This window comes from Afipia sp. OHSU_II-C1, from assembly GCF_000497575.1.
Lineage (GTDB): Bacteria > Pseudomonadota > Alphaproteobacteria > Rhizobiales > Xanthobacteraceae > Afipia.
Genome location: NZ_APJI01000020.1, coordinates 57672 through 113629 on the forward strand (window position 1 = coordinate 57672; position 55958 = coordinate 113629).

Sequence of the window (55958 nt, forward strand, 5' to 3'; positions counted from 1 at the left end):
CCCGGCACTGCGAGCAGCCGCGGGCGGATGGTCCATTCCGCCACGGTCTTGAGATCCATCAGCGAACGCGTGTTGGAGGTAAGACCTGCCACCAGCACGATCCCCGTTGACGACGTCAGCGGCGTCATGGCCGGCGCCTTGACCCCTTTCGGAAGCTGTTGGGCGGCGACGGCGAGGCGTTCCGCCACGACCTGTCGGTCCAGATAGATGTTGCTGCCCGGATCGAAGAAGACCTTGACGATGGAGATGCCTTGGATCGATGTCGAGATCAGTTTCTGAATTCCCGGCACGCCGTTGATTTGGGTCTCGATCGGCGTGGTGACCAGCATCTCGACCTGTTCCGGCGTCAGGCCCTGTGCTTCCGTCTGGATACTGACCTGGGGCGGGGCAAACTCAGGAAAAACATCGTATTTAGCGCCAAGCAGACTGAAGATGCCGTAGCCGAGCAACATGCAGCCGAGCGCGATGACCACGCCGCGGAAGCGGATGGAGAATGCGATGATGGCCGCTTGCAGGCCGGAGGGGCGAGAGTCAGTGTACGAGGCCACTTTTAATCTCCCCCGACCTGAATCTGAGCGCTGAATTCCTGTGACAGCAGCGCCTGCGCTCCCGTCACCACCAGTGACTCATTTGTGGGGAAGCCTTGTGCGGCGCTATCCGCATCGGACGCAGGCGCGTCCGGCTCTAGGCGTAGCATGGTTGGGAGTACAGGTACGACATAGCCGCCGTTCGGCGACGGCAACCCCGTCGGGATCTCGCGCCGAGTGAACGTATCGGCTTTGGTCTGCAGATAGACCCAGGCGCTTCCCTGGAACCACACCACTGCCGTGCCGGGAATAGCCACCCCCGGTGTCGGCTGCCCGACGGGGAGCAGCGCGATTACGTTCATGCCTGGCAGTGCTTCGCTCGCCGCATCGGCGGTGTAGAAGAAGCTCACTCCTTGAATTTTCGGATCGGTACGCGTTGCCAAAGAGACAAACTCGATCCTGACGCGTTGTCCGGTGGTGGTTTCGATGAATGCCGTCTGCGGCGGCTGCGCGAGCGATACGCCCACGGGAAGCGTGACCTGAACCAACACTTTCCTTCGTTGAATCAGATCGCGGGCTAGTGCGGTGCCGTCCGCGAGCGAGCGGCCGAGCAACGGACCCCACGCTTGATATGCACTTGCCGATGCATTTTGTGTCTGCAACTGCGCCGCCTGAGCGCTTGCCTCATCGGACCGGTAAGTTGCTTCGGCGGTCTGGAACTGGGCCGTCGAGATAGCTTCGCCCTTGCCATGCAGCACTCGCGCTCGCTCAAATGCCGCCTGCGACGCATTGAGTTTTGCCTGAGCGACGGCGAGCTGGCCTTTGGCAGTGGCGATCTTGTTGCTGAGATTCGTGAAAGACTGTAGGTCGAGAACACTGCCGTAGCCCTGCACCTGCCGCTGGTAAGGCACAGTGTTCGGTCGCCTCACCGCGATATCGGCCTGCTTTTGCAAATCCGAGCTCAGCGTGATTGTCGGCAGCCCAGTGTCCGTGTGTGTAACATGGACGGCGGCTTTAACCGGCTGCTCGCGCTGGGCTTCCGCCGTCGCTTCGCTGCGGCCTTCAATGAAGCCCCAGATGAGGAGCACACCAAGAGCTCCGATCAACACCAGCACAATCAATCCCCGAAGGAACCGGCGCACATGTCTAGCCAGGCCCTTATCATCAGTCATGACCATGTTCGCTCCCGACGTTTTTGTTGCCCTCCGCAAATCGCGCCAGCAAGGCGAGGAGGCCGATGAGCGCCATGGCGGTGAGGGCTGCGCCGGCGAGGAAAGTCGCGACCGGCCCATAGATGTCCCAGAGAGCTCCTGCGACGACACTGGCGATGAGCATGGCGATGCCGCTTGCGAGGTTGAACACACCAAACGCTGTTCCGCGCAACTCGGCCGGCGCCGTGTCGGCGACAAGTGTCGCGAGCAGTCCCTGGGTCAAGCCCATATGGAGACCCCAAAAAACCACGCCCACCAAAAGGACTGGCACCGATGTCGTGAAGGCAAGGATCAAATCGGCGAAAACAAGCGTACTAACCCCGACGATCAGCACGCCCTGGCGTCCAAACCGGTCGGATAGCACACCGGCTGGATAAGCGGAGAGCGCGTAAACGATATTCATGACCACCATAACGGCGGGCACGATCGCGATTGCGAGGCCCACGTTCTGTGCCCTTAAAACCAAAAACGCTTCGCTGAACCGAGCCAGGGTCAGCACTACGGCAACTCCTACTACGGCCCAGAACGGCCTCGATAGTCGCCAAGCGTCACTGAAACGTGGCTTAGGTTTTTCCAGGGTGGCGGCAGCCCGCTCCGGCTCTTCGACGCCAAACACCATCAGGGCGAGAGCGAAAAACGCGCGGACGACCGCAATCCAAAACACCATCGCGTAATTGTCGCGGGTGAGTAGCATGAGCCCGAGCGCGGCGAGTGGCCGAGAAATGCGCCAATGGTGTCGAGCGATTGTCTTAGTCCGAAGCTTGCCCCGCGTAGCCGGGCTGGCGCGAGATCAGCTACAAGCGCATCGCGCGGCGCTCCGCGTACTCCCTTGCCTACCCGGTCAAGAAAACGGGCGGCTACAACCCACTCAATCGTAGTCGCGAGCGGAAAGATCGGCTTTGTCACGGCGGAGAGACCGTAGCCGATAGCCGCCAGCAGTTTGCGGCGACCCAGCCAGTCGGAAAGAGCGCCGCTGAAGACCTTAGTGATCATTGCCGTTGCTTCGGCGAGGCCCTCGATCAGCCCGACGGTGAGCGTTGAAGCGCGAAGAACGGTGACAAGATACACGGGCAGCAGCGCATGGATCATCTCGGAGGAGATATCCATGAACATCGATACGAACCCGAGCGTCCAGATTCCGCGTGGCAGGGCTCGAAGGCCTATAGAGGGAGGCAGAACATGATTAGCCATGCTGCCGTCTTCCCGGATGCTTCGGGGCGTGCTCCCGGCCGTTGGCGTCCAGCGGATCTGCATCACATTCTATTGGAGCATTTACGCCTTCGTGAGCGTAGACTTCCTCAGCGAAGGCGGTCAACGCTGTGCCGCAGGTCTCAAATTGCTCCGTTGCCTTCTGTATTCGGGCGTCCGGAAAGAAGTCGCGCGTTTTGATTTTCGCGAACCAGGCTGAAAGCTTGTTGAGGTCATCTTCAATCTCTTCGAGTTCGGCGAAGGTGAACTTCCGAAGCCGGGTCTCCTCTTTAATCTCATCAAGAAAGCCGCGCGAGCGTTCTGCGAATTCATCATATTCCCGAGCTCGATCGGCTTGGAAACGGGTGATAAGCGTTTCCTGTTCAGTTGGGCTCATCGCCTGGACTAGAAATACGGTCGCACTCCCGTTCTGCTTTCGAACGCTATCGGCCAGTTGCGCGAAGAGTTCAGCATGGCCTTCCGCTTGCGGTAGCACCCATGCTCCATTTAGGGCGCTAGCAGCACCCGCTGCGCGCAAGCGCCGCCAAAGTGCCACGCGCGCGCTAGAGGGCGCAGCAGGAAGCTGCGCCAGGAACAGCAGCCAATTCGGTTCGTGAGTAATATCAACCTCCATGCAACACCTGTTGCAATACAGATGACCCAGGCCAAATGCAACAGGTGTTACTCCAGAGCGAGGCTGACTGTTTGCCCGTGCGCATCAGAGGCGCTCGCGCGCCTAGGGTTGCGGAATTCAGCTATGATGCATCTGTCCGGAGAGGCACGGTTCGATCCGCAGACGTTACCCCGACCGGCTTGTAAGGTTGAAACGCCTGGCTGACCCGCTCTCCGCGAGGGACCGGAACGTGCTCACGCTTACGCCGCTTTCCAGATTCGCGCTTCCTTCACCTCACGTTCTTGGAGGGTCTTTAGTCAGCGAGGTACGCCAGCCATCTGCCGTTAACGAACTTCCTTCATGACCAGCGAAATGTAGCGTGGCGAAAAGTAGAGGACTCGGCCATAGCGCAGGACGCAGCGAAAACCGTTTCAAAAACCGTTTCAGAATTGACTTTTGAAACGGTGCAATATTGGTAAGCTATTGAATTGACTGGCGCGCCCGAAGAGATTCGAACTCCTGACCCCCAGATTCGTAGTCTGGTGCTCTATCCAGCTGAGCTACGGGCGCGCATTTCGCGGACTTGAGAGAGGCCGGTGGCCGGGCCGCGAAAGAGCGCCATAGCTACCGGCTCCGGAACGGCTTTGCAAGATCGATAAGACATGGATTTCGGGCCAAAATGGCAGTTTTTCAGGCCCGCGCCCGCGCATCCCGCAAGCTGCGCAGCTCCACGGCCCGATCCGGAATCGTGATTCGGAACGTCGCGCCGATGGTCCCATCCACCAGATTGAGCTCGCCGCCATGGGCCCGGATCAGTTCGGCTGCAATCGCCAACCCCAGCCCGGTGCCGCCATCCCGTGAGGAGCCCTGAAACGCCTCGAAGAGATGTTCGCGGGCCTTTTCGGGAATGCCGGGGCCGGTATCCGAGATTTCAAGGATCGTCACCGCGCCCTCGCGGCGGCCGGTGAAGCGGATTTGCTTGGCAATGGCGTCACCGGACTTGTCGCTCTCCAGCGCCTGCGCGGCATTGCGGGCCAGATTGAGCAGCACCCGGAACAATTGATCGGGATCGGCATCGACGGTCAGGCCACGCTCGATGGCGTTGATCCACTCGATCGAGGTATCGGAGGCCAGCCCGGTCGATTCGCGCACCTCGTTGACCACCGGCTCGATCAGAACGCGGCGGCGGTCAGGCGGCGCCTCCTGCGCCTTGCCGTAGGACAATGTCGACTGGCAGAACGCGATGGCGCGCTCCAGCGAGCGCATCAGCTTCGGCGCAAATCGCTGCACGCGCGGATCGGGCACGCTGGCCAATTGATCGGACAGAAGCTGCGACGACGCCAGCAGGTTGCGCAAATCGTGGTTGATCTTCGAGACCGCGAGCCCGAGCGCGGCGAGATGGTTCTTCTGATGCAGCATCGACACCAGATCGCGCTGCATGTCCGACAGTTCGCGTTCCGCAAGGCCGATCTCGTCGGAGCGTTTCGACGGTTCGATAATGCGCGCAGTGCTTTCCGGATTTTCGTGGAACGCGACGAGATTGGCGGTGACGCGACGCATCGGCCGCACGAACAGATGATGCAGGGCGTAGTAAATCAGGCCTGCAGTGATGCTCGTCATCACCAGCGACAGCAGCAGCACGTTGCGCGAGAAACGGAACATCGCCGCGCGCAGCGGCTTTTCGTCCACCACGACTTCGATGAACTGCCCGCTGCCGGGCGCCGGCCCGATCACGCGCATCACCTCGTCGCCGCTGTCGATCATGACCTGAAACGCGTCGACAATGGCCGACCATGCACTCGTGTCGCGCATGTCGATGTCGTGGTCGATCTTCGCGGGCATATCGGCCGCCGCCAGCAGCCGCCGCTGCGATCCGCTTTTGATGGCTACCGCGCGCGCGCCGATGCTGGCGAGAATCTGCCGCGCCAGCGCATCGGGAACCATGCCGCTCGGGGCGGCGTCCAGCACCAGCGCGGCGGTGCTTGCCGCAGCCAGCCGGTCGTTCAGCCGGTTCACCCGGAAGTTGGCGATGGATGGCACATAGATCAGGATTTCGACGATCAGGATCAGGGGAATCGTCAGCAGCAACAGCTTTCCCGACAGCCCGAACCGCAGCCCGGGCCGGAGCTTTTCCATTGTCCGATCAGGTTCCTGGCCGGATACCGCCATTGAGTGATCGCCTGCCCATTTTCATGATTTGCCGCCACAGGATGCGCCTGTCGGCGACCCGGGTCAAACCCCCGGAACTGTTATGGTTTAAGCCTCTGGCCGCGCTCCACAACCTGAGCGCGGTATAAAACCCCAAGATTGACGAAAACAGGCTGCTCCCGTATAAGCCGCGCCAACTGTCCTCGATGGCCCGGCTCGACCGGGCCGGTTCATTTTGGACCGAAATTGGTCCACTTCAGGGCCGGCATCGCAGGATTTCATCTCATTTATCGGCGAATTGCCTCCGACGAGCCGTCGGACGCGCATTTCGGTAGCGGAGAACGACCGTGAAGCGGACTTATCAACCCAGCAAACTGGTGCGCAAGCGCCGTCACGGCTTCCGTGCCCGTCTCGCGACCGCCGGCGGCCGCAAGGTTCTCGCTGCCCGCCGTGCCCGCGGCCGCAAGCGTCTGAGCGCCTGACCGACCTTTATCCCGGGACCTTTTCCCATGCGCCGGTTGGAATCATGGACCGGTTGAAGCAGCGCGCGGATTTCATCGCCGCGGCCAGCGGACCACGCATGGCCAGTCCTGCCTTTGTGGTGCAAACGCGCCGGCGCGACGACGACGGCCCGGTCCGCGTCGGATTTACCGTTACAAAGAAAGTCGGCACCGCGACGGAACGCAACCGCGTCCGCCGCAGGCTTCGCGAACTGGTGAAGCGGCTGGATGTCATATCCATGCGACCCCACCATGATTATGTGATAGTGGGCCGTCGTGCCGCGCTGGACCGCGGCTTTGAAACCATGTTCAACGATCTGCGCTCGGCGCTCAGCCGCCTCGAGCGCCAGACGCCCCGACCGCCAGCGACCTGAAGCCACACACAGTCCTTCCCGAACACGCCCGAGCGCATGACGAGACCTGAACGATGATCGAAAATCGCAATACCATCCTCGCCGTCATCCTGTCGGGCCTTGTGCTGATCGCATGGCAATACCTCTACAACATTCCGCAGATGGAAAAGCAGCGCGCCGCGCAGCAGGCCGAGCTGGCGCAGAAGCAGGCCGCCAATCCGGCGACGCCCGCGACCACCACGCCGAGCGCGAACCAGCCGACGCCCGCCGCTCCCGGCCAGCAGGCCGGTGCACCGGCAACGCCAGCCTCCGCTGCGCCGATCCAGAGCCGCCCCTCCGCGATTGCAGCCGGCCCACGCGTGAAGATCGACACGCCCAACATCAGCGGCAGCATCGCGCTGACCGGTGCCCGCATCGACGACGTCGCGCTGGTGAAATACCGCGAGACCGTCGATCCGAAATCGCCCGCCATTGAACTGTTCTCGCCGTCGGGCACCAAGGAACCGTTCTACGCCGAATTCGGCTTCGTGCCGGCCGCAGGCGCAACGACGAAGATGCCGACCCGCGACACCGTCTGGACGCAGGAAGGCACCGGCGCGCTGACCCCGAAGACTCCGGTCACGCTGACCTGGAACAACGGCCAGGGCCTGACGTTCAAGCGCACCATTTCGATCGACGACAAGTATCTGTTCACGATCAAGGACGACGTCTCCAACGTCGGCGATGCTCCGGTCACGCTGTATCCGTTCGGCCTCATTTCGCGTCACGGCACGCCGCACGTCTCCGGCTACTACATCCTGCACGAAGGCCTGATCGGCGTTCTCGGCGATCAGGGCCTGCAGGAGTACGGCTACAAGAAAATGGACGATGCCAAGGCGGTCGAGTTCAAGGTGACCAACGCCTGGATGGGCATCACCGACAAGTACTGGGCTGCGACGCTACTGCCGAGCCCGAAGGCCAACGTGCAGGCGCGCTTCTCGTCCAACCTCGTCGGCACGCTGCGCACCTACCAGACCGACTATCTGCTCGATCCGATGACGATTGCGATCGGCGGCACCGCCAGCACGGCGACCAGCCTGTTCGCCGGCGCCAAGGAAAGCGCCACCGTCGACGCCTACGACAAGCAGCTCGGCCTCAACAAGTTCGACCGCCTGATCGACTGGGGCTGGTTCTACTTCATCACCAAGCCGATGTTCTGGGCGATCGACTGGTTCTTCCACATCTTCGGCAACTTCGGCGTCGCCATCCTGGCGGTGACGGTGCTGGTCAAGCTGATCTTCTTCCCGCTCGCCAACAAGTCCTATGCGTCGATGGCGAAGATGAAGGCCGTCCAGCCGCAGCTGGCCGCGCTGAAGGACAAGTATCCTGACGACAAGATGAAGCAGCAGCAGGAGATGATGGAGATCTACAAGAAGGAGAAGATCAACCCGATCGCGGGCTGTCTTCCGATTCTGATCCAGATCCCGGTGTTCTTCTCGCTCTACAAGGTTCTGTTCGTCACCATCGAAATGCGGCACGCGCCGTTCTTCGGCTGGATCAAGGACCTTTCCGCGCCCGATCCGACCAACCTGTTCAACCTGTTCGGCCTGTTCGCGTTCGATCCGACGCAGCTTCCGGTTCTCGGCTACTACCTGCATCTCGGCATCTGGCCGATCATCATGGGCATCACGATGTGGTTCCAGATGAAGCTGAACCCGACGCCGCCCGATCCGACGCAGAAGATGATCTTCGACTGGATGCCGCTGATCTTCACCTTCATGCTCGCGGGCTTCCCGGCAGGTCTTGTGATCTACTGGGCCTGGAACAACCTGCTGTCCGTGCTGCAGCAGAGCTACATCATGAAGAAGAACGGCGCGAAGATCGAATTGTTCGACAACGTGAAGTCGACCTTCGCGGGCAGCAAGAAAACGACGTAGCGACGGCTCGTTCTACGAGCGCCGCGCATATCTCTCACCGTCATGCCCGGGCTTGTCCCGGGCATCCACGTCTTGTCAGGCGGTAAAGTAAGGCGTGGATGGCCGGGACAAGCCCGGCCATGACGAAATAGGATGGTCCAGCTCATTGGACAAAACTGGAAGACCTTCGCATGACCGATCAAACCGATGCGGAGCTGATTGAAGCCGGGCGGAAGATCTTCGCCGGCGACTGGCAGTTTTTCTGGGCTTCCCCGTCGATCGAAGCGCTGCCGCCGATGAAAGGCGTCGAGGTCGCGTTCGCCGGCCGCTCCAATGTCGGCAAATCCAGCCTCATCAATGCACTCACGGGCCGCAACGGGCTGGCGCGCACCTCGCACACACCCGGCCGCACCCAGGAACTGATCTTCTTCGAAGGCCCGACGCCAGCGGACGGCAAGGACGCCGGCCTGCGGCTGGTGGACATGCCGGGTTACGGCTACGCCTCCGCGCCCAAGGCCAAGGTCGCGTCATGGACCACGCTGATCCACAAATTCCTGCAGGGCCGCGCCAACCTCGCCCGCGTCTATGTGCTGATCGACTCCCGTCACGGCTTCAAGGACGTCGACAACGACGTGCTCAAGACGCTCGACAAGTCCGCCGTCAGCTATCAGGTGGTGCTGACCAAGGTCGACCAGGTCAAGAAGACCGCGCTTGAGGACACCCTCGCCGCAACCAAGGCAGCGCTGGCGAAACACCCCGCGGCGTTTCCCGACGTGCTGGTGACATCGTCGCGCACCGGCGACGGCATGCCCGAGCTGCGCGCCGCCATGATCCGTCTTCTCAGGGAAAGAATCTGATGACCCAGAATGGCGCGCTGCGCCTTGCAGCCATCCTCGCCGGGCTGATGGGCGCGGCCGGTGTCGCGCTGGCGGCGGCGTCTGCCCACCAGCCCGACGCATCGCGGCTGGCCTCCGCCTCATCGATGCTGCTGTTCCACGCCAGCGCCGTCATCGGCGCTGCGCTGCTGACCGGGCACGGCATCGCCAGACGCGGTCTCGGCCTGGCTGCGACCTTCGGCTTCATCGTTGGCGCGGCGCTGTTCGCAGGCGACTTGACCATGCGCCAGTATGCCGGTCATGGATTGTTCACAATGGCCGCGCCGACCGGCGGCACACTCCTTATTCTGAGCTGGCTGGTGCTGGCCATCGCTGCGGCCTGGCCGTGGCACGCAGGCTGATCCGCGCCGCGGACGCTTTGCACCCTCGCGCCAATCGGCTAAACCCTCGTCGAATCATTGCCCGCCTGAACGAGAATTTCCCCATGATCGATCTGCCGACCAATATCAGCGCACAGGATCAGGCCCGCATCCTGTCGGAAGCGCTGCCGCACATGCAGCAGTACGACGAGGAAACCATCGTCATCAAATACGGCGGCCATGCCATGGGCGAGGAAAACCTGGCCCGGCAGTTCGCCCGCGACATCGTCCTGCTTGAACAGACCGCGATCAATCCCGTGGTCGTCCATGGCGGCGGCCCGCAGATCGCATCCATGCTGGCGCGGCTCGGCATCAAGTCGGAATTCGCAGCAGGCCTGCGCGTGACCGACGCGCCGACGATGGAAATCGTCGAGATGGTGCTGGCCGGCTCGATCAACAAATCGATCGTCAGCCATATCAACGAAGCCGGCGGCAAGGCGGTTGGCCTGTGCGGCAAGGACGGCAACATGGTGACCGCCGTCAAGGCGACCCGCACCATGGTCGATCCCGGCTCCAACATCGAGAAGGTGGTCGATCTCGGCTTCGTCGGCGAACCCGACAAGGTCGATCTCACGCTGCTCAACCAGCTGATCGGTTACGAACTCATTCCGGTGCTGGCTCCGCTGGCCTCATCCGGCGACGGCAAGACCTACAATGTCAACGCCGACACCTTCGCGGGTGCCGTGGCCGGCGCGCTGAAGGCCAAGCGCCTGCTGCTCCTGACCGACGTGCCCGGCGTGCTCGACAAGTCGAAGAAGCTCATTCCCGAACTGTCGATCAAGGACGCGCGCAAGCTGATCGCCGACGGCACCATTTCCGGCGGCATGATCCCGAAGGTCGAGACCTGCATCTATTCGCTGGAAGCCGGTGTCGAAGGCGTGGTCATCATCGACGGCAAGACGCCGCACGCGGTGCTGCTCGAACTGTTCACCAATCAGGGCACGGGAACACTGATCCACAAGTGATGATGTCTCGACCATGAGCGAGAAGGTCGCAACATTCTCCGGCGTCATGGCCGGGCCTGTCCCGGCCATCCACGCCTTGGCTTCGCGCGGCAAGAAAGACGTGGATGCCCGGAACAAGTCCGGGCATGACGTTGAGAGAAACGTGGTTGTTGCTTTGATCGCTCTTGCGACAGCTATTTTTACTACAGTTGCATCAACCTCCCCCGCCCGCGCCGATCTTAAAATCTGCAATCGCATGAGTTATGTCGTCGAAGCCGCCATCGGCATCGAGGACAAGACCGCCACCGCGACGCGCGGCTGGTTCCGCATCGATCCGGCAACCTGCCGTGTGGTGGCGCAAGGCAACATCACCGCCGACCGCATCCTGCTGCATGCGCGGTCCCTGCCGGTCTATGGCGCGTCGCCCGCGCCGCAGAACGGCACCGACAATCTTTGCATTGCGCCAAAAGACTTCGTCATTGCCGGACGCCAGTGCCGCGGCGGCCAGACCGCGGCGGCGTTCACCGAAATCAAACCCAGCAACGGCGAAGACGGGCATCAGATCGCGTATCTCGCCGAAGGTGCCGAGTATGACGACGAGCAGGCGCGCCTCGCCGCGATCCAGCGGCTGCTGGTGATCGCAGGCTATGACGCCGCCCCCATCGACGGCGTCGACGGCCCGAAAACGCAGAATGCCCTCGCCGCATTCCTGAAAGCGCGCGGCCTCAATCCCGATGCAGTCCAGTCGTCCAATTTCTTCGAGACCATGATCGCGGCGGTCGAACAGCCCTCCGCCACCGGCCTCACCTGGTGCAACGACACGCAGTATCGCGTGATGGCCTCCATTGCCACCGACGACGGCAAGACCGTCACCAGCCGCGGCTGGTATCGCATCGAGCCCGGCAAGTGCCTGCATCCCGACGTGACGGGGCAGCCCCGCAGGATCTACAGTTTCGCCGAGGCGGTCGACAGCGATGGCCGCACCATCAAGATCAACAGCCGCCCGGTGAACTGGGGCGGCACCACCATGCTCTGCACCCGCGAGACGCAGTTCGAATTCACCGAACAGGGCGACTGCGGCGGGCGGGGATTGAACGCCAGCGGCTATGAGCGCGTCGAGATCGGCGCGGGCGCCGGCAAGACTTTGAGATTCGGACCACCATGATTCAGAAAGACAAGCGCAGCTTCACCCATGTCGAGACATGGGTGTTCGATCTCGACAACACGCTCTACCCGCATCACGTCAATCTGTGGCAGCAGGTCGACGTGCGCATCCGCGATTTCGTCGCGCAGTATCTGAATGTGCCGAAGGACGAAGCCTTCAGGATTCAGAAGGACTATTATCGCCGTTACGGCACCACCATGCGCGGCATGATGACCGAGCATGGCCTGCGCGCCGATGATTTCCTCGCTTATGTCCATGAGATCGACCACTCGCCGCTCGAACCCAATCCGGCAATGGGCGCCGCGATCGAAAAACTCCCCGGCCGCAAGCTGATCCTCACCAACGGCTCGCGCGCCCATGCCGGCAAGGTGCTGGAACGGCTCGGCATCGCGAAAAACTTCGAGGACGTGTTCGATATCGTCGCCGCCGAGCTGGAGCCGAAGCCCGCGCGGCAGACTTATATGAAGTTTCTCAAGCTGCATGGCGTGGATCCCGCCAAGGCCGCGATGTTCGAGGATCTCGCCCGCAACCTGGTGACGCCGCACGATCTCGGCATGACCACAGTTCTGGTGGTGCCGGACGGCACCAAGAACGTGGTCCGCGAGGACTGGGAGCTGGAGGGCCGCGACGCCGCCTATGTCGATCACATTACCGACGATCTGACCGGGTTTTTGGCGGCGATTAAGGCTCTATAGAAATCACCCCACCCGACCGGCCTTCGGCCGGCCACCCTCCCCATCAAGGGGAGGGACAAGAAATGCGGCAGCACTGGTTCTTTCTTCTCCCTCCCCCTTGTGGGGAGGGTCGGCGCGAAGCGCCGGGGTGGGGCAATCCTCGCAAACATCCCATGCTTATGGCGAGTTCGCCCAGCTTGACTCAACGCCCGCAAAACCGACAAAAGACGTATGCAGATTGTCAATACGCATACTGACAATCAATAAATCCGATCGCACTCCCCAAGGAACACCGATGTCTCTCTCCGCGCTTGAAACCACGCTGAATGCCGCCTTCGAGGCCCGCGATACCGTCAACGCCAATACCAAGGGTGAGGTGCGCGATGCCGTGGAGCTGGCGCTCAACCTGCTCGACAAGGGCGAAGCGCGCGTGGCGGAGCGGCAGGCCGACGGCAAATGGCATGTCAATCAGTGGCTGAAGAAGGCGGTGCTGCTGTCCTTCCGTCTCAACGACATGGCGCCGATCACCGGCGGCCCCGGCGGCGCGCAGTGGTGGGACAAGGTGTCCTCAAAGTTCGAGGACTGGGGCGAGAACCGTTTCCGCGACGCCGGCTTCCGCGCTGTGCCGGGCGCGATCGTCCGCCGCTCGGCCTATATTGCCAAGAACGTTGTGCTGATGCCGTCCTTCGTCAATCTCGGCGCTTATGTCGATGAAGCGACCATGGTCGACACCTGGTCCACCGTCGGCTCCTGCGCCCAGATCGGCAAGCGCGTGCACATCTCGGGCGGCGTCGGCATCGGCGGCGTGCTGGAGCCGCTGCAGGCCGGTCCCGTCATCATCGAGGACGACTGCTTCATAGGCGCGCGCTCCGAAGTCGCCGAAGGCGTCATCGTGCGAAAGGGCGCGGTGCTCGCGATGGGCGTGTTCCTCGGCGCATCGACCAAGATCGTTGATCGCGAAACCGGCGAGACCTTCATCGGCGAAGTGCCGGAATATGCGGTGCTCGTTCCCGGCACACTGCCCGGCAAGCCGCTGAAGAACGGCCAGCCAGGTCCGAACACGGCCTGCGCCGTCATCGTCAAGCGCGTCGATGAGCGCACCCGCTCGAAGACCAGCATCAACGAACTGCTGCGGGACTGATATATAGACTGCTTCCGGTTTTCGGTTGATCGGATAAATGTGGGCCATGGATTTGATAACACTGCTTTTCTATTTCAGTGGCCGCATCAGCCGGATTGAGTATTGGCTTTCCCTCCTCTTCTACCTTCTTGTAGCGATCATTCTCCTGACCGCCGTATTCTGGTTCGGGGGGGACAATCACCGGGTGCTGTTCAAGGTAATCGCGATTCCCATCGTCATCGCCGGCTCGTGGTCCGGTTTCGCAGTCGGCATCAAGCGGCTACATGATCGCAACAAAAGCGGTTGGTGGATTGGCTTGTTCTTGCTCGGCCCCAGCGTACTAAGCAGCGTCGGCAGCTCGATTGCCAATAGCATCGCGTTCCTCTTTTATTTCGCCGGTTCCGCGATCAGTATCTGGGCTCTCGTTGAGCTGGGCTTTCTGCGCGGCACCCGAGGACCAAACAAGTATGGCGCCGAACCGTTCACCGATTCTGACACCATAAAAAGGATATAATGTCGACCGACGCCCTTTCCATCGCCCGTGATCTGCTGCGTTGTCCCTCCGTGACGCCGGCAGACGCGGGCGCGCTCAGTGTACTGGAGAAGCTGCTCGGCGATGCCGGGTTCGAGGTGCATCGCGTCACCTTCTCCGAACCCGGCGCGGCCGACATCGACAATCTCTATGCGCGGATCGGCACGGAGGCACCGCACATCACCTTCGCGGGCCACACCGACGTGGTGCCCGCAGGCGATGAATCCAAGTGGACCCACGGCGCGTTCGCCGGGGACGTCAAGGACGGCATGCTCTATGGCCGCGGCGCGGTCGACATGAAAGGCGGCATCGCCTGCGCGGTTGCCGCCACGCTTGAATACCTCGCCGCGAACGGCGGCAAGCCCAAAGGCTCGATTTCGTTTCTGATCACCGGCGACGAGGAAGACATCGCCGTCAACGGCACCGTGAAGCTCCTAAAGTGGGCGGCGGAGCGCGGCGAAAAGTTCGATCACTGCGTGCTGGGTGAGCCCAGCAACGTCAACGAGATGGGCGATACCATCAAGATCGGACGGCGCGGTTCGCAATCCGGCACGATCATTGTCGACGGCGTGCAGGGGCATGTCGCCTATCCGCACCGCGCGTCCAATCCGGTGCCGGACATAGCGGCGCTGATCGCCGCATTGAGCGGCGATCCGCTCGACAAGGGCACCGAACACTTTCAGCCGTCGAACCTCGAGTTCACCTCGGTCGATGTCGGCAATCCGGCCTGGAACGTGATCCCGGCGCAGGCGCGGGCGCGCTTCAACATCCGCTACAACGATTGCCATACCCGCGAATCCCTCCGCGCGCTGATCGAGGAGCGCGTGACCAAAGCCAGCGGCAACCGCATCAAGGCGCATGTGGTCTGGGAGCCGTCGAACGCCGACGTGTTCCGGACCAGGCCGGGACCGTTCACCGATCTCGTCGTCGCCGCTATCGAAGACGTCACCGGCCGCAAGCCCGAGCTGAACACCGGCGGCGGCACCTCGGATGCACGCTTCATCACGCATTATTGCCCGGTGCTGGAATTCGGCCTTGTCGGCCAGACCATGCACCAGATCGACGAACGCACGCCGGTGTCCGATCTCGAAAAACTTACGAAGATCTATCGCGGCGTGCTGGATCGCTATTTCGCATGAATGACCCGGACATGAGCGGCCATATCGTTGTTCTTACCGCCATCGATACTGAACTGAACAAGGCGCGCGCGCCGGAAGGCGTCGAGGTGATCTACACCGGCGTCGGCAAGGTCAACGCAGCGAGCATCGCGACGCTGGCGGTGATGGCGCTGCAGCCGAAGCTGATCGTCAATTACGGTACCGCCGGCAAGATCGCGCATATCCATAACGGACTCGTGGAAGTCGCGCACACGGTTCAGCGCGACATGGCCGCGATGCCGCTGGCGCCGCGCGGGCGCACGCCGTTCTCGCCGGAGATGGACCGGCTGTCCTCGGGCCACGGCAGCGTCGTCTGCGGCACCGGCGACAGCTTCGTGACCTCCGTCGATCCGTGGCTGGTCGAGAACAACATCGACATCGTCGACATGGAACTGTTCGCGATTGCCCATGTCTGCCAGTGCCACAACGTACCGTGGCGGGCGTTCAAGTTCATCACCGATGCCGCCGATGAGAACGCCGCGGATCACTGGAACGAGAACGTCGCCGGTGGCGAAGATCTGTTCTGGGATGTGATGAAAGATATAGCGCGATAGTCGCTTCGTACCGTCATTGCGAGCGAAGCGAAGCAATCCATCTTCTCATATGTGCAGACAAAGAGTGGACTGCTTCGTCGCTTCGCTCCTCGCAATGACGATTTACCGAGCTAATACTCCACCCGCACCAGATAGAGTCCGTCCGGCGGCGCAACAGGGCCGCAGGCCGTACGGTCGCGCGCCTCGAGCGCATTGCGCAAATCCTGTGCCGTCCAGCGTCCATGGCCGACCCAGACCAGCGAGCCGACCATCGAACGCACCTGACTGTGCAGGAACGAGCGCGCCGAGGTCGTGATATTCACGTCATCGCCGTCACGCGTCACATCGAGTGCGTCCAGCGTTTTCTCCGGCGACTTCGCCTGACATTCGGTGTCGCGAAAGGTGGTGAAGTCGTGCTTGCCGACTAGCATCTGCGCGGCTTCCTGCATCGCCGCGACATCGAGCGGCCGCGGCACGCGCCACGCGTGCCCTGCTTTCAGGGCGAGGTTCGCCCGGTGATTGACGATGCGGTAGATGTAGTGCCGCTTGGTCGCCGAGAACCGCGCATCGAAAGTTTCCGGTACGATCTCCGCCGACAGCACGCCGATCGGATGCGGGCGCAGATGGGCGTTCAGCGCATCGCGCACGCGATCGGCCCTGTAGTCCTTTGCCAGATCGATATGCGCCACCTGCCCGAGCGCATGGACACCGGCATCGGTGCGGCCTGCGCCGTTGACCCGCACATCGTCGCCGGTCATCGCCTTCACGGCATCTTCAAGCGCGCCCTGCACGGACGGGCCCTTGTCCTGATACTGCCACCCCCAGAAGGGAGCGCCGTCATATTCGATGAGGAGCTTGTAGCGGGGCATCAGCTCACACGCGCCGGCGGCTTGAGCGGCGTGCCGTTGAGAAACGCATCGGCCTTCATCGGCGGCTTCCCGGCACGCTGCAAGTCGAGAATCCGGATCGCATCCTGGCCGCAGGCAATCGTCAGCTTGTCGTCCAGCACATCGCCCGGCGCACCGGAGCCCTTGGCCAATTCACAGCGCAGCACCTTGATGCGCACCGGCTCGCCATCGATGGCGATCTCGAACCACGCGCCCGGAAACGGCGAGAGGCCGTGGATATGCCGCAAAACCTCACGCGCTGATTTGGTCCAGTCGATCCGCGCCTCGGCCTTGTCGATTTTGGCGGCGTAGGTGACGCCCTCTTCGCTCTGCTTCGTGAATTGCAGGCCGCCGCGCGATAGTCCGCCCATCGCCCGCACCATCAAATCCGCTCCGAGAGGCGCAAGCGCATCGTGCAAATCCTGCGCGGTCATGGCGTCGGTGATCGGCAGGCGCTCCGCCATCGCCACGTCACCAGTGTCGAGTCCGGCATCCATCTTCATGACCATGACGCCGGACTCCGCATCGCCCGTCATGATCGCGCGCTGGATCGGCGCGGCGCCGCGCCAGCGCGGCAGCAACGACCCATGCAGGTTGAAACAGCCGAGCGGCACGGCGTCGATAATGTTCTGCGGCAGGATCATGCCGTAAGCCACGACAACGGCGGCATCGGCATTGTGCGAACGGAACTCGGCTTCGGCTTCCGGCGTCTTCAGCGTTTTCGGCGTCAGCACCGGAATGCCGAGTTGTCGCGCAGCCTGCTCCACCGGTGTCGCCTGCAGCTTCATGCCGCGGCCAGCCGGCTTCGGCGCGCGCGTATAGACCGCCGCAATCTCATGGCCGTGGTCCGCCAGCGCCAGCAGCGTCGGCACCGCGAAATCCGGCGTGCCCATGAAGATCAGACGAAGCGGCATCAAAAGCTCCGGCTTATTTCGCCGCGAGCTTGGCGGCCTTGGTGAACTTCTTCATCACGCGGTCGCGCTTGAGCTTGGAGAGATAGTCCACGAACAGCACACCGTTGAGGTGATCGATCTCGTGCTGGATGCAGGTGGCGTAAAGTCCCTCCGCATCTTCCTCGCGCATCACGCCTTCGATATCCATGAAGCGCACCCGCACCCGCGCCGGCCGCTCGACCTCCTCATAGTATTCGGGGATCGACAGGCAGCCTTCCTCGTAAACGGACATCTCGTCGGACGACGCCAGAATTTCCGGATTGATGAAGACGCGCGGTTCCTTTTCCCCCTCCTTCTTGGACAGATCCATGGTGATCAGGCGCAGCGGCACGGCGACCTGGATCGCGGCCAGGCCGATGCCGGGCGCGTCATACATGGTCTGGAACATGTCGTCGGCCAGCGCCCGGATCTCGGGCGTGATCTTTTCAACCGGCTTGGAGATCAGCCGCAGTTGCTTGTCGGGAAGGATGATGATGTCGCGATTGGCCATGGGCGCGATGTAATGGGAGCGCCAGCCGCGGTCAAACCCGTTGTGGGCTCAGGCGCTTGGCTGGAGGCAAATGCCGTTAACCGGCGATTAACCATAAAAAACAAGACGTTATTAACCATAAAATGTTCCCTATTCGTTCGCTTCGAGCACCGAATCGGGTTACAAAGGGGCATGAACGAGATCCTTTTCATGGCCGGCGATCTGCCGGTTCGCGTAGGCGATGCCCTCATCGCATTCGGCGTGCTTGCGCTGCTGCTGCTGCTGACCATCGCCATCGTCATCGCGCGCTCCGGCCGCAAGGGTGCTGAGGCGGCCATGGCGCAGGCGGTGCGCGCCGACGAGCTTGAAGAGCGGCTCGCAGAAGTCCTGCGCATGCAGAGCGAATCCACCGGCCGGGTTCATGAAATGGGGCAAGCGCTGGTGGGACGTCAGGCGGAGATGGCCCGCGCCGTCAACGAGCGGCTGGATTCGGTGACGCATCGCGTCGGCCAGTCCATGGAACAGACCACGCGCAACACGATGGATAGCTTGCGCGTGCTGCACGAGCGCCTCGGCATCATCGACAACGCGCATAAGAATCTTACCGACCTCACCTCGCAGGTAACGACGCTGCGTGACGTGCTCGCCAACAAGCAGTCGCGCGGCGCATTCGGCCAGGCGCGGATGGAAGCCATCGTGCAGGACGGCATGCCGAAAGACTCCTATGCCTTTCAGCACACGCTCTCGAACCGGACCCGCCCGGACTGCGTGATCTTCCTGCCGGACCAGCGGCCGCTGTGCGTCGATGCGAAATTTCCGCTGGAATCCGTCACCGCCTTGCGCGATGCGCGCAGCGACGAGGAGAAGAAATACGCCACCCAGCGGCTGCGGCAGGACGTGATGAAGCACGTCAACGACATCGCCGAGAAGTATCTCATTCCCGGCGAGACGCAGGACACGGCGCTGATGTTCGTGCCGTCGGAATCGGTTTACGCGGAAATTCACGATGGCTTCGACGACGTGATCCAGAAAGCCTACCGCGCGCGGGTGGTACTGGTGTCGCCGTCGCTGCTGATGCTGGCGATCCAGGTGATGCAGCAGATCCTGAAGGACGCGCGGATGCGCGACGCCGCCGACCAGATCCGCACCGAGGTCATGCACATGTCGGACGATCTCGGCCGTCTGCGCGACCGCGTGCTGAAGCTGCAAAAGGACTTCGGCAACGTCAACGAAGACGTTCGCCAGATCCTGATTTCGGCGGAGAAGATCGAGAAGCGCGCCGGCCGTATCGAGGAACTGGATTTTAGCAAGAGCAGCGAGCCCGCCGACGCGCGCATGGTGACCGGCGGCAGCGATCTGTTCCCGGCCCACCCGCTCCGCAAATTGCAGGCGGGCGAATAATCGTCGCAATCGGGACTTACCCCACCCCGGCGCTTCGCGCCGACCCTCCCCACAAGGGGGAGGGAGAAGAAAGACTTGTGCTCGCCACACCTCCTATCCCTCCCCTCGATGGGGAGGTGGCTGACCACAGGTCAGCCGGGTGGGGTGATCGGCCAAGAATCTGCTAACACCATCGCATGACAGCACCCGATAGCGCCGAACCAGTCTCAGCTCCCCGCGCCTCGTGGCGCGAGGCGCTGGCCGTCTATCTGCAAAAGCGCGTGCTGATCGTGCTGTTCCTCGGCTTCTCGTCGGGACTGCCGCTGGCGCTGTCCGGCTCGACGCTTCTGGTGTGGATGCGGGAATCCGGCGTCGATCTCGGCACCATCGGCCTGTTCGCTCTGGTCGGCACGCCCTACACCCTGAAATTCCTCTGGGCGCCACTGGTTGACGCGCTGCATGTGCCGCTGCTGACACGCCTGCTCGGGCGGCGGCGCGGCTGGCTGGTGTTCGCGCAACTGCTTTTGATCGGAGCGATCCTGCTGCTGGCGGTGACCGATCCGGCGCGCTCGCCATTCTATGTTGCGCTCGGTGCGCTGCTGGTCGCGGCCGCGTCGGCAACGCAGGATATCGTGGTCGATGCCTTTCGCGTCGAAAGCCTGCCGGAGAGCGAGCAGGCCGCCGGCATGGCTTCGTACGTGGCCGCCTACCGCGTCGGCATGCTGATCTCCACTGCCGGCGCGCTGTTTCTGGTCAGCGCATTCGAAGGCACCGGCCTGACCAAGCCGATCGCGTGGATGTGGGGCTACATCGCAATGGCCGCGATGGTGCTGATCGGGATGATCGCGGCGCTTGTCGCCACCGAACCCGAACAGTCGCGCCGCGCCGAAGCAGCAACCTCCGGTGAGAACGCGATCTCCCGCGTCGTCGGCGCCGCCGTCGGCGCATTCACCGAATTCCTGACCCGCAAGGACGTCTGGGCGGTGCTCGCCTTCGTGATCCTCTACAAGTTCACGGATTCATTTTCCGGCACCATGACCGCGCCGTTCGTGATCGATCTTGGATTCACGCGCAACGATTATGCCGCCATCGTCAAGGGCGTCGGGCTTGCCGCGACACTGGTCGGCGGCTTTGCCGGAGGCTTTCTCGCGCGCGCATGGTCGCTGGAAGCGTGTCTGTGGATCGGAGGCGTGCTGCAGGCGATTTCGAATCTCGCCTTCGCCTGGCTGGCCTTTGTCGGACACAATCAATGGGCGCTGGCGCTGGCGATCACGGTCGAGAACTTTACCGGCGCCATCGGCACAGTGATCTTCGTCGCCTATCTGTCATCGCTGTGCCAGAGCCCGCTGCACACCGCGACCCAGTACGCGCTGCTCACCGCCTTCGCCGCCATCGGCAGAACCTATCTCTCCGCGGGCGCGGGCTATGTCGCGCAGGCCACCGGCTGGCCGGCGTTCTTCGTGCTCAGCGTGCTGGTCGCGGTGCCGAGCTTGATCCTGCTGGCGTGGCTACAGCGGCGCGGGCACTTCAAGACGCTGGCACGGCGCGAAGCCATCGCGGCGTAATGCTCAGGCGGCCTTCTTCTTCGCGGCCTTTGAGACCAGCGCCGCAACCGGCCCGATGGTCTTGCCGACCATCCTTCTGTAACCCGCCGCGTTGAAATGCAGGTCACCTCCGCCAACGACGAGCGCCGGGTTCTGATGATCCGCCACGTTGTAAACCGGCGGCCGGATCACATAGGTGTCGATCCCCTTCGCCCGCAGGCGGCTGACGATACCGGCGACGTTGGCCTGAACTTCCGCCATGCTGACGCCGCGCTTGATATCGTTGATGCCGATCCAGATCACCACAACGCGCGTGCCGGACGGCACCGCTGAATCCAGTCGTCCCGCAAGGCCCGAACTGGTGTTGCCGTTGATGCCGCCATTGCTGACGCTCACGTTCAGACCTCGCGCATTGAGCGCGGCCTGAAGCTGGCTCGGATAGTTCTCGGAGGGAGAGATGCCCTTGCCGTAGACGTTGCTGTCGCCGATCACTGCGACCAGCACCTGCGCGCAGGCGGACTGCACAACAGCAGGCGCCGCGAGAAAGAAGACAGCAAGAAAAAAGGAAGCAAACAGGTTTCGCTGCAATGACATGACCCGCCCTAAAACTGATGTCTAAAATCAGCAGACTAGGGCTGGTGTCCAAACACCGTCAAGCGCGTCAATGCTTGGTCACGACGCTCCACTTGGTGACGACGGCGTCGCTCAACTGGCCGGCGGCCTGCGCACAGGCAATCTCGTTGGCCTTGAGCGCAATGCTTTTACCGATAAAGGGCTTGAGCGCCGCGGCTTCCGCATCGCTGTTGGTCACGATCTGAAATGTCTCGGGACCGGTTTCCAGATTGCACATGCCCGACGGCGGCGGCAGCCGGCGCGGCTCGCTGGTGAGCTGGTACGTGATGACGCGCTTCTTCTTCGGTCCCGAACGCATCGCGGTCAGTTCGCCGGACAGGACCTCACCGGTGTTGATCGGCTTGGCTTTCTGCTGCGCCATCGCGCCGGACGATGTGAGAACTGCGAAACACGCAATCAGGCAGCCAGCGGTAAAAATAATTGAAGTATTCGCGAACAGACGAGAGATCATGCGGTTTCCATTGGGTTTCAGAACAGTGTCCGCTGCCGCATGGCGGCCGACAGGGTTCCTTCGTCGAGATAATCAAGTTCCCCGCCGACCGGCACGCCGTGCGCCAGCCGCGTGACCTTGACGTTGGCCTCCTGCAACAGGTCGGTGATGTAGTGCGCCGTGGTCTGGCCATCGACGGTTGCATTCAGCGCGAGGATGATTTCCGTGACGCGCGGATCGAGCGCGCGCTGCACCAGTGCATCGATGGTCAGATCCTGCGGGCCGACGCCGTCGAGGGGCGACAGTGTGGCGCCGAGCACGTGGTAGAATCCATTTGTGGCATGAGCGCGTTCGAGCGCCCACAAATCCGCAACATCCGCCACCACAACGATAATCGAGGGATCGCGCCGCATGTCGGTGCAGACCGTGCAGGGATTTTGCGTGTCGATATTCCCGCAGGTGTTGCAGACCTGAATCTTGTCAATCGCCACCTGCAATGCCGCCGACAGCGGCGTCATCAGGGCTTCGCGCTTCTTGATCAGATGCAGCGCCGCGCGCCGCGCCGAGCGCGGGCCGAGCCCCGGCAGCCGCGCCAGCAACTGGATCAGCCGTTCGATTTCCGGACCTGCGACCGAGGAGACCATCAGAGCATTTTCACGTTGAGAAGGCGCATCGCGGCTCTAGCCGAGACCCAGCCCCGGCGGCAGGCCAAGGCCGCCGGTCAGCGCCTGCATTTTCTCCTGCATGGCGGCTTCGGCCTTGCGGCGCGCATCATTCTGCGCGGTCACCAGCAGGTCTTCGAGAATCTCCCGCTCGTCAGCCTTCATCAGCGACGGATCGATCTTCACGGCCTTTACTTCGCCCTTGGCGGTCATGCGCACGTTGACGAGTCCGCCGCCGGACAGGCCTTCGACCTCGATGGTGTCGAGTTCATCCTGCAGCGCCTTCATCTTGGACTGAAGCTGCGCTGCCTGTTTCATCATACCGAGAAAGTCAGCCATGAACGGTCCTTTGTCGTTGATGTCCGGACATCATCTTGTCCGAAAACCGGTTTCCACCTTTCGGGATCATGTCCCTAGAGATCGTCGTCTTCCTCGGCCGCCGCAACCGGTCCGGACTCATCAGCGCCGGAACCGGTATCCGGCGCGATGCGCCGTACTTCCACCAGTTGCGTGCCGGGAAACCGCGACATCACGGCCTGCACGCGCGGATCGGCCTGCACGCCGTCGGTGAGCTTTTCCTTCGCCGCCTGCGCCTGCGCGCGCAGCGTCGGCTGACCTTCCTCGTTGGAGACGATCACGGTCCAGCGCCGTCCGGTCCAGAACTCGAGTTTGCGCGACAGATCGTTGATCACCGAACGCGCGGCGCTGCGCTCGAGCGCGACCTCGAGCCGTCCGTCTTCCATCCGCACCAACCGCATGTCGGATTCCAGCGCGGACTTGATCTGCAAATCGCGTTTTTCGCCGGCCAGAGCGACAACCTCGGCGAACGTATTCAGCCGCCGCGCGGGCGCCGCTTCAACCGAGGCCGGCGCAGGAACGCTCATCTGCGGACGTGGCGAGGTGTCGAGTGCGGGCCGCGTGCTCGACCCCACCGCGCGAAGTTGCGAGCCGTCATCGCCGCTTGAGGAAAGCGCAGCAGACGGCGCGCGCGGTGCAGCGCCACCGGCACCATTGCCGGCAGGCATCGGCGAGGAACCGCCGCCGGCATCGATCATTTTGATCGCCTCGTCGGGCGTCGGCAGATCGGACACATAGGCGATGCGCACCAGCACCATTTCGGCGGCCGCCTGAGGACGCGTCGCGGACTGCACCTCGGCGATGCCCTTGAGCAGCATCTGCCACATCCGCGACAGCACCCGCATCGAAAGTTTGGCGGCGAAATCGCGGCCGCGCGTGCGCTCGGTTTCGCCGAGCGCCAGATTGTCCGCCGTTGCCGGAACGACTTTCACCCGCGTCACGAAATTCACGAATTCCGCAAGATCGCTGAGCACCACCACCGGATCGGCGCCGGTATCGTACTGATCGCGGAATTCCTTGAAGGCCGCCGCGATGTCGCCGCTTGCCAGCGACTGGAACAGATCGATGACGCGGGTGCGGTCGGCCAGACCCAGCATCTGCCGCACATCCTCGGCGCGCACCGTGCCCGCCGCATGCGCAATCGCCTGATCGAACAGCGACAGCGAATCGCGCACCGAGCCCTCGGCGGCGCGCGCGATCAGACCCAGCGCCTCGGGTTCGGCCGCAACGCCTTCCTTGTCCGCGATGCTCGCCAGATGCGCCATCAGCACATCCGAATCGACGCGCCGAAGATCGAAGCGCTGGCAGCGCGACAGCACCGTCACCGGCACCTTGCGGATTTCAGTGGTGGCGAACACGAACTTGGCGTGCTCAGGCGGCTCTTCCAGAGTCTTCAGGAAGGCATTGAACGCCTTCTCCGAGAGCATGTGGACTTCGTCGATGATGTAGACCTTGTAACGCGCGCTCGACGGCGCATAGCGCACGCCGTCGGTAATCTGCCGCACGTCATCGATGCCGGTGTGCGACGCCGCGTCCATTTCGAGAATGTCGATATGCCGGCTTTCCATGATCGCCTGGCAATGCACGCCCATCTTCGGCATGTGGATGGTCGGACCTTTCACCGAGCCATCCGGCAATTCGTAATTGAGCGCGCGGGCGAGGATGCGCGCGGTCGTGGTCTTGCCGACGCCGCGGACCCCGGTGAGAATCCAGGCCTGCGGAACGCGCCCCGCCTCGAACGAGTTCGAGATGGTGCGAACCATCGCTTCCTGCCCGATCAGATCCTCGAATGTGCCGGGACGGTATTTGCGCGCGAGCACGCGATAGCCTGACCCCGAACCTGCCGAGGGGGCTGGCGTTCCGCCGAGCTCGAAACCGGGCTGATCGTCCGCAGTCGCGCCGGCCATATCAGCACCAGCCATGTCAGCATCGGTCATCAATCGATCCGCGATTGAGCACGCTAGGCACCAGGCGCGCGTTGCGCCGCTGCGGACGCACGAAAAAAGAGAAGTAGGAGACTGACGAGCGACCCGATCCGGACCTCGTTAGGGCTGCTTCCTTCCGGACCTGACCCGGTTGGCGAGTGGCTCGTCCACCGCCAATCTCCCGGTCCCTATTTGGGGCCAAAAGCGCCGGAAAGCAAGCGCGCGGGAAGCCTTCGCACCACGTTGTTTCAGCTTGCAAAATGGCCCGCCTTCCGGCCCCGCGGCCACGGGTCCCGCCCCGGCATGACAAAGGCATGGAACCCCGCGCAAAGCCGGGCATGACAGGTGTTGTTTGCAGCACTGCACTCTGCAAAATTGCCGGAACCGCTCGTGTTCCGCATCCGACGTTCAGAAACCATATGTCCGCCTCCGCCTGGTCGCTCAACTCCACCCTTGAAAAAGACACCATCAACATCGGCGATCTGCCGCTGTCACGTGTGCTTGTCATCAAGGATGCGAATTATCCGTGGCTGCTGCTGGTGCCGCGCCGCCCGGACACAGTCGAGATCATCGACCTCAGCGAGATCGAACAGGCGCAACTCATGACCGAGATCAACCGCGTGGCGCGGGCGCTGAAAGAGGTCACCAAGCCCGACAAGCTGAACATCGCGGCGCTGGGCAACGTCGTTCCGCAGCTGCATGTTCATATCATTGCACGCCGGACCTCCGATGCCGCATGGCCGCGGCCGGTCTGGGGCGTGGTGCCGCCCCTGGCCCACGATCCGCAGGAAGTCGATACCTTCATCGCAGCGCTTCGCCGCAAGATCTGGCTGAGCTGATTTTCAAAGAGCCGAAATCAATGACAACAAAAGAGAATCCCTTTCCGCTCGGACAGCCCGGCTTCGTGTCGCATCCGATCGACCGCGCCGCTCATATCCGCACCGACGCGGAGAAACTGTTCGCGCTGGAAACCCACCGCAACGCGCGGGCCTATGTGGTTCATCGCGATTCGCTGGTGGTCACCCTGGGTGCCGATGGTCCCCGCGCACTGCTGACGCTGGAGGAAGCGCACAAGTTCGGCGCCAATCCCGGCACCATCTTTCTCGGGCTGCATGAAGGCGCGGCGATATTCGGCATGGGCATCAGCGCCACCGCCGCCGAAAACCTGATGGGCCGGCAGGACGTCGGCGTGGAAAATCTGCGGGCGGTTGCCGCAAGCGGCGCCATACCGGCGCGCGAACTCTCCACCATCGCGATGGCGAAGTCGCTGGTGAGCTGGCACCAGCGCCACGGCTTCTGCGCCAACTGCGGTTCGCGCTCATCGATGGCGGATGGCGGCTGGAAGCGCATTTGCCCAAGCTGCAAGACCGAACACTTTCCGCGCACCGATCCGGTCGTCATCATGCTCGTGACGGCGGGCGACAAATGCCTGATGGGCCGTCAGTCGCAGTTTCCGCCGACCATGTGGTCATGCCTCGCCGGATTCGTCGAAGCCGCCGAGACCATCGAGAACGCCGTGCAGCGCGAGATTCTCGAAGAGGCCGGCATCCACTGCACCGACGTGCGCTATTACATGACGCAGCCGTGGCCCTATCCATCGTCGCTGATGATCGGCTGCACCGCGCGCGCCACCACCACCGACATCGTGGTCGACAAGACCGAACTCGAAGATGCACGATGGTTCAGCCGTGACGAGGCCGTGGCGATGCTCGCCAGGACTCACCCCGAGGGCCTGACGGGCCCTCATCCGGTCGCAATCGCGCACCACCTTCTGGCGAACTGGCTCGCGGAAACAGCCTAGTTATTGCGGTTCCGAGCAAGGAACCGCACCGCGTGTCATCGATTGTCTTGGTCACAGCCATTTTAGGCGAGGCGCAGTGTCAGTGAACATCCACAATCAATCACGCAAGACATCACCACGCATTGTTTGCATCGGCATGCCGGTGCGCGATCTGATTTTCCGCGTGCCGGAAGTGCCCGCGCGCGGCCAGAAGGAATATGCCAGCGAGTTCGTCGAGGTCGCTGGCGGTAATTCGCCAAACGCCGCCATTTCGATTTCACGGCTCGGTGGACGTGTCCTGCTGACAGGCCCGATCGGCGGTTTGCTGGCGGCGAGCAATGCCATCATCGATGATCAATTCAGAAGTGAGGGTATCGACACCAGCGGCCTCGTGGTCGTCGATGACGTGGTCACACCGATCTCCAGCGTGCTGATCGATCCGAGCGGTGAGCGCACCATCGCCACCTTCCGCGATCCCAAACTGTGGACCGTGGCGCTGCCGCCATCGGACACGCTGCTCGCCGACTGCGATGCCATTCTGATCGAAAGCCGCTGCGCGGAATTCGGCACCGATGTGTGCACAGAGGCGCACCGCCGCGGCATTCCCGTCGTCATCGACGGCGACCGGATGATGTCGATGCGCGAAGGATTGTTGCAAGTCGCCTCGCATATCGTCTTTTCCGCGGAGGCGCTGCACGCCACCGCAGGCGAGAGCGATGATGTGACCGCGCTGCGCAAGCTCGCCCAGGTGACCCCCGCATTGCTCGGCGTCACATCGGGCGCCAGGGGCGTGATCTGGCTCGATCGGCAGGGCGAGCCGAAACACATGCCGGCCTTCCCGGTCCATACCGTCGATACGCTGGGTGCGGGCGACGCCTTCCATGGCGCGTTCACGCTGGCCGTGGCGGAAGGACAACCGCTCGAGCAGGCGATGCGATTCGCCTCGGCGACGGCCGCGCTGAAATGCACCCGCTTCGGAGGCGCCTTCGGCTCCCCGGAGCGCGCCGAGGTCGACACCCTTTTGGCCTCCAGCACGGTCGCTCTCCCAGCATAGAGGCCCTCTAAAGCCGGAAATCTGGGCTTGTCAGAGAATGATTTTCTATATATGAGGTATGCAACCCTCAATTATGGAAGAAAGTTCTTCTAATGTCTGACGCTGCTGTAGCAATTATCGATGCTCCGCGCCGCCTTGACGCGATAGATCGCAAGATTCTGACCGTACTCCAGGACGATGCTTCCCTTTCGGTGGCCGAAATCGGCGACCGGGTCGGCCTGTCGTCGACGCCGTGCTGGAAGCGCATCCAGCGCATGGAGGCCGAAGGCATCATCCTGCGCCGCGTCGCGCTGGTCGATCAAAACAAGATCGGCCTCGGGATTTCGGTGTTCGTTTCGGTGGAAAGCGGCGATCACTCCGACGCCTGGCTGAAGAAATTCGCCGACGCCGTCAGCGCCATGCCCGAGGTGATGGAATTCTACCGGATGGCCGGTGATGTCGATTACATGCTGCGCGTGGTCGTCGCCGACATGCAGAGCTACGACATCTTCTACAAGAAGCTCATCAGCGCGGTGGCGCTGAAGAACGTCACGTCACGCTTTGCGATGGAAAAGATCAAGTCGGTGACGGCGCTGCCGGTCCCGGCGCTCTCCGGCGCCTGAGCCGCACGGATTTCACAAAGCCCGCCTGCGGAAACGCCGGCGGGCTTTCTGCGTCCCGAACAATCTATTTTCTCGATTGAATTTACCGATATAATCAGTTGGATTGATCGATAGCGATTTGCGATTTTTCGGCCGGAACAAGGAGTTCGGCCATGACTGCTCAAACACTTGCCGACACGGAAAGCCATCATCAGCGTGTGCCGGTTGCATCGGAGATCATGCCGGGCCTGCTGCTGACCGCGCTCATCACGGCGGCGGCCTTCGGCCTGCGCGAACTCCCCGACGTCAGCACATTCAGCCCGCTGATTCTCGCCATCGTTCTGGGCATGGTCTTTCACAATGCCATCGGCACACCGTTGCGCGCCAAGGCTGGCGTGACCTTTGCTCTCCGCAAGGTTCTACGCTTCGCCATCATCCTGCTTGGATTGCAACTCACCGCGGCGCAGATCGCGGACGTCGGCCCGGCGGGTATCGCCGTGATCGCACTGACGCTGGTCGCGACATTCGTCTTCACAACCTGGGCCGGGCGGCTGCTGGGTGTGGAGAAGAAGCTCACCGAACTGATCGCAGCGGGCACATCGATCTGCGGCGCTTCCGCCGTGATCGCCACCAACACCGTGACCAACGCCCGTGACGAGGATGTCGCCTATGCGGTGGCCTGCGTCACGGTGTTCGGCTCGATCGCGATGTTTGTCTATCCGCTGCTGCCGGCACTGCTGCATCTCGATGCACGCGCCTACGGCCTGTGGAGCGGCGCATCGATCCACGAGATCGCGCAGGTTGTCGCCGCCGCATATCAGGACGGCCGGCAGGCCGGTGAGTTCGGCACCATCGCCAAGCTCTCCCGCGTCGCGATGCTGGCGCCGATGGTCATCGCCCTCGGGCTGATGGCAAACCGCTCCAACCGCAAGGCGGGTGTAACGAGCGCGGGCGGCCGCGCGCCGATGCCGTGGTTCGTGCTGGGCTTCGCCGGGCTGGTCGGGCTCAACAGCATTGTTACGATCCCGCCGGAGGCAAAAAGCATTATCGTCACCGCAACGACCGTCCTGCTGTCGATGGCACTGGCCGCGATGGGACTCGAAACCGACATCGGCAAACTGCGCGCCAAGGGATTGCGGCCACTGGTACTCGGCGCCGCAGCCTTCCTCTTCATTGCAGCATTCAGCCTGATGCTCGTGAAGATCACCACATAGGACATCGCATGACGCTGGAGCAGCTCCGGATTTTTGTCGCGGTCGCTGAACAGGAACATATGACGCGCGCCGCCGAAGCGCTCCACCTGACGCAGTCGGCCACCAGCGCGGCCATCGCCGCGCTCGAGGAACGGCACGCCGTGCGGCTGTTCGACCGGGTCGGTCGCAACATCAGGCTGACCACCGCCGGCCGGCTGTTCGTGACCGAAGCGCGCGCCGTGCTGGCGCGCACCGCCGCCGCCGAGGCGATGCTGGCGGATCTTGCCGGACTGAAGCGTGGGTCGCTGTCGCTCGCCGCCAGCCAGACCGTCGGCAATTACTGGCTGCCGCAGGTGATCCACCGCTATCATTCCCTTTATCCCGGCATCACGCTGGATCTGAAGATCGGCAATACCGATCAGGTGACCTCGTGGGTGCAGGACGGCCGCGCGGATCTCGGATTTGTCGAAGGCGCAATCGACGATCCCGCACTATCGGTTCGCGCCGTCGGCGAAGACAAACTGGTGCTGGTGGTTGGCGCATCGCATCCCTGGGCGGGGAAGCGCGCGCCGAAGCTCGCCGAGCTGAAGGCCACACGCTGGGTCGCACGCGAGCAAGGCTCCGGCACCCGCAAGATATTCGAAACCGCGCTGGCGAGCCTCGGTCTCGCGGCCCGTGATATCAACATCGTCCTGGAATTTCCGTCCAACGAATCCGTTCGCGGCGCCGTGATCGCCGGCGCAGGAGCAACGATCCTGTCGAAACTGGTGGCAACGAACACCCTGACGTCGGGAGCGCTCGTCGCGCTCAAGGTTCCGCTGCCATCCCGTAGCTTCTTCCTGCTGCGCCACAAGGAGCGTCACACGACACAGGCAGAGAAGGAATTTGCGAAGCTGATCGAAGTCATCCGATAGAACACTGGTCACGATCGCTCCGATCGTGACCAGCGCCTGACGTGCGGAGATGACGCTCCGTCAGATCTTCTGATTGTACTCGCCAACTTCCGGATGGGTCCGCAGCACCGAATCCATCGCCTCGAACATGTCGCGCATGCGCTGTTCGGAGACCGGGCTCTCGACCACCACCACAAGCTCCGGCTTGTTGGATGAGGCGCGCACCAGCCCCCAGCTACCGTCCTCGCAGGTGACGCGCACGCCGTTGACGGTGACCAGATCGCGGATCGGCTGGCCGGCGACCTTGGCGCCCTTCGCCTTCTGATCCTCGAAATGCTTCACCACCTGCGCGACGATTCCGTACTTGGTCTCATCGGAGCAGTGCGGCGACATGGTCGGCGACGACCAGGTCTTCGGCAGCGCGTCCTTGAGGTCCGCCATGGTCTTGCCCGGCGCGTGATCCAGCATTTCGCACACCGCGATCGCGGAGACGAGGCCGTCGTCGTAACCGCGCCCGACCGGCGCGTTGAAGAAGAAGTGGCCGGACTTCTCGAAGCCCGCCAGCGCCTTCAATTCATGGGTGCGGCGCTTCATGTAGGAATGGCCGGTCTTCCAGTACGTGGTGTGAGCGCCCTGCTTTTGCAGCACGGGATCGGTCACGAACAGGCCGGTTGACTTCACATCGACCACGAACTGCGCGTTCTTGTGAATTGCGGACATGTCGCGCGCCAGCATCACGCCGACCTTGTCGGCGAAGATTTCCTCGCCGGTGTTGTCCACCACGCCGCAGCGGTCGCCGTCACCATCGAACCCGAGGCCGACGTCGGCCTTGTGTTCAAGCACTGCATCGCGGATCGCGTGCAGCATTTCCATGTCTTCGGGATTCGGATTGTACTTCGGGAAGGTGTGATCGAGATCCACATCGAGCGGGATTACCTCGCAGCCGATCGCTTCCATCACCTTCGGCGCGAACGCGCCCGCGGTGCCGTTGCCGCATGCGACAACAACCTTGAGCTTGCGCTTCAGCTTCGGGCGGTTGGTGAGATCGGCGATGTAGCGCGCCGGGAAATTCTCGTGAAACTGATAGCCGCCCGCGGGCTTCAGCTTGAAATCGGCGTTGAGCACGATCTCCTTCAGCCGGGTCATTTCGTCCGGCCCGAATGTCAGCGGGCGGTTCGCGCCCATCTTCACACCGGTCCAGCCGTTGTCGTTATGCGAGGCGGTCACCATCGCGACGCACGGCACGTCGAGATCGAACTGCGCGAAATATGCCATCGGCGTCACCGCGAGGCCGATGTCATGAACCTTGCAGCCGGATGCCAGCAAACCCGAGATCAGCGCGTATTTGATCGACGCGGAATAGCCGCGAAAATCGTGCGCGGTGACGATTTCCTGCTTCTGCCCCATCTCGGCGATCAACGTGCCGAGACCCATGCCGAGGGCCTGAATGCCCATCAGGTTGATTTCCTTGCCGAACAGCCAGCGCGCATCGTATTCGCGGAAGCCCGTGGCCTTCACCATCGGCTCGGATTCATAGGCATAGGTGTTCGGAATCAGTTCGGGCTTTGGCTTCGGAAACATTCAGATGGCCTCGTGACAATGCGGGCGGGCGATATCCAGCAGCTTTAGCGAATGCTTGGAACCGTGGAAAGGCGGGAGCCGGGTGTTTAGGAGCGAAATGCGGCATATTGGTAGCGAGCTTGTACAGCCCTCATTCAGATCGGACCCACATGACCGACCGCCGCCTTGAGTATCCCGCCACCTTGCGTAACCGCGATGTCATCCTCGACGTCCTGCGCGGCGCGTTGCCTGCGTCCGGACTCGTGCTTGAGATCGCCAGCGGCTCCGGCGAGGATGTTGTGCATTTCGCGCGGGCGTTTCCGAGCCTGACGTTCCAGCCGTCGGACCCCGAGGACGCCGCCTTGCAGAGCATCGAAGCATGGACGCAGGACAGCGGTCTTTCCAATGTGCGGTTACCCCTGAAGCTGGATGCATCGTCGGAGCAGTGGCCGGTGACCGCCGCCGACGCCATCCTCTGCATCAACATGATCCATATTTCTCCCTGGCAGGCGACGACAGGCCTGATACGCGGCGCGGCAAAACTGCTGCGCACCGGCGCGCCGCTGTATCTGTACGGGCCGTACCGGCGCGCAGATGTCGTCACTGCGCCGAGCAACGAAGCGTTCGACGCGAGTCTAAAGTCCCGGAATCCGGAATGGGGATTGCGCGATCTGGAAGCTGTCGCGGAACTGGCGCGGACTGAGGGATTTTCGGCACCGGCGATCACTGAAATGCCGGCGAACAATCTGAGCGTGGTGTTTCGGCGGATATAGTCGTTATTACGAGGGAAGCAAAGCAATCCAGAACTGCAGACACGAAGCTGTATTGCTTCGTCGCAAGTGCTCCTCGCAATGACGCGATATAGCGAACTACTGCTCCATCACCAGCTTGCCGCCGGCCATTTCAAACCGGCGAAGCTTCGACAGATACGACATGCCGAGCAGATTTTCCGACAGCGCGTCGTCGGGCAGCACCAGCGCATCGACGTCGCGCACCACGAGCCCGCCGACATCGACCATGGCGAGACGGGTGCGTGCGGCCCTGATCGAGCCGTTGGCGGTTGAAACATTCGCGGTGTATTCGCTGGGCCGCGGACGAATGCCGATCAGCGCCGCCGAGCTTTCGTTGAGTGCTATCACCGAAGCGCCGGTATCGACCATAAAGCCGATACGGCGGCCATCGACGCGCGCATCGGTCTGGAAGTGCCCCCGGCTGTCGCGCGAAATGGTGACACTGCGGAGACCGGCATTGCCCGTGGTTTTCGGCTGCACCGATGCGAAGGCATTCATGGCCTTCGACTTGTCGACGGCATGGGCCTGCGCCTTCTGTGACGTCATCTGGTCGGCCATCTTCGCCATGGAGGTGCCGAACACGACCAGCAGGGCCGCCAGAATCATGATGTTACGCATCACACATACGCCTGTACCAACCCGTCCCGCGCGAACCTTACGGGAACCGCTTCACAACGGGCCGAAAGTTGACGCCTCGGCACCGGCAAAGACTGCTTTTTCCGAAATAAGGGTGAGGGAAGCGTTAATTCTCAGGTCCCGCGCGGCTTGACTCGGCGGGTTGGCGGCGCGGACGCCGGGTCTTCCGGCCAGGGATGGCGCGGATAACGCCCGCGCAGATCGGAGCGAACCGCTGCATAGGACCCGCGCCAGAAGCCCGGCAGATCGCGCGTCACCTGTACCGGGCGACGCGCCGGCGACAGCAGTTCCAGCACCAGCGGGATTTTGCCCTTCGCGATCGACGGATGGACATTGAGCCCGAACAATTCCTGCAACCTCACCGCAATGGTCGGCCCCTGCTCAGCCTCATAGTCGATCGGCAGCGAGGTTCCGGTTGGCGCCTCGAAATGCGTCGGCGCTTCGCGGTCGAGTCGCGCGCGCATCTCCCACGGCAGCAGATTCATCAGCGCGTCGGACAGATCGCCCGCGGAGAAATTCGCCAGCGAGGTCTTGTCGAACAATGCCGGCACGAGCCAGTCGCCTCGTGTCTCCGCCAGCGCATTGTCTGAAAGATCGGGCCATTCCTCAGGCGAGGCCGCGCGCAAAAACATCACGCGGTCGCGCCATTGTTTCAGCGGCTTCGACCATGGCAAGCGCTCCAATCCCAATGCGACAAGACCGTCCGCCAACACACGTGCTGTCTCCGCCGAGGGGGAGACCGGAAGGATTTGTTCTGAGAGCGTGATCGCATGCAGTTTCTTCCTGCGCCGCGCGCGCAACGCCATGGCGGCGCGATCGAACGTGATCTCATCGTCAGTCTGAATGTGATCGGCGAACTGCGCCTCGATCTCCCCTTGCGTGATTGGCGCCGCCAGCAGGATGCGCCCGTTCGCCGCCGTCCCGGTCAGTTCGGCGACCGCGATGTAAGGCGATTTCGCCAATGCCGAAGTCTGCTCAACGCTCGCACCACGCCCGTTGGCCAGCACGAACGAACCGTTGCCGCGATTGCGCGCCACGCGATCCGGAAACGCGAGTGCGAGCATGAGGCCGGTGCTTAACTCCCCTCCCCCATAGCCCGTCGAAGACGGGCGTGAACGCCCTGATGTCGGGGAGGGGTTGGGGGTGGGGGTATTGTTTCGCGTAATCGAAGATACAGCCCCCCCTCCCCGACCCTCTCCTGCAAGGGGAGAGAGAGAAGAAGAGCCGCGAACGCGAGCCGGAACGTCGTTCGCTGTATCTTCACTCGCCGCTACCTGTCTGGCCCAGCGATCCGCCAGTTGCCGCGCGCTTTGCGCCCGCTGCGAGCGGTCGCGGCGAAAGTTATCCAGCCGTGCATCGAGGTCGGCGCTGTCACCGCCAAGGCTGCGTTCGGTGAGAATGGCAGCGATCAGCGCGGCTTCATCGCCGGAGCCGAGCCGGTGCGAATCCACGATCATGCGCGCGAGGCGCGGCGGCAGCGCCAGCGCGCGCAGACTGTTGCCCTCGGGCGTGATGCGGCCTGCCTCATCGAGTGCGTTGAGTTCACGTAGCAAGGCACGCGCCTCGGTCAGCGCCGGCAGCGGCGGCGGATCGAGGAAGGCGAGAGCCGAAGGATCGCCTGCGCCCCAATGCGCGAGGTCAAGCACCAATGACGACAGATCGGCGGACAAAATCTCGGGCCGTGTATACGCTTCAAGCGACGCGGTCTGCGGCTCGTCCCACAGCCGGTAACAGACGCCGGGCTCGGTGCGGCCAGCGCGGCCCCTGCGCTGATCGACGGCGGCGCGCGAGGCGCGGATGGTTTCGAGCCTCGTGAGACCGATGTCCGGCTCATAGCGCGGCACCCGCGCCATCCCGGAATCGACCACGATGCGCACGCCCTCGATCGTCAGCGACGTCTCGGCGATCGAGGTCGCCAGCACCACCTTGCGTTGCCCCTTAGGTGGCGGCGAAATCGCACGGTCCTGCACGCCGGCATCGAGCGCGCCGAACAGCGGCACGATCTCGGTGTTCGGATCGCTGACACGCTCGCTGAGAAAATTCTGGATGCGGCGGATTTCCGCGGCGCCCGGCAGGAACGCCAGCACCGAACCGCTATCTGCGCGCAGCGCCGTGGCGATAGCGTCCGCCATCTGCCGTTCGATCTGCACATCCGGCTTGCGGCCGAGATAGCGTGTGTCGACCGGAAACGCGCGGCCTTCGCTGGCGATCACCGGACAATCGCCGAGCAGCTTCGCGACCCGCGCGCCATCGAGCGTCGCCGACATCACCAGAATGCGCAGATCCTCGCGCAGGCCGGTCTGCGCATCGCGCGCCAGCGCGAGGCCAAGATCCGCATCCAGCGAGCGCTCATGAAATTCGTCGAACAGCACGGCGGCGACGCCGGACAACTCGGGATCGTCGAGAATCTGCCGGGTGAAGATCCCCTCAGTGACCACCTCGATTCGCGTCGCGCGCGACACCTTCGAACCGAACCGCACGCGGTAGCCGACCGTCTCGCCGACCTTCTCGCCCAGCGTCTGCGCCATGCGCTCGGCGGCGGCACGCGCGGCGATCCGGCGCGGCTCCAGCACGATGATCTTCTTCTTGCCGGCCCAGTCCGCATCCAGCAGCGCCAGCGGCACGCGCGTGGTCTTGCCCGCGCCCGGCGGCGCGACCAGCACGGCGGTGCTGCCGCGCGCAAGCGTCGACGTCAGGTCGGCCAGAACCGCATCGATGGGAAGAGGGGTGGAAAAGTTCATCATCGGGACAAGATATATCCGTCATTGCGAGCGAAGCGAAGCAATCCACACTAAGGAAAGCTGGATTGCTTCGTCGCAAGTGCTCCTCGCAATGACGCCGGGGCCTACACCGCCCCGCGCCCGACGCTTTCATAGGTAAAGCCCAGCGCTTCCATCTCGTCGCGGCGATAGATATTGCGCAGGTCGACCATCACCGGATTGGCCATCTCGCGCTTCAGCCGCTTCAGATCGAGCGCGCGGAACTGCCGCCACTCGGTGACGATCACCAGCGCATCGGCATCCTTGGCAACGGCATAGGGATCCTCGCAATAGGTGATATCCGGCAGCTCGCTCTTCGCCTGCTCCATCCCGGCAGGATCGTAGGCGCGCACTTTCGCACCGAGATCGAGCAGGCCCGTCACCAGCGGGATCGACGGCGCCTCGCGCATGTCGTCGGTGTCCGGCTTGAACGTCAACCCTAGGAGACCGATGGTCTTGCCGCGCAGATTGCCGCCGAGCGCACTTGATACCTTGCGTGCCATGGCGCGCTTGCGGTTGTCATTCACCGCGAGCACCGCCTCGACGATCCGCAGCGGTACGTCATGGTCCAGCGCGGTCTTGACCAGCGCGCGGGTGTCCTTCGGAAAACACGAGCCGCCGAATCCGGGACCGGCGTTGAGAAACTTCGGGCCGATGCGGTTGTCGAGGCCGATACCGCGCGCAACCTCCTGCACGTCCGCGCCGACTTTCTCCGACAAATCCGCCATCTCGTTGATGAAGGTGATCTTGGTCGCAAGAAATGCGTTGGCGGCGTACTTGATCAGCTCCGCCGTACGGCGCTCGGTGTACATGATCGGCGCCTGATTGAGATAGAGCGGCCGGTAGACTTCGCCGAGAACCTTGCGCGCACGTTCGTCGTCGGTGCCGACCACGATGCGATCGGGATGCTTGAAGTCGCGGATCGCCGCACCCTCGCGCAGGAATTCAGGATTGGATGCCACCGCAACATCGGCCTGCGGATTGGTCTCGCGGATGATGCGTTCGACCTCGTCGCCGGTGCCGACCGGCACGGTAGATTTGGTGACCACGACGGTGAAACCCTGCAACGCTTTCGCGATATCGCGGGCGGCGGCGTGCACATAGGTCAGGTCGGCGTGGCCATCGCCGCGCCGTGACGGCGTGCCGACCGCGATGAACACCGCGTCCGCCTTGCCCACGGGCCCGGCGATGTCGGTGGTGAAATCGAGCCGCCCCGCCTTGACGGACGCCTCGACCAGCCGGTCCAGATCGGGCTCGAAGATCGGAATTTCGCCGCGGTTAAGCGCATCGATCTTCCCCGCGTCGGTGTCGACGCAGGTCACGCGATGGCCGAAATCCGCGAAGCAGGCCCCCGAAACCAGCCCCACATAGCCCGTGCCGATCATGGCAATCCGCATGTACCACCCGCTCCAAAACTCATTAACGATGTTTCGTTTCGCCGGGCTTTTAGCGCAATTCGGCGTGAATGGGGCACAACATTTGTATGAATAAAGAAGAATGAAACCCATGCGCCCCAGGATGGCGCGCCACTGGACCGAAACGGGACATCATGAGCAGCAACGGCACATCCGGCGCGCGCCCGTCGCCCGCCTCCGAGCGGATCGACTGGGTCGATTATGCCAAGGGCATCTGCATTGTCATGGTGGTGATGATGCACTCGACCTTGGGCGTCGAGGCCGCCGCGGGCAAACAGGGCTTCATGCACCTGCTGGTCGAGTTCGCAAAGCCGTTCCGGATGCCGGATTTCTTCCTGATTTCGGGGCTATTCCTGGCGCGGGTGATCAACCGCGACTGGCGCACCTATCTGGACCGCAAGGTGGTCCACTTCGCCTACTTCTACGTGCTGTGGGTGAGCATCCAGTTCGCCTTCAAGGCCCCCGCGTTCGCCGCCGAGCAGGGCTGGATCCATGTCGGTGTCATGTATCTGCAATCTTTCATCGAGCCGTTCGGCACGCTGTGGTTCATCTATCTGCTGCCGATCTTCTTTGTGGTGACCAAGGCCACCTTGCGCGTGCCCGCATTGGCAATCTGGCTTGCCGCCGCCGCGCTTGAAACCGCCCATGTCGCCACCGGCTGGACCGTGATCGACGAGTTCGCCGCGCGCTTCGTCTACTTCTACTCCGGCTATCTGTTTGCGAACTATGTCTTCGTGCTGGCGGACCGTGCGCGCGAGAAGCCCGGCACCGCGCTGATCGCCCTTGCGGCGTGGGGTGTTGCCAACGGCGTTCTGGTGTTCGCGGGCTACGGCGACCGGCCGGTGATTTCGCTCGCGCTCGGGTTCGCCGGCGCCTGCGCCATCATCGTCACCGGAACGCTGCTGGCCCGCGCCAGCTGGTTTGGCTTCCTGCGTTACTGCGGCGAGCATTCCATCGTGATCTATCTGGCCTTCTTCCTGCCGATGGCGATCGTGCGGGTGGTACTGCTCAAGACCGGCATCGTGCCCGACATCGGGCTCGTCTCGCTGATCGACACCATCGCGGGTGTGGTCGGTGCGCTCCTGATGTGGTGGGGCGCCAAACGCGCCGGGCTCAATTTCCTGTTCGAGCGGCCTGCCATGTTCTGGATCGCGCCCAAGCAGGCACGCCCCACATTGCAAGCGGCGGAGTAAATCCGCCCACGATGTCGTCCCCACGCAGGCGGGGACCCATACTCCCTGAGCAAGCGGTTCCTGTCGCGATTTTCACGACCTTCAGTGGTTATGGGTCCCCGCTTGCGCGGGGACGACGCGATTTTGTGAGCGCAACATCGAAATTTCCAGTGCGCATCTGTCCCGTGGAGGGGTGTTATTCGCAGCCAAAATCCTTAAGTTGCGGCCATGCCGAAAAAGCCCGCAACGCCCGCAACGTCATCCGCCGCAAAGGCTGAAAAGCCTGCCGCCACGAAACCCGCCGCCAGCGCGCCAGCCGCAAAGACCCCCGCCAAGGGCGATCACGTCTTTCTGGTGGACGGCTCGGGCTACATCTTCCGCGCCTATCACGCACTGCCGCCGCTGAACCGCAAATCGGACGGCTTGCAAGTCAACGCCGTGCTCGGCTTCTGCAACATGCTGTGGAAGCTGATGCGCGACATGCCGCCGGACAACCGGCCGACGCATCTGGCCATCATCTTCGACAAGTCGGAAGTCACGTTCCGCAACGAGCTCTATCCCGAATACAAGGCGCAGCGCGCCCCGGCCCCCGACGATCTCATTCCACAGTTCGGGCTGATCCGCGAAGCCGTGCGCGCCTTCGATCTGCCGTGCCTCGAACAATCCGGCTATGAGGCCGATGACCTGATCGCCACATACGTGCGCGAGGCCTGCGAGCGCGGCGCGACCGCGACCATCGTCTCGTCCGACAAGGACCTGATGCAGTTGGTCACGGATTGCGTCTCGATGTACGACACCATGAAGGATCGCCGCATCGGCATTCCCGAAGTGATCGAGAAATTCGGCGTCCCGCCCGAGAAGGTGGTCGAGGTGCAGGCGCTGGCAGGCGACTCGGTCGATAACGTGCCGGGCGTGCCGGGCATCGGCATCAAGACCGCGGCGCAGCTCATCAACGAATATGGCGACCTCGAAACGCTGCTCAAGCGCGCCCCCGAGATCAAGCAGCCGAAGCGGCGCGAGGCGCTGATCGAGAACGCGGACAAGGCACGCATCTCGAAAAAGCTGGTGCAGCTCGATGACCGCGTGAAGCTCGACGTGCCGCTGGACGATCTTGCGGTGCACGAGCCGGATTCGCGCAAGCTGATCGCCTTCCTGAAAGCGATGGAATTTTCCACGCTGACGCGGCGTGTTGCAGAGTATTCGCAGATCGATCCGTCGGACGTCGAAGCCGACACCAGCATGAAAAGCTCGTTCGCCCCCGCCGATGTCGCAGCCGATTCACCCAAGACGCCGCCGCTCGGCGGCGAGCCTGATCTGTTCGCGCGCGGGACGACCGAGAAAACGTCCAACGCCGGACAGTGGAGCGGGTCGCAGCCGAAGCAGGCGACGGCATCCGCCAATGGCCCTCAGACGCCGAAAGCGCTGGCCGATGCGCGCGCCGAGGAAGCGCGCAGCGCGAAGTTCAATCGCGCCAAATACGCGACCATCAAGACCGTGGACGAATTGCAGCGCTGGGTCGCGCGCGCCTTCGACATCGGTCAGGTCGCCATCACCGTCGAAACATCGACCGCCGACCCAATGCAGGCGGAAATCTGCGGCATCTCGCTGGCCACCGGGATCAACGAGGCCTGTTACGTGCCGCTTGCGCACACCAAGCCCGGCGACGGCTCGGGTCTCTTTGCGGGCGGACTTGCGCCGGACCAGATCAAGGCGGCCGATGCGCTGGCTGCGCTCAAACCGCTGCTCACCAACGCGGGCGTTCTCAAGATCGGCCACGATCTGAAGTTCGATAGCGTGGTGCTGGCGCAGCACGGCATCGAGATGGCGCCGCTCGAAGACTCCATCCTGATTTCCTATGTGCTCGACGCCGGCCGCGCCAAGCACGATTACGAGTCACTGGCCGAAAGCTGGTTCGGCCACAAGGCCATCGGTTTCGGCGAATTGATCGGCAGCGGCAAGAACCGCATCAGCTACGATCAGGTGCCGGTCGACAAGGCGACGGAATACGCCGCAGAGCGCGCCGACATCGTGCTGCGGTTGTGGCGTGTGCTGAAACCGCGCCTGATGGCCTATCGCGTCAACACTGTCTACGAGACGCTGGAGCGGCCGCTGGTGTCGGTGCTCGCGCGCATGGAGCGGCGCGGCATTTCCATCGACAGACAGGTCTTGTCGCGCCTGTCCGGCGAGTTCGCGCAGACCGCCGCGCGGGTCGAAGCCGACATCCAGAAAATGGCCGGCGAGCCGATCAATCCGGGGAGCCCCAAGCAGCTCGGCGACATCATGTTCGGCAAGATGGGCCTGCCGGGGGGCGCGAAAACCAAGACCGGCGCATGGTCGACCTCCGCGCAGATTCTCGATGAACTGGCCGAAGCCGGACACGAATTTCCGGCGCGCGTTCTTGAGTGGCGGCAGGTCACCAAGCTGAAATCGACCTACACGGATTCACTGCCCGAATACGTCAATCCGCAAACCCAGCGCGTGCACACGACCTACGCGCTGGCCGCGACCACCACCGGACGGCTGTCGTCCAACGAGCCGAATCTCCAGAACATCCCGGTGCGCACCGAGGACGGCCGCAAGATCCGCAAGGCCTTCATCGCCACCAAGGGCCACAAGCTCGTCTCGGCGGATTACTCGCAGATCGAACTGCGCTTGCTGGCAGAGATCGCGGATATTCCGTCGCTGAAGCAGGCGTTCCACGACAAGCTCGACATCCATGCCATGACCGCGTCCGAAATGTTCGGCGTGCCGATCAAGGACATGCCCGCAGAAGTGCGCCGCCGCGCCAAGGCGATCAACTTCGGCATCATCTACGGCATCTCGGCGTTCGGCCTCGCCAACCAGCTCGGCATTCCGCGCGAGGAAGCCGGCGCGTACATCAAGAAGTATTTTGAGCGCTTCCCCGGCATCCGCGCCTACATGGATGCGACGCGCGATTTCTGCCGCGAGCATGGCTACGTGGAAACCATCTTCGGCCGCAAGTGCCACTATCCAGACATCAAGGCGAGCAATCCGTCGATCCGCTCGTTCAACGAGCGCGCCGCGATCAACGCGCGGCTGCAGGGCTCAGCCGCCGATATCATCCGCCGCGCCATGATCCGGATGGAAGACGCACTCGCCGAGAAAAAGCTCTCTGCGCAGATGCTGCTGCAGGTCCACGACGAACTGATCTTCGAGGTGCCCGACGACGAGGTGGCCAGGACGTTGCCGGTGATCCAGCATGTGATGCAGGACGCGCCATTCCCGGCGGTATCGCTCTCAGTGCCATTGCAGGTCGATGCACGCGCCGCCAGCAACTGGGACGAGGCGCATTGATGGCAGGCGCGAGGTCATAGCGATTGTCCACATCCCTGCTCGCCTTCGCGCTGACATGCTTTGTCATCGAGATCACGCCCGGCCCGAACATGGCCTATCTTGCGGCGCTGTCGCTCTCGCAAGGCGTGCGGGCAGGCATCGCAGCCGTTGCCGGAATTGCACTCGGGCTCTCGGTTTATGGCGCAGCGGCCTCGCTCGGCCTCAGCGCGGTCATCGACAATTCGGCATTTCTCTATGAGACGCTGCGCTGGGGCGGTGTCGCTTATCTGCTCTGGCTTGCATGGGATGCGTGGGCGGCCGAGCGCGACGTCGCGCCGGAAGCCGTCGAGGGCGGGATAGGTCCGTGGACCGCGTTCCGGCGCGGACTGATCACCAACCTTCTCAATCCGAAGGCCGCGGTCTTCTATGTCGCCGTGCTGCCGGACTTCATCCAGATCGGCAAAGGCTCGGTGGCGGCGCAGACACTGATGCTGTCGGCGATCTACGTCGGCATCGCCACCGCGATCCATCTCATCATCGTTCTGCTGGCCTCGCAGCTTCAGAGTGTGATCGCCACACCCCGGCTGCGCCGTACGGTTCGCCGCGTCCTCGCCGTGCTGCTGGCTGCCATCGCCGTCTGGTTCGCGCTGAGCACGGGGCGAAACTGAGATTCGCATCGCCCTCACTTTCTTTGACCGGAGTTTGCTGATGCCGTCCTCCACAACCTTCCTCGCCTTCGCGCTGATCGCACTGACCATGGTGCTGACGCCGGGGCCGAACATGATCTATCTGATCTCGCGTTCGATCTCGCAGGGGACGATGGCGGGACTGATCTCGCTCGGCGGCGTCGCGCTCGGGTTTGTGTTCTACATGCTGTGCGCGGCCTTCGGCATCACAGCACTCCTGTTTGCCGTGCCTTACGCCTACGACGCACTCCGGTTCGCCGGCGCCGCCTACCTGCTGTGGCTTGCATGGCAGGCGATCCGGCCGAATGGCCGCTCACCGTTCGAAGTGACGAAGCTTGCCATCGACCGGCCGCGCAAGCTGTTCATGATGGGCCTGCTGACCAATCTGCTCAATCCGAAAGCCGCGGTGCTGTATCTCGCCCTGCTGCCGCAGTTCATCACGCCGGATCATGGCAGCGTGCTTGGACAATCCCTCGCGCTCGGCTTCACGCAGATCGCGATCAGCGTCGTAGTCAACGCCATGATTGCGCTCGCAGCCGGATCGATCGCGCAGTTCCTCGGCACCCGCCCCACCTGGCTCAAGCTGCAACGCTGGCTGATGGGCACGGTGCTCGCCGCCCTCGCCGTCCGGATGGCGCTGGAGTCGCGGCGCGGCTAACCCAGCTTCACCTCAAAGCCGCGCTTGACGCCCGGCCGCGCCATCATCGCCGCATACCAGCGCTTCACGTTCGGAAAATCCTCGAGCGCGACCTTGTGACGCTCATGTCGCCATGCCCAGCCGATGATCGCAAAGTCGGCGACCGAAATCCTGTCCGCGACAAATTCGCGCCCCTCGAGCCGGCGATCCAGCACGCCATAAAGCCGGCGTGTTTCCTTTGAAAATCGCTCGAGGCCGTAGCGCCGATCCTGCTCGTTTTCGAGTGCGATGAAATGATGCACCTGGCCGGGCATTGGCCCGAAGCCACCCATCTGCCACATCAGCCATTCCAGCACCGGAATGCGCTCGCCCAGATCCTTCGGCAGGAACCGTCCGGTCTTCTCGCCGAGATACAGCAGGATCGCGCCCGACTCGAAGATGCTGACCGGCCTGCCGTGCGGGCCGTCCGGATCGATGATGGCAGGAATCTTGTTGTTCGGGCTGATCTTGAGGAAAGCCGGCGCGAACTGCTCGTCCCTGGAGATGTTGATGGGATGCACCTTGTAGGGCAGACCCATTTCCTCGAGTGCAACGCTGATCTTGCGGCCGTTCGGCGTATTCCAGGCATAAAAGTCGATGGTCATTTGCCGCCTTTTGTTGGTCTTGCGCTGTTGACGGTGAGCGATCCGCTGTGGAATGTCCACGCCGCAAGCCGTAAAATCCGCGAAATTCCCCTTAGCTTGAAGAGATTGCCTTGTCCAAATCAGCGTCCCGCGCCCGCCTCGCCGACATCATCCGCAAGCGCTCGTTCGGGCGTGGAGAAATCACGCTGGCCTCCGGCCGCAAGAGCGATTTCTACTTCAACCTGAAGCCCACCATGCTCGACCCCGAAGGCGCGGCGCTGCTCGCCGAACTGTCGCTGGATGCGCTGAAGGACGACAAGATCGATTACATCGGCGGGCTTGAAATGGGCGCGGTGCCGATCGCAGGCGCGATCGCGCAGCTGTCATGGCTGAAAGGACATCCGATCGCCGCGTTCTTCGTGCGCAAGAAGCCGAAGGAACATGGCGCGCGACTCGCGGTCGAAGGCCTCGCCAAGGATGAAAGCCTCGCCGGCAAGCGCATTGTCATTGTCGAGGACGTCACCACCACCGGCGGCTCGGCGATCAAGGCGGTGGATGCGGTGAAGGATTCCGGCGGCGAGGTGGTGCTGGTGTTCACCATGATCGACCGGGACGAAGGCGCAACCGAAGCATTCGCCGAAGCCGGCATTCCGTTCCGCGCGCTCTACAAGGCGGGCGAATTTCTCAAGAGCTGACATCTGCGCCCTCGCCCTGCCTGCGGGAGCGAGGCGACGAGGAGGTATTTTTGACTGACACCAATGCGCGCCTGCCACGGGCTATCACCCGCCGCGCCCGCTTCGGGTTTGCTGCCGCCGCCCTCGCCCTTGCTCTGTTCCCCGCGCCGGCCTTCGCCGCCGAAGGACTGAATGGCGCGAAGCTCTCGATCCTCTGGGCGCTGCCGTTCGTCGGCATTCTTTTGTGCATTGCCACGGGTCCGGTGTTCTATCCCCATGTCTGGGAACATCACTACGGCAAGTTCACCGCGCTCTGGGCGGCGCTGATCGTCGTTCCACTGTTCGCCACCGCCGATGTTCACACCGTCACGACGACACTCGCGCACACGGCGCTGCTTGAATACATGCCGTTCATCCTGCTGCTGCTGGCGCTGTTTGTCGTCGCGGGCGGCATCTATCTCGAAGGCAACCTGCACGACAGCGTGTTCACCAACACCGTATTGCTCGCCGTCGGCGGGCTGATGGCCAGCGTCGTCGGCACGACAGGTGCCGCGATGATCCTGATCCGCCCCCTGATCCGCGCCAACGACGACCGGCGATACAACGCGCATGTCGTGGTGTTCTTTATTTTCCTCGTCGCCAATATCGGCGGCGCGCTGTCGCCGCTCGGCGACCCGCCGCTGTTTATCGGCTTCCTCAAGGGCGTCGATTTCTTCTGGACCACGAAACATCTGTGGCAGGAGACCCTGGTGGTCGGCGGGATCGTGCTCGCGATTTTCATGGTGATCGATCTTTACGTGCATCACCGCGAGGGCCGCTTCACCAAACTGAAAGACCCGACGCCGGACTCGCCGCTCAGGCTTCACGGCAAGATCAATCTCCTGCTGATCGCGGTCATCATCGCCGCCATCCTGATGAGCGCACAGTGGAAGCCCGGAATCTCCTTCCACATCGCCGACGTCGATCTCGAAATTCAGGACCTGCTGCGCGATGCGATCTTCGTCGTGGTTGCGATTGCCTCCATGGCGCTGACGCAAAAGTCGGACCGCGAGGCCAACGGGTTTTCGTGGGGACCGATCCAGGAAGTGGCGATCCTGTTCGCCGGCATTTTCATCTGCATCGTGCCGGTGATGGCGATGCTGCAGGCCGGGGCGCAAGGCCCGTTCGCCGCGCTGCTCGGCCTCGTCACCAACGCCGACGGCAGCAACAACGCCGCCGCCTATTTCTGGCTGACCGGTATCCTGTCGTCGTTCCTCGACAACGCGCCGACGTATCTCGTATTCTTCCAGCTCGCCGGCGGCGATCCGCAGGTTTTGATGGGAGTAAAGGCGGCGACACTGGCCGCGATTTCGTCCGGTGCGGTCTACATGGGCGCCAACACCTATATCGGCAACGCACCGAACTTCATGGTCTATGCCATCGCGCGGCAGGCCGGCGTGAAAATGCCGAGCTTTTTCGGCTATATGGTGTGGTCGATGCTGGTGCTGGTGCCGACTTTCGTGCTGGCGACGTTCCTGTTTTTCAGGCCGTGAGCGCGACCACCGTCTGCACAATTGTTCGGCGCAAAGCCGCTCCCTAACTCGGCGTTTACCATCACGCATTAAGGTCGTTGACGCTGCGGCATGAAGTTGCCGCAGGCGTCAGCGTTGCGTGAGTGGGGCAGTCCGTGTTGCGTACAGAGTTGCGTATTTCGCGCGTGCGGCGCCGCATGACGCTTGTTCTCACTGTCATGCTGGCAATGCCCGTGGCGCTTGCGCCCCACGCGGCCTCCGCCGGCATTTTCGATTTCCTGTTCGGCGGTGACAAGCCGCAGCGGCAGGAGCCTCAGCAGCAACAGCAGCCGAGCAATGCCTTTGCCGATCCGTTCGGCCTGTCCACACCCAATCCCGCGCCTGCGCCGTCGGCTTCCTCCGGCGGGCGCTTCACCACCTATTGCGTGCGGACCTGCGATGGCCGCTATTTCCCGCTGACGTCGCGCGGCAACGGCACGCCGGCACAGATGTGCCAGGCGTTCTGTCCGGCCAGCGCGACCAAGGTCTATTCAGGCAACAGCATCGACTACGCCGTCGGCAATATGGGCGAACGCTATGTCGATACGCCGAACGCCTTTGCCTATCGCAAGGCGCTGAAGGCGGATTGCACCTGCAACGGCCGCGATCCCGCAGGCCTCGCGCCGGTCGATCTGTCGCTCGACACCACATTGCGCCCCGGGGACATTGTCGCAACCTCGAACGGTCTTGTGGCCTACTCCGGCACCAGTTCCGCCAACGGCCAGATCGCGCAGTTCACGCCGGTGAACAATTATCCGGGCCTGACATCGGAGTTGCGCGCGCGGCTCGGGGAAATGAAAGTCGCGCCGGTCGCAGCTGAAATTCCGGAAGACACATACTCGTCACAGGATGTCACCGGATCGGTGCCTGAACCGAAATATGCCCAACCGATGGCGCCGGACGCCGTCATGCCGAAAGTCGCGCCGAAGCCTCGCGCGCGGATGTAAAAGAACTCACCGCCCGACAATGACGCCGATCACATTCGGCGCGGCGAGATACTTCTCTTCCATTTCCATCCGCGCCCGCGCCTTGATCTCCGGCGTCAGCAGGCCGCGATGTTCGGCCAGAATCATCCAGCAATAGCCCCACCAGTCGGCGAGAATGCCGGTGTCATCGACCAGATCGTAGCCGTGTTCGGCGGCGAAAATGCGCGCCCGCGCCTCGTCCAGCGAGTCGAGGAATTCATGATCCTTCAGCGAGAACAGATCGTCGCTGAAATCGTCGGTGGTGTAGCCCCACACCGACATGCAGACCGCGTTGAACTCGCGGTCGATATGATCGTCGTCCACCAGCCGCGTGCGGGCGGCGGCATGAAGACGGGAAAGCGTCCGGGCGAAGTCCGCGATGCGCGTCAGCGCCGTGTTGTCGAAAGCGATATTGGACATGTAGTCCTCAAGACCGATGACAGACCCTAGATGTGGTGGCCCGCAGGGACCGAATCACAATGATATATCAATGACTTGCTAAAGTGTTCTTAATTTGTTCCGAGATTGCAGTTTCCTCCGGGGAGATGATTTTCCGGGAACCCGACCAGCGCTACTATCGCACCGCTGATTCAGCGAAAGGGCGTCGACCATGTTCAGAAGCCTGATCCTTGTCGTTCTGCTGACGTTTGCCTCCACCACGGCGTCGAATGCCCAGATCGTTGCGCTCGGCGCCAGCAACACCGCCGGATACGGCGTCGGCGCATCGTCGGCCTTTCCAGCCGTCCTGCAGGAACTTCTGCGCGCGAAGGGCCGGCCGATGTCGGTGAGCAACGCGGGCATCAGCGGCGATACGACCGGCGGCATGCTGGCGCGATTGTCGAGCGCGGCGCCGGACGGAACCAGGATCGTCATCCTTCAGATCGGCGGCAACGATCGCCGGAAGGGTATCAGCGAAGCGGAAGCTGCGGCCAACAGGTCTGAAATCCGAAAGCGGCTGCATGCCCGCAGCATCCGCATCATCGAGGCTGACAGCTATGTATGGTCGGCTCTTCGCAGCGGGCTGCGGCAACCCGACGGAATTCATCTGACGGCAGATGGCCATCGCAAGGTCGCACAACAACTCGCTGCGTCCATCCGCTGACCGGCGATCCCCTCTTAAGGCACAACCATGATGGGGATCGAAGCGAGTTCATGAGAGAGCTTGCGCACGGCTTTTTCGGCTTCAGCCGGAAGCTGCTCCGGGCTGCAGCAGAATGGCACCTCCAGCCCCAATGACTTGCTGGCGTCGCTTTCCCACACCAATCCGACAAACGACTTCTTCGTCACGAAGTCGTGCGTGAGATTGGCGATCTTGATGCCGTCGATATCCGCCATCTGAACCTCCCGTTTTGAAGTCAGAATAGCACGCCTTGCGACTGGGTTATATTATGACGGCTCGGGCCCGAGTCCCTCTAGCGCCCGCCATTACCTCCCACGTCATTGAATCGCGCGGCAATCCTGCGAATACTTCCGGCAGCAAAGCCGGGAGCCCTCGATGCTTGAGAAGACGCCTGAGGCAACCGCCAATAAAACTTCGAACGCTATCCATCCGTTCGACCGCGCCACGCAGGCCGTCAATATGGACGGCCGCTGGCGCGGCACCGCGAGCGAGGATTACTTCGCATTCGTCGGCCCGTTTGGCGGCACCACCGCCGCGACCATGTTGCGCGCGATCATGGCGCAGCCGGAATGCACCGGCGATCCGCTGTCGGTGACGGTGAACCTGTGCGCGCCGGTGGCGCGCGGCACATTCGACCTGACTGCGCGGCTGATGAAAGCGACCCGCTCGACCCAGCACTGGATGATCGAGCTGTCGCAGGGCGGCGAGGTCGCGGCGTTCATGACCGCGGTGTTCGCAGTCCGTCGTCCGTCATGGTCGCACCAGCCCGCGCAGATGCCGCCCGCACCACCGTTCGACGCGATCGAACCGTTGCCGGACAGCGGCATCTCGCCGTGGGTGCGGCAATACCGGTTTCGTTTCGTCGAAGGCACGCCGGGCTACGGCAAGGGGCTGCGCGAGCCCCTCGGCAGCCCCTATTCGCGAATGTGGCTCAGCGACGCGCTGCCCCGGCGCATCGACTTTTTATCGCTGCTGTCGATGTGCGACACCTTCTTCGCGCGAATCTTTCATGTCCGCGGCGAGATCGTGCCGATCGGCACGGTGACCATGACGACCATGTTTCACGCCGATGCGGCGGATCTCGCGGCCGAAGACACCACCGTGGTGCTCGGCGCCGCCGACGCGAGGAGTTTTCACAAGAGTTTTAGCGACCAGACCGGCGAACTGTGGAGCCCGGGCGGACGCCTGCTCGCGACCACGTCGCAGACCGTCTACTTCAAGGCGTAAGCATCAGCGCGGATAGACCGGCGCGCAGACCGTCTGCCCGCCGGCCAGCCGCTCCACCGTGACGTCGACACCGTACACGGCCTTGAGCCGTGCGGCGGTGAGCACTTCAAGCGGCGTTCCCTGCGCAACGATCACACCGTCCTGCATCAGCGCGACGCGGCTCGCCACCGCGAAGGCCTGATCGGGATCGTGGGTGGAGAGAATGATCCCGGTGCCGCGCGCCGTGAGTTTGCGGATTTCAGCCAGCACCGCGACCTGATTGCCGAAGTCGAGACTGGCGGTCGGCTCATCCATCACGATCAGGGGCGCGGCCTGCGCCATCGCCCGCGCCACGATCACAAGCTGGCGCTGCCCGCCGGACAGTGTCGTCACCTCGCGCGACGCGAGCTCGGCGATGCCGAGTTCGGCAAGCGAGTCCTGTGCGATTTTCCGGTCTTCCTTCGTCGGCGCCGCGAACACGCCGCGATGCGCGACCCGGCCCATCAGCACCAGATCGGACGCGGTGTAGGGAAACGCCGTGTCCTGCGCCTGCGGCACATAGGCGATGCGGCGCGCAATCTCCGCGCGCGGCAGATCTGACAGCGCATCGTCGCCAAGTGACACGCGGCCGCCCTGTGCACGCAGCAGCCCGAGCAAAGTCTTGAACAGCGTGGTCTTGCCGCAGCCGTTCGGTCCGAGCAGACACAGCACCTCACCGGTCTCGACGGTCAGATTCAGATTCCGGCCAACAGGCCGCTCAGGATAACCGAATGCGAGATCGCGGGCGATGAGACGCATCACGACCACCCGTGCCGGCCGCGCCACAAGAGCCACAGGAAAAACGGCGCACCGACGACTGCGGTGAGGATGCCGAGCGGCACTTCAATGCGTCCCAGCGACCGCGCCAGCGTATCGACCAGCACGAGATAGCTCGCGCCCATCAGCATCGCCGCCGGCAGCAGCCGCTCGAAATTCGGGCCGACCAGCATCCGCGCGATGTGCGGGATCACCAGACCGACCCAGCCGATCACGCCGGAGATCGCCACCACACTGGCCGTGATCAGCGTCGCCGCCGCGATCACAACGACCCGCAAGCGACCGGATTCGACGCCGAGCGACTTGGCCTCCTCGTCGCCCAGGGACAGCACGTTGATCTGCCAGCGCAGCAGCACCAGCGGCACGAGGCCGATCGCGACCGCCGGCATGACATTCCACAGATCGCCCCCGCGCACGCTGGCGAGGCTGCCGAGCAGCCAGAACGTAATCGCAGGAAGCTGATCGTAAGGGTCGGCCAGAATTTTCAGCAGCGAGATCGCCGCGCCTGCCAGCGCGCCGACCACCACGCCGCCGAGCACAAGCACCAGAGTGGGATCGCGGCCGCGCACCGCGACTGCGATCAGATAGACGAGCCCCACCGTCGCTAGGCCGCCGCCGAAGGCAAGCATCTGGATCGCGAACACCGGCAGCGACAGGAAAATGCCGATCACCGCGCCGAGGCCCGCGCCTGCCGAGACGCCGAGCACATCGGGCGAGACCAGCGGATTGCGAAACAGCCCCTGATAGACGACGCCCGCGCCTGCGAGCGAAGCCCCGACGATCAAACCCGCCAGCACACGCGGACCGCGAATGCCGAACAGCACGCGCTGTTCGGCGGTCTGCGGCAGATCGCCCGACCATGCGTTCGATAGCGCGCGGAAAAAGCCGTCGAGCGTGACAGGAAATGCGCCGACGGTCAGACCGATCGCCGCGGCAGCAGCGGCCAGCACTGCGAGACCGGGAATGATCCAGGAGACTCGCGATGCCGCGCGCTGTGCCGTCATCGGCGTGCCGGAATTGACGGCGGCTTGCCGTCCGCCCATGCGATCAGCGTATCGAGATCGCTGTCCGCGACATCGACATGGTAGAACAGCCTGTAGAACGCGCGCGTGTCCTGCCGGATATCGAACGGAAAGCGCGCGCCGTGAAACAGATTGGCGAGCCAGCGCAGCCCGATCAGCCGGTTGATCGACGGCGGCCGGTCGATCCAGCCGAACGGCGCGGTCGGCGCGAGATAGACGCGGCCCTCTTTCACCGCCTTGAGGCCCTGCCACAGCGGATCGCCGCCCTTGGCGATCTTGTCGTGGAAGTTGCGATCCCATGTGATGATGACGTCGGGATTCCAGGCGAGGATCTGTTCGGGCGACACATTGGCGATGCCGCGACGCTGATCCTGCGCGTCGGCGACGTTGCGCCCTCCTGCGCGCTCGATGATCTCGGTGTTGATCGAGCCGCGAAGTCCTGTCTCCAGCCCATCCGGCCCGCGCGCGAGATAGACACGCGGACGCTGATCCTCCTCAATGCCCGCAAGCGTCGTGTCGAGGCTCTTGAACAAATCGTCAGAATACTTTGCAAGCGCCTCGCCGCGCTCCGGCACGCCAAAGATATTGCCGAGCAGCCGGAACGAGGACGCCGTCGATTCAAAGCGCCCGTCGATCAGCACATAGGGAATGCCGGTGCGCTGCTGCACGCTGTCGGCCAGCGATGCAAAAGTCTGCCGCACCGAACCGTAGTCCATGATCAGATCCGGCCTGATCTTCAGCACGGTCTCGACATTGGCGGTGTCGCCGCGTCCGGTGAGCAGGCCGACCTCCGGCAGATCGCGCTGGCGAGGTGCGATAAACGGACGCTCCTCGGCGCGAAGCGCGCGCGGCCAGCCCACCATGGTTTCGGCCCGCATCGCATAGACCACCACCGAGGCCGGGCCGCCGGCCGCAAACACCTTGTCGATACGATCCGGCAATTCGACGCTTCGACCGGCGGAATCCGTCACCGTGCGCGCGGCGCGCGCCGGCCGCGCCAGCAGCATCAGGCTGGCGCCGGCCACGAACGATCGCCGCTCAATGCGGATCATGGCTGCCTCAGTCGATGCCCACCATGACGTCGCTCGCCTTGACGATGGCGTAGACCTGCTTGCCGACTTCGAGATTCAACTCCTCAACCGAGGTCCTGGTGATGGCCGATGTCACGATAACGCCGCCGCCGATGTCGATCTTCACATGGCTGGTGGTGACGCCGTGGTCGATGGCGACGACCTTGCCCTTGAGCTGATTGCGCGCGCTGATCTTCATTCCGTGATCTCCGTGTGACGGGGCAACAAAAAGGGCGGCCCGTGAGCCGCCCTTTTATACGTCAAAACCGGTACGAAGGAACTCACTCCGCGGCGAGCTTGACCTCGGGAGCGGCGGCGCGGACGTCCGCGTCGACCTGCTTTTCGAACTGCTCGAAGTTCTTCTGGAACATGCCGACCAGCGCGCGCGCGGTCTTGTCGAACTCGGCCTTGTCCTTCCAGGTGTTGACCGGATCGAGAATGTCGGTCGGCACGCCTTCCAGCGCGGTCGGGACCGCGAAGCCGAAATACTTGTCGGTGCGGAACTGGGCGTTGCGCAGCGAGCCGTTCAGCGCTGCGGTCAGCAACGCACGGGTCACCTTGATCGGCATGCGGGTGCCGACGCCGTACTTGCCGCCGGTCCAGCCGGTGTTGACCACCCAGCAATCGACGTTGTGCTTGGCGATCAGCTCCTTCAGCAGCTTGCCGTATTCGGCGGGATCGCGCGGCAGGAACGGCGAGCCAAAGCAGGCCGAGAATTCCGGCACCGGCTCGTTGCCGAGGCCGCGCTCGGTGCCCGCGACCTTCGCGGTGTAGCCCGAGAGGAAGTGATACATCGCCTGCGCCGGGGTCAGCTTGGCGATCGGCGGCATCACGCCGAACGCGTCGGCGGCGAGCATCACCAGATTCTTCGGATGACCGGCGCGGCCGGTGCGCGAGGCATTCGGGATCGCTTCGAGCGGATAGGCCGAACGGGTGTTCTCGGTCTTGGAGCCGTCGTCGAAGTCAGGCTCGCGGGTGAGCGGATCGAGCACGACGTTTTCGAGCACGGCGCCGAAGCAGATGCTTGCGTCATAGATCGCGGGCTCAGCCTCACGCGACAGCTTGATGGTCTTGGCGTAGCAGCCGCCTTCGAAATTGAAGATTCCGTCCGGACCCCAGCCGGTCTCGTCGTCGCCGATCAGCGTGCGGTTCGGATCAGCGGAGAGCGTGGTCTTGCCGGTGCCGGAAAGACCGAAGAAAATCGCGCTGTCGCCGTTCGGGCCGACGTTGGCCGAGCAGTGCATCGGCATCACGCCCTGCGCAGGCAGGAAGTAGTTCAGCGTGGTGAACACCGACTTCTTCATTTCGCCGGCATACTGGCTGCCCGCGATCAGAACGATCTTGCGGGTGAAGTCGATGGCGACGACGTTCTCGGACTTGCAGCCATGGCGCTTCGGATCGGCGCGGAAGCTCGGAAGGTCGATGATGGTGAGTTCCGGCACGAAGCTCGCAAGCTCAGCCGTTTCAGGGCGGCGCAGCAGCGTGCGGATGAACAGCGAGTGCCACGCCATTTCGGTGAACACGCGCGTCTTGATCTGGAATTTCGGATCGGCGCCGCCGTAGAGATCCTGCGCGAAGAGGGTCATGCCTTCGCAGTGCTTGAGGAAGTCCTGATACAGGGCTTCGAACTGCTCTGAGGTGATCGACTGGTTGCCGCCCCACCACATGGTCTTGTCGGTGAGCGCATCGCGCACCGTGAACTTGTCTTTCGGCGAGCGCCCGGTGAAGACGCCGGTTTCCGCGACAAGCGCGCCGCCGGCGGACAGTTCGGCTTCATTGTTGCGCAGCGAATGCTCGTAAAGCGGCGCTGTGCCGAGATTCCAGTTCACCTGTTTGAGATTTTTGAAACCGAATTTGTCGGCGCCGAAGGCACCGTTGCGCACACCCGTCTCTTGCACTTTAAGAATCTCCCACAAAGACCGCGTATCGTTTCGCGCGGCTGTCGCCAAACGCCCCTGTCGCGGATGCCGGGGATCATAACTCCCGGGCCTCAATCCGGCGACTTATTAGTGGCCAACGCGCAGCTTGCCAAGTCGATCCGTCATATTGCGGTAAAGATCGCCGGGCCCTGCCGAAAACAGGTTGAATTTCACGGGCTTGCGAGGAGCGTGCCGCGGCGGGACAGGTATTCCGCGAGCCTGCCGCACTGCGGCAGAGCGCGGACGGCGCGGCGCGATGCCGCTGGAGGGCGCCTTGTTCCCCGCTCGGCGCGTCGCTGTAATCGCCCCCGCGTCTGCGCGGATTGCGCGCGGGAACGGCAACACCGGGAGTGTCGGATGCGGAAATCTTTGAGCGTTGTGTCGAGCGTGATGATGTTGGCGATGGCGGGGATGGCCCACGCCCAGGAGAAGAAAGTGATTTCGACACCGGATGCGCCGCAGGCGATCGGGCCGTACTCGCAGGCCATTCGCGCGGGCAAGACGGTGTATCTCGCCGGACAGATCTCAATCGATCCCAAGACCAAGCAGCTTGTCACCGGCACCATCGAAGAGCAGACCAAGCTGGTGCTGGAGAACCTGAAAGCCGTGCTCGCGGCCGACGGCCTGACAATGGATCACGTCGTCTCGACCAGCGTGTTTCTGAAAGACCTGAACGAGTTCGCAAAGATGAACGAGGTCTACGGCACCTATTTCAAGAATGCGCCGCCCGCTCGCGCCACAGTGGAAGTCGCACGCCTGCCGCGCGATGTGAAAGTCGAAATTTCCGCGATCGCCGTCCATCCGTAAGTCTGGACTGTGCGACCGGGCAGGCCGTTACACGCCGGCCCGCGCCTGTTCGGCCAGCTCCTTCAATGCCTTCCGCAGCGCGCCTGGCGTGGTGATCCGCTGCGGGAAATCGAGCCGGAGGGTGCGCCGGTCATCCTGCATGTCGAGGCCCTCGGGATCGCAGCCGGTGCAGCGCCATGCCCCCGCGCCGGCATCGAGCAGCTTCGTTGCATAGAGATTCATCGTGTCGGCGTGATCGGCATTCATGTGCGCGACGATGTCCGGCTCAGCTTCGAGCATGGCCTCGGCACCGGTGAGATCGGTCAGGAAATCCTTCGGTGCGATATCGACGATGCGGCCGAAGCCCGCCACCAGATGCACGTCCTTGGGCACAATGCGGAAAAACGAAAAGTCCTTGAAGCCGACGAAATCCTCAGCCGAGGGATGAGCCGCGAGATAGCGCCGCCGTGCCAGCTCAGCGTCGTCGCCCTGCACTTCCTCGGCGGCCCCGGCGAGCATGATGCGTGCGCCCTCCAGGGGATCGCCGGGCACGCGCTCGTCCAGCATCAGCGAAACCCGCGGATCGTTCAGAATATTCATGGTGTGGATCGCAAGCCGCGAGATCAGCAGGACCGGAGACCCGTCCGGCATTGATGCAACATTGACCAGTGAGCAATAGGGATCGCCGCTCCCGGGCATCA

56 protein-coding genes, 1 tRNA gene, 1 other RNA gene and 1 pseudogene (2 of these 59 cut by a window edge) are annotated in these 55958 nt (G+C 63.1%); 31 read left to right on the forward strand and 28 right to left on the reverse strand.

What is annotated here, in order from left to right; genetic code table 11:
- From I554_RS0121050 to I554_RS0121075, 6 genes and pseudogenes are all read right to left on the reverse strand, one after another.
- Positions 1 to 548, reverse strand: the start of a protein-coding gene (locus I554_RS0121050; protein ID WP_024574419.1) for an efflux RND transporter permease subunit. Its footprint begins 2650 nt before the window's first position; 548 of the gene's 3198 nt are visible here — the first part of the coding sequence; its start codon is at positions 546 to 548; its stop codon lies beyond the left edge, outside the window.
- A gap of 2 nt (positions 549 to 550) precedes the next feature.
- Complete coding sequence (locus I554_RS0121055) at positions 551 to 1705, reverse strand: multidrug transporter (protein WP_024574420.1); 1155 nt, start codon at positions 1703 to 1705, stop codon at positions 551 to 553.
- Positions 1692 to 2929: pseudogene (locus I554_RS25775) on the reverse strand (MFS transporter). The gene I554_RS0121055 and the pseudogene I554_RS25775 overlap by 14 nt, the downstream one beginning before the upstream one ends.
- Positions 2922 to 3560, reverse strand: a complete 639-nt coding sequence (locus I554_RS0121065) for a Chromate resistance protein ChrB (RefSeq protein WP_024574421.1) — start codon at positions 3558 to 3560, stop codon at positions 2922 to 2924. The pseudogene I554_RS25775 and the gene I554_RS0121065 overlap by 8 nt, the downstream one beginning before the upstream one ends.
- A 472-nt stretch (positions 3561 to 4032) precedes the next feature.
- A tRNA-Arg gene (locus I554_RS0121070) sits at positions 4033 to 4109 on the reverse strand.
- A 120-nt stretch (positions 4110 to 4229) separates the two neighbouring features.
- On the reverse strand, positions 4230 to 5675 hold the full coding sequence (locus I554_RS0121075; RefSeq protein ID WP_029659796.1) for a HAMP domain-containing sensor histidine kinase: 1446 nt from the start codon (positions 5673 to 5675) through the stop codon (positions 4230 to 4232).
- 359 nt (positions 5676 to 6034) lie between these two features.
- On the opposite strand from I554_RS0121075, the gene rpmH reads away from it, so the two are divergent.
- The 12 genes from rpmH to I554_RS0121135 all read left to right on the forward strand — a co-directional run bounded on the left by rpmH (position 6035) and on the right by I554_RS0121135 (position 15836).
- Positions 6035 to 6169 carry a 50S ribosomal protein L34 gene (gene rpmH / locus I554_RS0121080; RefSeq protein WP_008542748.1) on the forward strand — a complete coding sequence of 45 codons (135 nt, stop codon included), beginning with the start codon at positions 6035 to 6037 and terminating at the stop codon, positions 6167 to 6169.
- Positions 6170 to 6213: 44 nt separating this feature from the next.
- Positions 6214 to 6561: a ribonuclease P protein component gene (gene rnpA / locus I554_RS0121085; protein WP_024574423.1), complete on the forward strand. Its 348-nt coding sequence runs from the start codon at positions 6214 to 6216 to the stop codon at positions 6559 to 6561.
- A 53-nt stretch (positions 6562 to 6614) separates the two neighbouring features.
- Complete coding sequence (gene yidC, locus I554_RS0121090; RefSeq protein WP_024574424.1) at positions 6615 to 8456, forward strand: membrane protein insertase YidC; 1842 nt, start codon at positions 6615 to 6617, stop codon at positions 8454 to 8456.
- Positions 8457 to 8626: 170 nt separating this feature from the next.
- Entirely contained in the window at positions 8627 to 9292 is a 666-nt protein-coding gene (yihA, locus tag I554_RS0121095; protein ID WP_024574425.1) for a ribosome biogenesis GTP-binding protein YihA/YsxC, read from the forward strand.
- Positions 9292 to 9672: a DUF423 domain-containing protein gene (locus I554_RS0121100; protein WP_024574426.1), complete on the forward strand. Its 381-nt coding sequence runs from the start codon at positions 9292 to 9294 to the stop codon at positions 9670 to 9672. Before yihA ends, I554_RS0121100 begins: the two co-directional genes overlap by 1 nt.
- Before the next feature lie 83 nt (positions 9673 to 9755).
- Positions 9756 to 10655, forward strand: coding sequence for an acetylglutamate kinase (argB, locus tag I554_RS0121105; RefSeq protein WP_006022320.1), 900 nt, complete (start codon positions 9756 to 9758; stop codon positions 10653 to 10655).
- A gap of 13 nt (positions 10656 to 10668) precedes the next feature.
- The gene (locus I554_RS0121110; protein WP_244432813.1) at positions 10669 to 11799 is read left to right on the forward strand and encodes a DUF1036 domain-containing protein; all 1131 of its coding nucleotides are present in this window, start codon (positions 10669 to 10671) and stop codon (positions 11797 to 11799) included.
- Positions 11796 to 12494: a pyrimidine 5'-nucleotidase gene (locus I554_RS0121115; RefSeq protein WP_024574428.1), complete on the forward strand. Its 699-nt coding sequence runs from the start codon at positions 11796 to 11798 to the stop codon at positions 12492 to 12494. Before I554_RS0121110 ends, I554_RS0121115 begins: the two co-directional genes overlap by 4 nt.
- A gap of 274 nt (positions 12495 to 12768) precedes the next feature.
- Positions 12769 to 13614 (forward strand): 2,3,4,5-tetrahydropyridine-2,6-dicarboxylate N-succinyltransferase, encoded by an 846-nt coding sequence (gene dapD / locus I554_RS0121120; protein ID WP_024574429.1) that lies wholly within the window; start codon positions 12769 to 12771, stop codon positions 13612 to 13614.
- Positions 13615 to 13660: 46 nt separating this feature from the next.
- On the forward strand, positions 13661 to 14107 hold the full coding sequence (locus tag I554_RS0121125; RefSeq protein ID WP_024574430.1) for a DUF805 domain-containing protein: 447 nt from the start codon (positions 13661 to 13663) through the stop codon (positions 14105 to 14107).
- A complete protein-coding gene (dapE, locus tag I554_RS0121130; protein WP_024574431.1) occupies positions 14107 to 15264 on the forward strand; it encodes a succinyl-diaminopimelate desuccinylase in 1158 nt (385 codons plus the stop codon). The genes I554_RS0121125 and dapE overlap by 1 nt, the downstream gene beginning before the upstream one ends.
- Entirely contained in the window at positions 15261 to 15836 is a 576-nt protein-coding gene (locus I554_RS0121135) for a 5'-methylthioadenosine nucleosidase (RefSeq protein WP_034462365.1), read from the forward strand. The genes dapE and I554_RS0121135 overlap by 4 nt, the downstream gene beginning before the upstream one ends.
- Before the next feature lie 110 nt (positions 15837 to 15946).
- Here I554_RS0121135 and truA read toward each other — a convergent pair whose 3' ends face one another.
- From truA to def, 3 genes are read right to left on the reverse strand one after another with little or no spacing between them, the layout of a single operon-like run.
- On the reverse strand, positions 15947 to 16684 hold the full coding sequence (gene truA / locus I554_RS0121140; protein ID WP_024574433.1) for a tRNA pseudouridine(38-40) synthase TruA: 738 nt from the start codon (positions 16682 to 16684) through the stop codon (positions 15947 to 15949).
- Entirely contained in the window at positions 16684 to 17616 is a 933-nt protein-coding gene (gene fmt, locus I554_RS0121145; protein ID WP_024574434.1) for a methionyl-tRNA formyltransferase, read from the reverse strand. Before fmt ends, truA begins: the two co-directional genes overlap by 1 nt.
- A 13-nt stretch (positions 17617 to 17629) precedes the next feature.
- Positions 17630 to 18145, reverse strand: coding sequence for a peptide deformylase (def, locus tag I554_RS0121150; RefSeq protein WP_024574435.1), 516 nt, complete (start codon positions 18143 to 18145; stop codon positions 17630 to 17632).
- A 171-nt stretch (positions 18146 to 18316) separates the two neighbouring features.
- Here def and rmuC point away from each other — a divergent pair, with 171 nt between their 5' ends.
- The gene (rmuC, locus tag I554_RS0121155; protein ID WP_024574436.1) at positions 18317 to 19525 is read left to right on the forward strand and encodes a DNA recombination protein RmuC; all 1209 of its coding nucleotides are present in this window, start codon (positions 18317 to 18319) and stop codon (positions 19523 to 19525) included.
- Positions 19526 to 19701: 176 nt separating this feature from the next.
- Positions 19702 to 21069: an MFS transporter gene (locus I554_RS0121160; RefSeq protein WP_024574437.1), complete on the forward strand. Its 1368-nt coding sequence runs from the start codon at positions 19702 to 19704 to the stop codon at positions 21067 to 21069.
- 3 nt (positions 21070 to 21072) lie between these two features.
- Here I554_RS0121160 and I554_RS0121165 read toward each other — a convergent pair whose 3' ends face one another.
- From I554_RS0121165 to ffs, 6 genes are all read right to left on the reverse strand, one after another.
- Positions 21073 to 21642 carry a GDSL-type esterase/lipase family protein gene (locus I554_RS0121165; RefSeq protein ID WP_024574438.1) on the reverse strand — a complete coding sequence of 190 codons (570 nt, stop codon included), beginning with the start codon at positions 21640 to 21642 and terminating at the stop codon, positions 21073 to 21075.
- A gap of 67 nt (positions 21643 to 21709) precedes the next feature.
- Positions 21710 to 22132 carry a hypothetical protein gene (locus I554_RS0121170; RefSeq protein WP_024574439.1) on the reverse strand — a complete coding sequence of 141 codons (423 nt, stop codon included), beginning with the start codon at positions 22130 to 22132 and terminating at the stop codon, positions 21710 to 21712.
- A gap of 17 nt (positions 22133 to 22149) precedes the next feature.
- Positions 22150 to 22755: a recombination mediator RecR gene (gene recR / locus I554_RS0121175; protein WP_024574440.1), complete on the reverse strand. Its 606-nt coding sequence runs from the start codon at positions 22753 to 22755 to the stop codon at positions 22150 to 22152.
- Positions 22756 to 22791: 36 nt separating this feature from the next.
- Entirely contained in the window at positions 22792 to 23112 is a 321-nt protein-coding gene (locus I554_RS0121180) for a YbaB/EbfC family nucleoid-associated protein (protein ID WP_006022334.1), read from the reverse strand.
- 74 nt (positions 23113 to 23186) lie between these two features.
- Complete coding sequence (locus tag I554_RS0121185; protein WP_024574441.1) at positions 23187 to 25052, reverse strand: DNA polymerase III subunit gamma/tau; 1866 nt, start codon at positions 25050 to 25052, stop codon at positions 23187 to 23189.
- A gap of 88 nt (positions 25053 to 25140) precedes the next feature.
- An RNA gene (gene ffs / locus I554_RS26545) (signal recognition particle sRNA small type) lies at positions 25141 to 25237 on the reverse strand.
- Positions 25238 to 25474: 237 nt separating this feature from the next.
- On the opposite strand from ffs, the gene I554_RS0121190 reads away from it, so the two are divergent.
- The 6 genes from I554_RS0121190 to I554_RS0121215 all read left to right on the forward strand — a co-directional run bounded on the left by I554_RS0121190 (position 25475) and on the right by I554_RS0121215 (position 30577).
- Positions 25475 to 25894 carry an HIT family protein gene (locus I554_RS0121190; protein WP_024574442.1) on the forward strand — a complete coding sequence of 140 codons (420 nt, stop codon included), beginning with the start codon at positions 25475 to 25477 and terminating at the stop codon, positions 25892 to 25894.
- Positions 25895 to 25914: 20 nt separating this feature from the next.
- Positions 25915 to 26856 (forward strand): NAD(+) diphosphatase, encoded by a 942-nt coding sequence (gene nudC, locus I554_RS0121195; protein WP_024574443.1) that lies wholly within the window; start codon positions 25915 to 25917, stop codon positions 26854 to 26856.
- An 82-nt stretch (positions 26857 to 26938) separates the two neighbouring features.
- Positions 26939 to 27889: a sugar kinase gene (locus tag I554_RS0121200; RefSeq protein WP_024574444.1), complete on the forward strand. Its 951-nt coding sequence runs from the start codon at positions 26939 to 26941 to the stop codon at positions 27887 to 27889.
- Between the two features lie 92 nt (positions 27890 to 27981).
- Positions 27982 to 28491, forward strand: coding sequence for an Lrp/AsnC family transcriptional regulator (locus I554_RS0121205; protein WP_024574445.1), 510 nt, complete (start codon positions 27982 to 27984; stop codon positions 28489 to 28491).
- 152 nt (positions 28492 to 28643) lie between these two features.
- Positions 28644 to 29684, forward strand: a complete 1041-nt coding sequence (locus tag I554_RS0121210; RefSeq protein WP_051358649.1) for a YeiH family protein — start codon at positions 28644 to 28646, stop codon at positions 29682 to 29684.
- An 8-nt stretch (positions 29685 to 29692) separates the two neighbouring features.
- Positions 29693 to 30577: a LysR family transcriptional regulator gene (locus tag I554_RS0121215; protein ID WP_024574447.1), complete on the forward strand. Its 885-nt coding sequence runs from the start codon at positions 29693 to 29695 to the stop codon at positions 30575 to 30577.
- A gap of 60 nt (positions 30578 to 30637) precedes the next feature.
- Here the strand turns inward: I554_RS0121215 and I554_RS0121220 are convergent, their stop codons facing one another.
- Positions 30638 to 32137 carry a phosphomannomutase/phosphoglucomutase gene (locus I554_RS0121220; RefSeq protein ID WP_024574448.1) on the reverse strand — a complete coding sequence of 500 codons (1500 nt, stop codon included), beginning with the start codon at positions 32135 to 32137 and terminating at the stop codon, positions 30638 to 30640.
- Between the two features lie 149 nt (positions 32138 to 32286).
- Here I554_RS0121220 and I554_RS0121225 point away from each other — a divergent pair, with 149 nt between their 5' ends.
- Positions 32287 to 32889: a DUF938 domain-containing protein gene (locus I554_RS0121225; protein ID WP_024574449.1), complete on the forward strand. Its 603-nt coding sequence runs from the start codon at positions 32287 to 32289 to the stop codon at positions 32887 to 32889.
- A 96-nt stretch (positions 32890 to 32985) separates the two neighbouring features.
- Here the strand turns inward: I554_RS0121225 and I554_RS0121230 are convergent, their stop codons facing one another.
- The 3 genes from I554_RS0121230 to I554_RS0121240 form a co-directional block, all read right to left on the reverse strand.
- Positions 32986 to 33525 carry a TIGR02281 family clan AA aspartic protease gene (locus I554_RS0121230; RefSeq protein WP_024574450.1) on the reverse strand — a complete coding sequence of 180 codons (540 nt, stop codon included), beginning with the start codon at positions 33523 to 33525 and terminating at the stop codon, positions 32986 to 32988.
- Positions 33526 to 33656: 131 nt separating this feature from the next.
- Positions 33657 to 36284, reverse strand: coding sequence for an ATP-dependent helicase HrpB (hrpB, locus tag I554_RS0121235; RefSeq protein WP_024574451.1), 2628 nt, complete (start codon positions 36282 to 36284; stop codon positions 33657 to 33659).
- Positions 36285 to 36388: 104 nt separating this feature from the next.
- Positions 36389 to 37699: a UDP-glucose/GDP-mannose dehydrogenase family protein gene (locus tag I554_RS0121240; protein ID WP_024574452.1), complete on the reverse strand. Its 1311-nt coding sequence runs from the start codon at positions 37697 to 37699 to the stop codon at positions 36389 to 36391.
- A 152-nt stretch (positions 37700 to 37851) separates the two neighbouring features.
- Here I554_RS0121240 and I554_RS0121245 point away from each other — a divergent pair, with 152 nt between their 5' ends.
- The 4 genes from I554_RS0121245 to I554_RS0121260 all read left to right on the forward strand — a co-directional run bounded on the left by I554_RS0121245 (position 37852) and on the right by I554_RS0121260 (position 43527).
- Positions 37852 to 38910 carry an acyltransferase family protein gene (locus I554_RS0121245; RefSeq protein ID WP_024574453.1) on the forward strand — a complete coding sequence of 353 codons (1059 nt, stop codon included), beginning with the start codon at positions 37852 to 37854 and terminating at the stop codon, positions 38908 to 38910.
- Between the two features lie 207 nt (positions 38911 to 39117).
- Entirely contained in the window at positions 39118 to 42204 is a 3087-nt protein-coding gene (gene polA / locus I554_RS0121250; protein WP_024574454.1) for a DNA polymerase I, read from the forward strand.
- Between the two features lie 23 nt (positions 42205 to 42227).
- Entirely contained in the window at positions 42228 to 42851 is a 624-nt protein-coding gene (locus tag I554_RS0121255; RefSeq protein ID WP_024574455.1) for a LysE family translocator, read from the forward strand.
- A gap of 40 nt (positions 42852 to 42891) precedes the next feature.
- Complete coding sequence (locus tag I554_RS0121260; protein ID WP_024574456.1) at positions 42892 to 43527, forward strand: LysE family translocator; 636 nt, start codon at positions 42892 to 42894, stop codon at positions 43525 to 43527.
- On the opposite strand, the gene I554_RS0121265 is transcribed toward I554_RS0121260, so the two are convergent.
- Positions 43524 to 44150, reverse strand: a complete 627-nt coding sequence (locus I554_RS0121265; protein WP_024574457.1) for a glutathione S-transferase family protein — start codon at positions 44148 to 44150, stop codon at positions 43524 to 43526. The two genes, I554_RS0121260 and I554_RS0121265, sit on opposite strands and share 4 nt — an antisense overlap.
- 110 nt (positions 44151 to 44260) lie before the next feature.
- Here I554_RS0121265 and pyrE point away from each other — a divergent pair, with 110 nt between their 5' ends.
- The 3 genes from pyrE to I554_RS0121280 all read left to right on the forward strand — a co-directional run bounded on the left by pyrE (position 44261) and on the right by I554_RS0121280 (position 47300).
- Positions 44261 to 44824, forward strand: a complete 564-nt coding sequence (gene pyrE, locus I554_RS0121270) for an orotate phosphoribosyltransferase (RefSeq protein WP_024574458.1) — start codon at positions 44261 to 44263, stop codon at positions 44822 to 44824.
- An 83-nt stretch (positions 44825 to 44907) separates the two neighbouring features.
- A complete protein-coding gene (locus I554_RS0121275; protein WP_034461792.1) occupies positions 44908 to 46335 on the forward strand; it encodes a sodium:proton antiporter in 1428 nt (475 codons plus the stop codon).
- Between the two features lie 176 nt (positions 46336 to 46511).
- Complete coding sequence (locus I554_RS0121280; RefSeq protein WP_029659795.1) at positions 46512 to 47300, forward strand: DUF2865 domain-containing protein; 789 nt, start codon at positions 46512 to 46514, stop codon at positions 47298 to 47300.
- Positions 47301 to 47306: 6 nt separating this feature from the next.
- Here I554_RS0121280 and I554_RS0121285 read toward each other — a convergent pair whose 3' ends face one another.
- Positions 47307 to 47738 carry a hypothetical protein gene (locus I554_RS0121285; RefSeq protein ID WP_006022353.1) on the reverse strand — a complete coding sequence of 144 codons (432 nt, stop codon included), beginning with the start codon at positions 47736 to 47738 and terminating at the stop codon, positions 47307 to 47309.
- A gap of 190 nt (positions 47739 to 47928) precedes the next feature.
- Between I554_RS0121285 and I554_RS0121290 the strand changes: the two genes are divergently transcribed.
- A complete protein-coding gene (locus tag I554_RS0121290) occupies positions 47929 to 48420 on the forward strand; it encodes a GDSL-type esterase/lipase family protein (protein ID WP_024574461.1) in 492 nt (163 codons plus the stop codon).
- 14 nt (positions 48421 to 48434) lie between these two features.
- Here the strand turns inward: I554_RS0121290 and I554_RS0121295 are convergent, their stop codons facing one another.
- Positions 48435 to 48653 carry a hypothetical protein gene (locus I554_RS0121295; RefSeq protein WP_024574462.1) on the reverse strand — a complete coding sequence of 73 codons (219 nt, stop codon included), beginning with the start codon at positions 48651 to 48653 and terminating at the stop codon, positions 48435 to 48437.
- Between the two features lie 160 nt (positions 48654 to 48813).
- On the opposite strand from I554_RS0121295, the gene I554_RS0121300 reads away from it, so the two are divergent.
- Positions 48814 to 49665, forward strand: a complete 852-nt coding sequence (locus I554_RS0121300; protein WP_024574463.1) for a thioesterase family protein — start codon at positions 48814 to 48816, stop codon at positions 49663 to 49665.
- 3 nt (positions 49666 to 49668) lie between these two features.
- Here I554_RS0121300 and I554_RS0121305 read toward each other — a convergent pair whose 3' ends face one another.
- The 5 genes from I554_RS0121305 to I554_RS0121325 all read right to left on the reverse strand — a co-directional run bounded on the left by I554_RS0121305 (position 49669) and on the right by I554_RS0121325 (position 54450).
- A complete protein-coding gene (locus I554_RS0121305) occupies positions 49669 to 50442 on the reverse strand; it encodes an ABC transporter ATP-binding protein (RefSeq protein ID WP_024574464.1) in 774 nt (257 codons plus the stop codon).
- On the reverse strand, positions 50442 to 51503 hold the full coding sequence (locus I554_RS0121310) for an iron ABC transporter permease (RefSeq protein ID WP_024574465.1): 1062 nt from the start codon (positions 51501 to 51503) through the stop codon (positions 50442 to 50444). Before I554_RS0121310 ends, I554_RS0121305 begins: the two co-directional genes overlap by 1 nt.
- Positions 51461 to 52534 carry an iron ABC transporter substrate-binding protein gene (locus tag I554_RS0121315; protein WP_024574466.1) on the reverse strand — a complete coding sequence of 358 codons (1074 nt, stop codon included), beginning with the start codon at positions 52532 to 52534 and terminating at the stop codon, positions 51461 to 51463. The genes I554_RS0121310 and I554_RS0121315 overlap by 43 nt, the downstream gene beginning before the upstream one ends.
- A gap of 7 nt (positions 52535 to 52541) precedes the next feature.
- Positions 52542 to 52751, reverse strand: a complete 210-nt coding sequence (locus I554_RS0121320; RefSeq protein WP_024574467.1) for a TOBE domain-containing protein — start codon at positions 52749 to 52751, stop codon at positions 52542 to 52544.
- 82 nt (positions 52752 to 52833) lie between these two features.
- Positions 52834 to 54450: a phosphoenolpyruvate carboxykinase gene (locus I554_RS0121325; RefSeq protein ID WP_024574468.1), complete on the reverse strand. Its 1617-nt coding sequence runs from the start codon at positions 54448 to 54450 to the stop codon at positions 52834 to 52836.
- Between the two features lie 432 nt (positions 54451 to 54882).
- On the opposite strand from I554_RS0121325, the gene I554_RS0121335 reads away from it, so the two are divergent.
- Positions 54883 to 55278, forward strand: a complete 396-nt coding sequence (locus I554_RS0121335; protein ID WP_029659792.1) for a RidA family protein — start codon at positions 54883 to 54885, stop codon at positions 55276 to 55278.
- Between the two features lie 27 nt (positions 55279 to 55305).
- Here I554_RS0121335 and I554_RS0121340 read toward each other — a convergent pair whose 3' ends face one another.
- Positions 55306 to 55958, reverse strand: partial view of a DUF2470 domain-containing protein gene (locus tag I554_RS0121340; RefSeq protein ID WP_024574471.1) — the 3' portion only. 82 nt of this gene lie beyond the right edge of the window; 653 of the gene's 735 nt are visible here — the last part of the coding sequence; its start codon lies off the right edge, out of view — the gene reads right to left on this strand; it ends in the stop codon at positions 55306 to 55308.

What these genes read in the sequence shown, in the direction of transcription:
- I554_RS0121055 (WP_024574420.1), bottom strand. Translation starts at nt 1,705, where the DNA reads ATGGTCATGACTGATGATAAGGGCCTGGCTAGACATGTGCGCCGGTTC.
- I554_RS0121065 (WP_024574421.1), bottom strand. Translation starts at nt 3,560, where the DNA reads ATGGAGGTTGATATTACTCACGAACCGAATTGGCTGCTGTTCCTGGCG.
- I554_RS0121075 (WP_029659796.1), bottom strand. Translation starts at nt 5,675, where the DNA reads ATGGAAAAGCTCCGGCCCGGGCTGCGGTTCGGGCTGTCGGGAAAGCTG.
- rnpA (WP_024574423.1), top strand. Translation starts at nt 6,214, where the DNA reads ATGGACCGGTTGAAGCAGCGCGCGGATTTCATCGCCGCGGCCAGCGGA.
- yidC (WP_024574424.1), top strand. Translation starts at nt 6,615, where the DNA reads ATGATCGAAAATCGCAATACCATCCTCGCCGTCATCCTGTCGGGCCTT.
- yihA (WP_024574425.1), top strand. Translation starts at nt 8,627, where the DNA reads ATGACCGATCAAACCGATGCGGAGCTGATTGAAGCCGGGCGGAAGATC.
- I554_RS0121100 (WP_024574426.1), top strand. Translation starts at nt 9,292, where the DNA reads ATGACCCAGAATGGCGCGCTGCGCCTTGCAGCCATCCTCGCCGGGCTG.
- argB (WP_006022320.1), top strand. Translation starts at nt 9,756, where the DNA reads ATGATCGATCTGCCGACCAATATCAGCGCACAGGATCAGGCCCGCATC.
- I554_RS0121110 (WP_244432813.1), top strand. Translation starts at nt 10,669, where the DNA reads ATGAGCGAGAAGGTCGCAACATTCTCCGGCGTCATGGCCGGGCCTGTC.
- I554_RS0121115 (WP_024574428.1), top strand. Translation starts at nt 11,796, where the DNA reads ATGATTCAGAAAGACAAGCGCAGCTTCACCCATGTCGAGACATGGGTG.
- dapD (WP_024574429.1), top strand. Translation starts at nt 12,769, where the DNA reads ATGTCTCTCTCCGCGCTTGAAACCACGCTGAATGCCGCCTTCGAGGCC.
- I554_RS0121125 (WP_024574430.1), top strand. Translation starts at nt 13,661, where the DNA reads ATGGATTTGATAACACTGCTTTTCTATTTCAGTGGCCGCATCAGCCGG.
- dapE (WP_024574431.1), top strand. Translation starts at nt 14,107, where the DNA reads ATGTCGACCGACGCCCTTTCCATCGCCCGTGATCTGCTGCGTTGTCCC.
- I554_RS0121135 (WP_034462365.1), top strand. Translation starts at nt 15,261, where the DNA reads ATGAATGACCCGGACATGAGCGGCCATATCGTTGTTCTTACCGCCATC.
- truA (WP_024574433.1), bottom strand. Translation starts at nt 16,684, where the DNA reads ATGCCCCGCTACAAGCTCCTCATCGAATATGACGGCGCTCCCTTCTGG.
- fmt (WP_024574434.1), bottom strand. Translation starts at nt 17,616, where the DNA reads ATGCCGCTTCGTCTGATCTTCATGGGCACGCCGGATTTCGCGGTGCCG.
- def (WP_024574435.1), bottom strand. Translation starts at nt 18,145, where the DNA reads ATGGCCAATCGCGACATCATCATCCTTCCCGACAAGCAACTGCGGCTG.
- rmuC (WP_024574436.1), top strand. Translation starts at nt 18,317, where the DNA reads ATGAACGAGATCCTTTTCATGGCCGGCGATCTGCCGGTTCGCGTAGGC.
- I554_RS0121160 (WP_024574437.1), top strand. Translation starts at nt 19,702, where the DNA reads ATGACAGCACCCGATAGCGCCGAACCAGTCTCAGCTCCCCGCGCCTCG.
- I554_RS0121165 (WP_024574438.1), bottom strand. Translation starts at nt 21,642, where the DNA reads ATGTCATTGCAGCGAAACCTGTTTGCTTCCTTTTTTCTTGCTGTCTTC.
- I554_RS0121170 (WP_024574439.1), bottom strand. Translation starts at nt 22,132, where the DNA reads ATGATCTCTCGTCTGTTCGCGAATACTTCAATTATTTTTACCGCTGGC.
- recR (WP_024574440.1), bottom strand. Translation starts at nt 22,755, where the DNA reads ATGGTCTCCTCGGTCGCAGGTCCGGAAATCGAACGGCTGATCCAGTTG.
- I554_RS0121180 (WP_006022334.1), bottom strand. Translation starts at nt 23,112, where the DNA reads ATGGCTGACTTTCTCGGTATGATGAAACAGGCAGCGCAGCTTCAGTCC.
- I554_RS0121185 (WP_024574441.1), bottom strand. Translation starts at nt 25,052, where the DNA reads ATGGCTGGTGCTGATATGGCCGGCGCGACTGCGGACGATCAGCCCGGT.
- I554_RS0121190 (WP_024574442.1), top strand. Translation starts at nt 25,475, where the DNA reads ATGTCCGCCTCCGCCTGGTCGCTCAACTCCACCCTTGAAAAAGACACC.
- nudC (WP_024574443.1), top strand. Translation starts at nt 25,915, where the DNA reads ATGACAACAAAAGAGAATCCCTTTCCGCTCGGACAGCCCGGCTTCGTG.
- I554_RS0121205 (WP_024574445.1), top strand. Translation starts at nt 27,982, where the DNA reads ATGTCTGACGCTGCTGTAGCAATTATCGATGCTCCGCGCCGCCTTGAC.
- I554_RS0121210 (WP_051358649.1), top strand. Translation starts at nt 28,644, where the DNA reads ATGACTGCTCAAACACTTGCCGACACGGAAAGCCATCATCAGCGTGTG.
- I554_RS0121215 (WP_024574447.1), top strand. Translation starts at nt 29,693, where the DNA reads ATGACGCTGGAGCAGCTCCGGATTTTTGTCGCGGTCGCTGAACAGGAA.
- I554_RS0121220 (WP_024574448.1), bottom strand. Translation starts at nt 32,137, where the DNA reads ATGTTTCCGAAGCCAAAGCCCGAACTGATTCCGAACACCTATGCCTAT.
- I554_RS0121225 (WP_024574449.1), top strand. Translation starts at nt 32,287, where the DNA reads ATGACCGACCGCCGCCTTGAGTATCCCGCCACCTTGCGTAACCGCGAT.
- I554_RS0121230 (WP_024574450.1), bottom strand. Translation starts at nt 33,525, where the DNA reads ATGCGTAACATCATGATTCTGGCGGCCCTGCTGGTCGTGTTCGGCACC.
- hrpB (WP_024574451.1), bottom strand. Translation starts at nt 36,284, where the DNA reads ATGAACTTTTCCACCCCTCTTCCCATCGATGCGGTTCTGGCCGACCTG.
- I554_RS0121240 (WP_024574452.1), bottom strand. Translation starts at nt 37,699, where the DNA reads ATGCGGATTGCCATGATCGGCACGGGCTATGTGGGGCTGGTTTCGGGG.
- I554_RS0121245 (WP_024574453.1), top strand. Translation starts at nt 37,852, where the DNA reads ATGAGCAGCAACGGCACATCCGGCGCGCGCCCGTCGCCCGCCTCCGAG.
- polA (WP_024574454.1), top strand. Translation starts at nt 39,118, where the DNA reads ATGCCGAAAAAGCCCGCAACGCCCGCAACGTCATCCGCCGCAAAGGCT.
- I554_RS0121260 (WP_024574456.1), top strand. Translation starts at nt 42,892, where the DNA reads ATGCCGTCCTCCACAACCTTCCTCGCCTTCGCGCTGATCGCACTGACC.
- I554_RS0121265 (WP_024574457.1), bottom strand. Translation starts at nt 44,150, where the DNA reads ATGACCATCGACTTTTATGCCTGGAATACGCCGAACGGCCGCAAGATC.
- I554_RS0121280 (WP_029659795.1), top strand. Translation starts at nt 46,512, where the DNA reads ATGACGCTTGTTCTCACTGTCATGCTGGCAATGCCCGTGGCGCTTGCG.
- I554_RS0121285 (WP_006022353.1), bottom strand. Translation starts at nt 47,738, where the DNA reads ATGTCCAATATCGCTTTCGACAACACGGCGCTGACGCGCATCGCGGAC.
- I554_RS0121290 (WP_024574461.1), top strand. Translation starts at nt 47,929, where the DNA reads ATGTTCAGAAGCCTGATCCTTGTCGTTCTGCTGACGTTTGCCTCCACC.
- I554_RS0121295 (WP_024574462.1), bottom strand. Translation starts at nt 48,653, where the DNA reads ATGGCGGATATCGACGGCATCAAGATCGCCAATCTCACGCACGACTTC.
- I554_RS0121300 (WP_024574463.1), top strand. Translation starts at nt 48,814, where the DNA reads ATGCTTGAGAAGACGCCTGAGGCAACCGCCAATAAAACTTCGAACGCT.
- I554_RS0121305 (WP_024574464.1), bottom strand. Translation starts at nt 50,442, where the DNA reads ATGCGTCTCATCGCCCGCGATCTCGCATTCGGTTATCCTGAGCGGCCT.
- I554_RS0121310 (WP_024574465.1), bottom strand. Translation starts at nt 51,503, where the DNA reads ATGGGCGGACGGCAAGCCGCCGTCAATTCCGGCACGCCGATGACGGCA.
- I554_RS0121315 (WP_024574466.1), bottom strand. Translation starts at nt 52,534, where the DNA reads ATGATCCGCATTGAGCGGCGATCGTTCGTGGCCGGCGCCAGCCTGATG.
- I554_RS0121320 (WP_024574467.1), bottom strand. Translation starts at nt 52,751, where the DNA reads ATGAAGATCAGCGCGCGCAATCAGCTCAAGGGCAAGGTCGTCGCCATC.
- I554_RS0121335 (WP_029659792.1), top strand. Translation starts at nt 54,883, where the DNA reads ATGGCCCACGCCCAGGAGAAGAAAGTGATTTCGACACCGGATGCGCCG.